This window comes from Caproiciproducens sp. MSJ-32 (genome assembly GCF_018918055.1).
Classification (GTDB): domain Bacteria; phylum Bacillota; class Clostridia; order Clostridiales; family Clostridiaceae; genus Clostridium.
This window is the reverse complement of sequence record NZ_JAHLPS010000027.1, coordinates 1-48,190: the sequence shown is the minus strand read 5'-3', so window position 1 is coordinate 48,190 and position 48,190 is coordinate 1. Positions and strand designations below refer to the sequence as shown.

44 protein-coding genes, 1 tRNA gene, 1 pseudogene and 2 riboswitches are annotated in these 48,190 nt (G+C 27.8%); of the genes and pseudogenes, 10 read left to right on the top strand and 36 right to left on the bottom strand.

What is annotated here, in order from left to right; translation table 11 throughout:
- The 3 genes from KQI16_RS03280 to KQI16_RS03270 form a co-directional block, all read right to left on the bottom strand.
- Nucleotides 1-728 (bottom strand): histidine kinase dimerization/phospho-acceptor domain-containing protein (locus tag KQI16_RS03280; RefSeq protein WP_286172855.1); only part of this gene is annotated, 728 nt, incomplete at its 3' end.
- Nucleotides 729-888: 160 nt separating this feature from the next.
- Nucleotides 889-1,431, bottom strand: coding sequence for a hypothetical protein (locus KQI16_RS03275; RefSeq protein ID WP_216432193.1), 543 nt, complete (start codon nucleotides 1,429-1,431; stop codon nucleotides 889-891).
- 12 nt (nucleotides 1,432-1,443) lie between these two features.
- Complete coding sequence (locus KQI16_RS03270) at nucleotides 1,444-1,896, bottom strand: sensor histidine kinase (protein WP_216432191.1); 453 nt, start codon at nucleotides 1,894-1,896, stop codon at nucleotides 1,444-1,446.
- A gap of 302 nt (nucleotides 1,897-2,198) precedes the next feature.
- Between KQI16_RS03270 and KQI16_RS03265 the strand changes: the two genes are divergently transcribed.
- From KQI16_RS03265 to KQI16_RS03250, 4 genes are all read left to right on the top strand, one after another.
- On the top strand, nucleotides 2,199-3,557 hold the full coding sequence (locus KQI16_RS03265) for a Mur ligase family protein (protein ID WP_330654131.1): 1,359 nt from the start codon (nucleotides 2,199-2,201) through the stop codon (nucleotides 3,555-3,557).
- Nucleotides 3,558-3,572: 15 nt separating this feature from the next.
- Nucleotides 3,573-4,295, top strand: a complete 723-nt coding sequence (locus tag KQI16_RS03260; RefSeq protein WP_216432189.1) for a type 1 glutamine amidotransferase — start codon at nucleotides 3,573-3,575, stop codon at nucleotides 4,293-4,295.
- Nucleotides 4,296-4,346: 51 nt separating this feature from the next.
- Entirely contained in the window at nucleotides 4,347-5,645 is a 1,299-nt protein-coding gene (locus KQI16_RS03255) for a D-alanyl-D-alanine carboxypeptidase family protein (RefSeq protein ID WP_216432187.1), read from the top strand.
- Nucleotides 5,646-5,794: 149 nt separating this feature from the next.
- Nucleotides 5,795-6,379, top strand: coding sequence for a flavin reductase family protein (locus tag KQI16_RS03250; RefSeq protein WP_216432185.1), 585 nt, complete (start codon nucleotides 5,795-5,797; stop codon nucleotides 6,377-6,379).
- A gap of 122 nt (nucleotides 6,380-6,501) precedes the next feature.
- Here the strand turns inward: KQI16_RS03250 and KQI16_RS03245 are convergent, their stop codons facing one another.
- From KQI16_RS03245 to polA, 3 genes are read right to left on the bottom strand one after another with little or no spacing between them, the layout of a single operon-like run.
- The gene (locus tag KQI16_RS03245) at nucleotides 6,502-7,047 is read right to left on the bottom strand and encodes a lytic transglycosylase domain-containing protein (protein ID WP_216432184.1); all 546 of its coding nucleotides are present in this window, start codon (nucleotides 7,045-7,047) and stop codon (nucleotides 6,502-6,504) included.
- A gap of 14 nt (nucleotides 7,048-7,061) precedes the next feature.
- A complete protein-coding gene (gene coaE / locus KQI16_RS03240; protein ID WP_216432183.1) occupies nucleotides 7,062-7,658 on the bottom strand; it encodes a dephospho-CoA kinase in 597 nt (198 codons plus the stop codon).
- Between the two features lie 15 nt (nucleotides 7,659-7,673).
- Nucleotides 7,674-10,283 (bottom strand): DNA polymerase I, encoded by a 2,610-nt coding sequence (gene polA, locus KQI16_RS03235; RefSeq protein WP_216432181.1) that lies wholly within the window; start codon nucleotides 10,281-10,283, stop codon nucleotides 7,674-7,676.
- Between the two features lie 308 nt (nucleotides 10,284-10,591).
- On the opposite strand from polA, the gene KQI16_RS03230 reads away from it, so the two are divergent.
- The gene (locus KQI16_RS03230; protein ID WP_216432179.1) at nucleotides 10,592-11,824 is read left to right on the top strand and encodes an aminopeptidase; all 1,233 of its coding nucleotides are present in this window, start codon (nucleotides 10,592-10,594) and stop codon (nucleotides 11,822-11,824) included.
- A 122-nt stretch (nucleotides 11,825-11,946) separates the two neighbouring features.
- Here KQI16_RS03230 and KQI16_RS03225 read toward each other — a convergent pair whose 3' ends face one another.
- The 3 genes from KQI16_RS03225 to KQI16_RS03215 form a co-directional block, all read right to left on the bottom strand.
- Nucleotides 11,947-12,375, bottom strand: coding sequence for an SRPBCC family protein (locus KQI16_RS03225; RefSeq protein WP_216432178.1), 429 nt, complete (start codon nucleotides 12,373-12,375; stop codon nucleotides 11,947-11,949).
- Between the two features lie 200 nt (nucleotides 12,376-12,575).
- A complete protein-coding gene (locus KQI16_RS03220; RefSeq protein WP_216432176.1) occupies nucleotides 12,576-13,784 on the bottom strand; it encodes an NADP-dependent isocitrate dehydrogenase in 1,209 nt (402 codons plus the stop codon).
- A 129-nt stretch (nucleotides 13,785-13,913) separates the two neighbouring features.
- On the bottom strand, nucleotides 13,914-14,207 hold the full coding sequence (locus KQI16_RS03215; RefSeq protein WP_216432174.1) for a hypothetical protein: 294 nt from the start codon (nucleotides 14,205-14,207) through the stop codon (nucleotides 13,914-13,916).
- A gap of 234 nt (nucleotides 14,208-14,441) precedes the next feature.
- Between KQI16_RS03215 and KQI16_RS03210 the strand changes: the two genes are divergently transcribed.
- Nucleotides 14,442-14,524, top strand: a tRNA-Leu gene (locus KQI16_RS03210).
- A 64-nt stretch (nucleotides 14,525-14,588) separates the two neighbouring features.
- On the opposite strand, the gene KQI16_RS03205 is transcribed toward KQI16_RS03210, so the two are convergent.
- A complete protein-coding gene (locus KQI16_RS03205; protein WP_216432173.1) occupies nucleotides 14,589-15,311 on the bottom strand; it encodes a hypothetical protein in 723 nt (240 codons plus the stop codon).
- 485 nt (nucleotides 15,312-15,796) lie between these two features.
- Entirely contained in the window at nucleotides 15,797-16,807 is a 1,011-nt protein-coding gene (locus tag KQI16_RS03200) for a pyruvate kinase (protein WP_216432171.1), read from the bottom strand.
- A 155-nt stretch (nucleotides 16,808-16,962) separates the two neighbouring features.
- Here KQI16_RS03200 and KQI16_RS03195 point away from each other — a divergent pair, with 155 nt between their 5' ends.
- Complete coding sequence (locus KQI16_RS03195; protein WP_216432169.1) at nucleotides 16,963-17,451, top strand: DUF4883 family protein; 489 nt, start codon at nucleotides 16,963-16,965, stop codon at nucleotides 17,449-17,451.
- Between the two features lie 100 nt (nucleotides 17,452-17,551).
- Here the strand turns inward: KQI16_RS03195 and folK are convergent, their stop codons facing one another.
- From folK to folE, 4 genes are read right to left on the bottom strand one after another with little or no spacing between them, the layout of a single operon-like run.
- A complete protein-coding gene (folK, locus tag KQI16_RS03190; protein ID WP_216432168.1) occupies nucleotides 17,552-18,376 on the bottom strand; it encodes a 2-amino-4-hydroxy-6-hydroxymethyldihydropteridine diphosphokinase in 825 nt (274 codons plus the stop codon).
- 10 nt (nucleotides 18,377-18,386) lie between these two features.
- Nucleotides 18,387-19,193 (bottom strand): dihydropteroate synthase, encoded by an 807-nt coding sequence (gene folP, locus KQI16_RS03185; protein ID WP_216432166.1) that lies wholly within the window; start codon nucleotides 19,191-19,193, stop codon nucleotides 18,387-18,389.
- Nucleotides 19,194-19,215: 22 nt separating this feature from the next.
- On the bottom strand, nucleotides 19,216-19,689 hold the full coding sequence (locus tag KQI16_RS03180) for an HD domain-containing protein (RefSeq protein ID WP_216432165.1): 474 nt from the start codon (nucleotides 19,687-19,689) through the stop codon (nucleotides 19,216-19,218).
- 11 nt (nucleotides 19,690-19,700) lie between these two features.
- The gene (folE, locus tag KQI16_RS03175; RefSeq protein ID WP_216432163.1) at nucleotides 19,701-20,252 is read right to left on the bottom strand and encodes a GTP cyclohydrolase I FolE; all 552 of its coding nucleotides are present in this window, start codon (nucleotides 20,250-20,252) and stop codon (nucleotides 19,701-19,703) included.
- A 170-nt stretch (nucleotides 20,253-20,422) separates the two neighbouring features.
- On the opposite strand from folE, the gene KQI16_RS03170 reads away from it, so the two are divergent.
- Nucleotides 20,423-21,259 (top strand): PHP domain-containing protein, encoded by an 837-nt coding sequence (locus KQI16_RS03170; protein WP_216432162.1) that lies wholly within the window; start codon nucleotides 20,423-20,425, stop codon nucleotides 21,257-21,259.
- 68 nt (nucleotides 21,260-21,327) lie between these two features.
- Here the strand turns inward: KQI16_RS03170 and KQI16_RS03165 are convergent, their stop codons facing one another.
- From KQI16_RS03165 to KQI16_RS03080, 18 genes are all read right to left on the bottom strand, one after another.
- Nucleotides 21,328-21,564: a phage holin gene (locus tag KQI16_RS03165; protein ID WP_216432160.1), complete on the bottom strand. Its 237-nt coding sequence runs from the start codon at nucleotides 21,562-21,564 to the stop codon at nucleotides 21,328-21,330.
- Between the two features lie 104 nt (nucleotides 21,565-21,668).
- Entirely contained in the window at nucleotides 21,669-23,057 is a 1,389-nt protein-coding gene (locus tag KQI16_RS03160) for an aminopeptidase (protein WP_216432158.1), read from the bottom strand.
- A 36-nt stretch (nucleotides 23,058-23,093) separates the two neighbouring features.
- Nucleotides 23,094-23,999, bottom strand: coding sequence for an HPr(Ser) kinase/phosphatase (gene hprK / locus KQI16_RS03155; RefSeq protein WP_216432157.1), 906 nt, complete (start codon nucleotides 23,997-23,999; stop codon nucleotides 23,094-23,096).
- A gap of 5 nt (nucleotides 24,000-24,004) precedes the next feature.
- On the bottom strand, nucleotides 24,005-24,202 hold the full coding sequence (locus KQI16_RS03150; RefSeq protein WP_216432156.1) for a DUF896 domain-containing protein: 198 nt from the start codon (nucleotides 24,200-24,202) through the stop codon (nucleotides 24,005-24,007).
- 589 nt (nucleotides 24,203-24,791) lie between these two features.
- Complete coding sequence (locus KQI16_RS03145; protein WP_216432155.1) at nucleotides 24,792-25,193, bottom strand: hypothetical protein; 402 nt, start codon at nucleotides 25,191-25,193, stop codon at nucleotides 24,792-24,794.
- 16 nt (nucleotides 25,194-25,209) lie between these two features.
- Nucleotides 25,210-25,473, bottom strand: a complete 264-nt coding sequence (locus tag KQI16_RS03140; RefSeq protein ID WP_216432153.1) for a DUF1292 domain-containing protein — start codon at nucleotides 25,471-25,473, stop codon at nucleotides 25,210-25,212.
- A gap of 198 nt (nucleotides 25,474-25,671) precedes the next feature.
- Entirely contained in the window at nucleotides 25,672-31,506 is a 5,835-nt protein-coding gene (locus tag KQI16_RS03135; protein ID WP_216432151.1) for an alpha-amylase family glycosyl hydrolase, read from the bottom strand.
- A gap of 280 nt (nucleotides 31,507-31,786) precedes the next feature.
- A complete protein-coding gene (nrdG, locus tag KQI16_RS03130) occupies nucleotides 31,787-32,293 on the bottom strand; it encodes an anaerobic ribonucleoside-triphosphate reductase activating protein (RefSeq protein ID WP_216432149.1) in 507 nt (168 codons plus the stop codon).
- Nucleotides 32,294-32,340: 47 nt separating this feature from the next.
- Nucleotides 32,341-34,461, bottom strand: coding sequence for an anaerobic ribonucleoside-triphosphate reductase (gene nrdD, locus KQI16_RS03125; protein WP_216432197.1), 2,121 nt, complete (start codon nucleotides 34,459-34,461; stop codon nucleotides 32,341-32,343).
- Nucleotides 34,462-34,792: 331 nt separating this feature from the next.
- Entirely contained in the window at nucleotides 34,793-34,909 is a 117-nt protein-coding gene (locus KQI16_RS03120) for a cupin domain-containing protein (RefSeq protein WP_216432148.1), read from the bottom strand.
- An 8-nt stretch (nucleotides 34,910-34,917) separates the two neighbouring features.
- Complete coding sequence (locus KQI16_RS03115; RefSeq protein WP_216432146.1) at nucleotides 34,918-35,103, bottom strand: hypothetical protein; 186 nt, start codon at nucleotides 35,101-35,103, stop codon at nucleotides 34,918-34,920.
- 114 nt (nucleotides 35,104-35,217) lie between these two features.
- On the bottom strand, nucleotides 35,218-36,438 hold the full coding sequence (pepT, locus tag KQI16_RS03110; protein WP_216432145.1) for a peptidase T: 1,221 nt from the start codon (nucleotides 36,436-36,438) through the stop codon (nucleotides 35,218-35,220).
- A gap of 131 nt (nucleotides 36,439-36,569) precedes the next feature.
- A complete protein-coding gene (locus tag KQI16_RS03105; protein ID WP_216432143.1) occupies nucleotides 36,570-38,270 on the bottom strand; it encodes an FAD-dependent oxidoreductase in 1,701 nt (566 codons plus the stop codon).
- Between the two features lie 27 nt (nucleotides 38,271-38,297).
- Nucleotides 38,298-38,618 carry a rhodanese-like domain-containing protein gene (locus KQI16_RS03100; protein ID WP_216432142.1) on the bottom strand — a complete coding sequence of 107 codons (321 nt, stop codon included), beginning with the start codon at nucleotides 38,616-38,618 and terminating at the stop codon, nucleotides 38,298-38,300.
- 185 nt (nucleotides 38,619-38,803) lie between these two features.
- Nucleotides 38,804-38,986, bottom strand: a complete 183-nt coding sequence (locus KQI16_RS03095; protein WP_216432140.1) for a DUF1858 domain-containing protein — start codon at nucleotides 38,984-38,986, stop codon at nucleotides 38,804-38,806.
- Nucleotides 38,987-38,989: 3 nt separating this feature from the next.
- A complete protein-coding gene (locus tag KQI16_RS03090; RefSeq protein ID WP_216432195.1) occupies nucleotides 38,990-39,553 on the bottom strand; it encodes a hemerythrin domain-containing protein in 564 nt (187 codons plus the stop codon).
- A 9-nt stretch (nucleotides 39,554-39,562) separates the two neighbouring features.
- Nucleotides 39,563-40,201 (bottom strand): hypothetical protein, encoded by a 639-nt coding sequence (locus KQI16_RS03085; RefSeq protein WP_216432139.1) that lies wholly within the window; start codon nucleotides 40,199-40,201, stop codon nucleotides 39,563-39,565.
- A gap of 111 nt (nucleotides 40,202-40,312) precedes the next feature.
- Nucleotides 40,313-41,092: a histidinol-phosphatase gene (locus KQI16_RS03080; protein ID WP_216432137.1), complete on the bottom strand. Its 780-nt coding sequence runs from the start codon at nucleotides 41,090-41,092 to the stop codon at nucleotides 40,313-40,315.
- Between the two features lie 173 nt (nucleotides 41,093-41,265).
- Here KQI16_RS03080 and ltaE point away from each other — a divergent pair, with 173 nt between their 5' ends.
- Nucleotides 41,266-42,306, top strand: coding sequence for a low-specificity L-threonine aldolase (gene ltaE, locus KQI16_RS03075; protein WP_216432135.1), 1,041 nt, complete (start codon nucleotides 41,266-41,268; stop codon nucleotides 42,304-42,306).
- A gap of 150 nt (nucleotides 42,307-42,456) precedes the next feature.
- On the opposite strand, the pseudogene KQI16_RS03070 reads toward ltaE, so the two are convergent.
- From KQI16_RS03070 to KQI16_RS03060, 3 genes and pseudogenes are all read right to left on the bottom strand, one after another.
- Nucleotides 42,457-43,807 (bottom strand): annotated as a pseudogene (locus KQI16_RS03070) (alanine/glycine:cation symporter family protein).
- A 97-nt stretch (nucleotides 43,808-43,904) separates the two neighbouring features.
- A riboswitch (glycine riboswitch) is annotated at nucleotides 43,905-43,981 on the bottom strand.
- Nucleotides 43,982-43,983: 2 nt separating this feature from the next.
- Nucleotides 43,984-44,058, bottom strand: a riboswitch (glycine riboswitch).
- A gap of 223 nt (nucleotides 44,059-44,281) precedes the next feature.
- Complete coding sequence (locus tag KQI16_RS03065; RefSeq protein ID WP_216432134.1) at nucleotides 44,282-46,630, bottom strand: ABC transporter ATP-binding protein/permease; 2,349 nt, start codon at nucleotides 46,628-46,630, stop codon at nucleotides 44,282-44,284.
- A gap of 128 nt (nucleotides 46,631-46,758) precedes the next feature.
- Complete coding sequence (locus KQI16_RS03060) at nucleotides 46,759-47,742, bottom strand: alpha/beta hydrolase (RefSeq protein ID WP_216432132.1); 984 nt, start codon at nucleotides 47,740-47,742, stop codon at nucleotides 46,759-46,761.
- Nucleotides 47,743-47,919: 177 nt separating this feature from the next.
- On the opposite strand from KQI16_RS03060, the gene KQI16_RS03055 reads away from it, so the two are divergent.
- Nucleotides 47,920-48,075, top strand: a complete 156-nt coding sequence (locus KQI16_RS03055) for a hypothetical protein (protein ID WP_216432130.1) — start codon at nucleotides 47,920-47,922, stop codon at nucleotides 48,073-48,075.
- The last annotated feature ends 115 nt before the right edge of the window (nucleotides 48,076-48,190 follow it).

Sequence of the window (48,190 nt, the reverse complement as noted above, 5' to 3'; positions counted from 1 at the left end):
ATTGATAGTAATAAATTATCTATTGTTCTAACAAGTCTCAAGCAATTTTGTTTTATTATTTTGTTATATGAAACAATTTTATCATAATCAACTTTATCAATATATAGATCTTTTAATTGAAGAGCTGAATAAATAACATTTATTGGAGTTCTTAATTCATGAGAAATATTCGAATAAAACTCATCTTTCATATTTTCATATTGAATTTTTATATCTATCTTTATAATTTCATCTCTTCTCTTTAAAATATTTGTTACATCATTTACAACTAATGCTTTTTTAATTTCATTTATTTCTATTAAGTTAATTTTTAACTTTCTTATTTCTCCATTATTAGTTTTTATCTTAACATATTGATTAAAATTATCTAAATTATTAATATCATCATATTTTATATTATATCTTTCATAAAGTATATTTTTAAAATTTAATTTTAAGTATTCATTTTCTTCTTTATTATAATTTATTAAATTATTTACTAAGTTCTTATTTTCATTTAAATATTTGGCAGAAATCAGAATATCATCTTCAAAAACTAACAATTCATCTGAAAAATATCTTACTAAATTATGGTAAATATTTTCATTTTTTTCTAATATGGTATTTATTTCTTTTAATGCTCTTTCCCTTTTTCTGAGTTCCTTATAAAGCTCTATTTCTTTCTTTTTAGATTCCTCTAACTTATTGTAAGCTTTTAAAAAATTACTAAATAATAAGGTGTATTCCAACTTATCATATGCAATAAAATAGGAAATTATTTTAGTAATTCCAGACCAAAATAATAATTCCTCTCTAGTATAAAGAGATAAAATAAATAAGCTATTACTTAATATAATTAATAAATTATAAAAGAGAAGCCATTTATGCTTAGTATTAAATTCAAATTTCTTATATATATATTATTGAAATTGATAATATATATAATATAATTTCATTTATTAACACTTGTGAAATACTATGATAATGAAGAAAAATTATTTTACCATTAAAAAATATTAAAACTGAACAAAATATTAATAAACTCATTATCATAATAAATTGTTTAATTTTTTCAGATATTTTATTACAGCTAATAAGCATACATAATAAAATATTAAGCAGCTCAAGATAAGTAATAAATTGATTAAAACTTAAACTTATTTCAAAGAAATTTTGATTCCAAAAGTATTTTAATTCTATAAATCTTAAAATCGCTATATAAATATATCCTGTCCCTAAACTCTTTAAAAACCCAAAAAACTTATTTCTATTTTTAACTTTAATGCTTATACACATTAAAATTGATATAACTAAACATATTACCCTTTCTATAAAGTTATATTCAATACTAACTTCAAAAGCAAAATTTATTATAGATAACAGAAATATTATTGAAATAAAAACCCAGACCATTATACCATTATTTCTATAAATATATTTGTAATTTATCATTTACTTCACCTTTCATTTATTTAACCTAATAATAAAAGTGGATCCCCTGCCCAAAGTACTTTTTAACTCAATATCACCCTTTTGAGCTTTAACAAGATTATATATTACATATAACCCAAGTCCATATCCTCCATTCTTTACTTCACTTCTATTTTCCATAGAATATTTACTAAAAGCCTTAGCAATAAATTCCTCACTCATTCCAATTCCATTATCTTTAAATTCAATAATTACACTGTCTTTACTGCTTTTAATATTAATAAAAATACATCCACCTTTATTAGTAAATTTTATGGAATTAGATACTAGGTTTAAAATTATTCTCTTCATCATCTCCTTATCAAAACAGATAATTACCTCTTCCTCATTTGTATCAAAGATTAAATCAATTCCATTACTTTTTACATAATCTGAAAGATTTAATAAATAATCCTCGATAAATTCTACAATATTATCTGCTTCCAAATTTGCTTCTAAATCTTCCGTATCTATTTTACTAATATCTATTAAATTGTTTGTTAATTCTGATAAAGTAAGACAATTTTCCTTACTTATTGAATTATATTTTTTTATATTTTTTGTTCATTTGTAATTTTCTCTACTTTCAATTGTAATTTTATTTTCTTTTATTATTATTTTTTAATAAATTCTTATTATATGATTATTTGTAAGAATTTAAACTTATGATATACTATTCATATTGAAAAAATCTTTTATTGATTATTTTTTGTTATATTTGTCATAATATTAAATATTTATATAAGGTGGTGAAAAAAATTAACATAAAAACACTTATTAGCATATTAGCTTCAAAAATTACAATTTTTTTAACAAAAACTTTATTAAAAGGAGGAACCACTTTTCCAGGAAAGGTCGCCTTAAAAATAGATAAAAATATTCTAAAAAAAGTATCCAAAGGATATAAAATAATTTTAGTTACTGGTACAAATGGTAAAACAACAACTACCAATATGATTTATAACATCATTAAGGCAAGTGGAAAAAAAGTAATTACAAATAATACAGGAGCTAATTTATTTCCTGGAATAGTTACAACTTTTATTGATAACTATAAATTTTTTAGTAAAATTAAAGATACTTATGCAGTTATTGAAGTAGATGAAGCTAATTTAAAATACATAACAGCTTCCTTATCTCCAGAAATTATAACTGTTACTAATTTATTTAGGGATCAACTTGATAGGTACGGGGAAGTTTATACGACTTTAGCTAAAATTTTAGAAGGAATTGAATTATCACCAAATACTACTTTAGTCTTAAATGGTGATGAATCCTTATTGGGAAGACTTGATGTAAAAAATAATACCGTTTATTATGGATTTAATGCAAAAATAAATGACAATAAGGAAATAGATATAAATGCTGATGCAAAATTTTGCAAATTCTGCAAATCTCCTTATGAGTATAATCATATAACTTATAATCATTTAGGGGATTTTTATTGTCCAAATTGCGGATTTAAACGTGCAGAATTAAAGTATGCAGTAAACGAAATATATGATTTGTCACCTGATAGTTCCTGTGTTAGAATAAATAATTTAGATATTACTATCAGTCAATCTGGAACATATAATATTTATAATGCTCTTTGTGCTTTCTCAATTGCTAAAGAGTTAAACATCAATGAAGAATATATAAAAAAATCCCTTGAAAATCAAAGTTCCAGCTTTGGAAGACAAGAAACAATAAAAATTGAAAATAAGGAAGTAAGAATAATCCTTGTTAAAAATCCGGCTGGATATAACCAGGCCCTAGAAACTCTTTGTTTAAACAAAGCTTCCTTTGATGCTGCATTTTTACTTAATGACAATTATGCAGATGGAACTGATATATCTTGGATTTGGGATGTAGACTTTGAAAAATTAAAAGATCTTAATATGGATACAATTTTAATCTCAGGTATAAGGGCTTATGATATGGCAGTAAGACTTAAAATTGCTGGATTAAATACAGATAATTTTATTATTGAAGAAACTTTTGAAAAACTAACAGAAAAACTTAAAACTAGTCCTAATAATAAAATTTATGTGTTAGCAACATATACTGCTATGATTAATTATAGAAAATATCTGCATTCTCAAGGATATATTAATAATTTATGGTAGATGGGAGGCTTAAAAATGGAATTAAATATATGTCATCTATATCCTGATCTGCTTAATGTTTATGGTGACCTTGGCAACATATTAATACTCAAATATAGGGCTGAAAAAAGAGGAATAAAGGTTAATATTATTAATTCTTCAATAAATGATAAACTTGATATAGATAATATTGATATATTATTTTTTGGCGGTGGGCAAGACTTCGAACAATCCATTGTCTCATCAGATTTAAATACTACAAAAAAAGAAGATTTAATTAAATATATAGAAAATGAAAAGGTACTAATTGCTATATGTGGAGGCTATCAGCTCTTAGGTAAATACTATACAGCTCCAAATGGCGAAAAAATTGAAGGTCTTGGAGTTCTTGATATTTATACTGAGGGGGGAGATACCCGCTTTATAGGTGATACTATCATTTATAATGAAGATTTTGATGAAACTTATGTAGGTTTTGAAAATCATTCAGGAAGAACATATACTAATGGTTTAAAACCACTAGGTAAATGTATATATGGATATGGAAATAATGGCGAAGATAAATATGAAGGTTGTATATATAAAAACACCTATTGTACCTATTTCCATTCATTACTTTCAAAAAATCCAGAGCTAGCTGACAGATTCTTAAGCATTGCTCTTTCAAAAAAATACGGAGAAAGCATTTCTCTTGAAAAAATTGACGATACAATTGAATATAAAGCTAAAGAAGTAATGATAAAAAGATTGTCTAAATAAATTTTTCTATTACTAAAACAAAAATTATAGATTAGAAATGAGGAAATAAAATTGAGAAGAAAACATTTTTTAAGAAATTTATCTTTGGCACTTGCAATATCATTAACTACTCCTTTTATAAGCAGCTTTACTAGTATTAAAGCCGAAGAAATTTCAATTAATGAGCCTGAAATAATTGGAGAAGCTGCAATTACTATGGACATAGAAACAGGAGAAGTTATCTATTCAAAAAACGCCGATGCCATAATGTCACCGGCTAGTACAACAAAATTAATGACTTCCCTATTATTTGCAGAAAATAAAAATAAATCAGATATTATTTCTTATACAGAAACAGCTAAAAAAATTACAGAAACTTCTTTAAACAACTTTATAAATGCAAAAGTAGGAGATCGAATTTCTGCTGATGATGTAATGAAAGCAGTTATGATATACTCTGCAAATGATACTGCATATTTAATGGCAGAAAATGTTGCTGGTACTGTTGATGAATTTGTTAAAATGATGAATGAAAAAGCTCAAGCTTTGGGCCTTAAAAACACAAAATTCTATAATCCTTCAGGCTTAGAAATAGATCCTTTAAATCCTTCCAATACTAACATAAATCAAACTACCGCTTATGATTTAGCAGTAATTGCAATAGAAGCCTTTAAAAATGATTGGATACGCGAAACTATTGCTCCTAAATCCGGAAATATTTCTATAGCTTTAGGAAATCAAACAATGCTTATAGAATTTAGAAATAAAGTTATTGGTAAAAATGGTAATATAGGAGGAAAAACAGGAACCGAGGAACAAGCAGGTCATTGCTTTGTTGGGTTCTATGAAAGAAATGGCAGACAATTAGTTACTGTAGTATTAAAATCTGAGTATGGCCTAGATGGTCTTAATGTATTTAAAGATACTGAAAAAATTGCAGATTATAGTTATTCAACAGATAAACAAATTTATAAAAATGCTGGAGAAGAAATAGGAACAATTGATTTAACTTATAAAAGCTTCAGATTTTTCGGACCTGAAAAAACAGTTACTGCACCTTTAATCTTAAATACAGATGTAAATTATTATAAAAATTCTTATAACGATGAACATGCATCTATTTCCTACAATGGTGAAGAAAAAAATGCATGGAAATTAGCTGGTGAAGATGATCTTAAATTAACTTATTCATCTGGATTATATAGTGAAGAAGTATCAGCTTCAGTTAAATTATCTGCCTTTGACTTAATAAAAGCCAATATAGCTTTATACCTATTAGCTTTATTAATTATAGTTATTACAATAGCTTTAATAATATTCATAATTAAAATAGTTAATATACGAAAAAGAAGAAGGAGAAGAAGATATTAAAATCCTTTATAATTCAAAATATAAAATTTAGAATTATTTTTACAAAGCTGAAAAGCTAAACTGTTATTTTTGCTGATTCGTAACTCATGTTGCGAATCAGCATTTTTGTGTTATAATCCAATATGATACATAATAAAGGAGAAATGTTTATGAAAAAACTTAATTTTAAAGGTAGTGTTATGCTAAACCCTACTCCAGTTGTACTTATTACTAGTAAAAATAAGGAAAACAAAGTAAATGCTTTTACTGTAGGCTGGATAAGTACTGTATGTACAAAACCACCAATTATTGCAGTGGGTATTAGACCAGAACGTCTTTCCTACGAGTATATAAAAGAAAGTGGAGAATGTGTTATTAATCTTCCAACAAGAAATATGGTTAAATTTCTAGACTACTGCGGAGTTACTTCAGGAAGGAAAATTGATAAAATAAAGCATTTCGGCTATAAATTAAATAAGGGAGCTTCCATTGAAACTCCTTCACTAGAATTATCTCCTGTTGCTTTAGAATGTAAAGTTAAAGAAATTATCCCTCTTGGAAGCCACCATTTATTCTTATTAGATGTTATTAATATAAAAGTAGATGAAACTATAATAGATGAAAAAGGTAGGATCTGCTTTAATAAGGCTAACTTAATTTGCTATAATCACGGTGAATACTTTGGTATTAATCAAAAAGCCCTAGGCTCTTTTGGCTATTCTGTAAAGAAAAAGAGTAAAAAATATACAAAATAACTTATATAAAAAAATAATAGGTATCAGAACTTAGATATTGGCAATATCATTTAATCACAAAACTCTATTATCCAAGAAATATTCTCTGATACCTATTCAATAAAAATTCTATTTAATATTTTTTATTTTTCATAAAGATATTTATATATGTTATAGTATACCTTAACTCTATCTACATATTTCTTAGTCTCATTAAAAGGAATATAATCAAGGCTTTCTCCATCCGAAGAGAAATCTTCATCATTTAGCCACTTATTTACATTTCCGCTTCCGCCATTATAAGCTGCTATTATTAAATCAATACTTCCAAATTCGTCCTCCAAATTGGCTAAATACCAACATCCCATCTTTATATTTAATTCCTCATCAAAAAGCATAGAAGGTAAAAAATAATTTATTCCTAATTCTTTGGCTGCCCATTCTCCTGTACTATCCATTATTTGCATCAAACCTTTAGCTCCTTTTTTGGATTCAGCTTTTTCATTAAAATTACTTTCTGCTTTTATAACGGCTAAAACTAAGTAAGGATCCACATTAAATTCCTCACTATACTTTTCTATATATGTTGAATACTTATAAGGAAATATATAATTTTTCATAATAAATATAGTACTAAAATATCCAACTAAAATTAATATAAGAATTGTTAATACTCGTCTAAATTTCATTGCAACTCCTTACTTTAAATTATATTTAAAAAATCTGATATTTTATCAACTTGCGCCTTTGTTTTTAAAATTTCCTTACTATTAACAATTCTTATATTAGCATAATCCTTTTTTCTATCTAAAGAAATTTGCGAATTAATTCTGTTTAATATATCTTCCCTTGATAATTTATCTCTATTTTTTATTCTCATTATTTGAGTGTTATTATCTACCCATACTAAAATAACAAAATCCATATCCTTATGAAGATTATTTTCTATTAAAGTAGGCGCATCTAATATTACTATTTTTTCATTAGATTTTTCATATTTTTCTAATTCATTATAAATTTCCTTTTTAATATAAGGAATTATTATATCTTCATATTTTTTTCTTTGCTTTGGAAATCTAAAAATATGATTTCCAAATTCTTTTCTCCTAAACTCTCCCTTCCAGTCAAAAAAGGCTTCCCCAAAATCAATTCTTATTCTATCAAGTATTTCTGGATATTTTACAAGCACTTCTCTAGCAATTAGATCTGCGTCTATCACTTTAATTCCCTTTTCTTGAAACATCTTAGATACTGTACTCTTACCTGATCCAATTCCTCCTGTTAGCCCAATTTTAATCATTTAAGTAAATACCTCCTACTTCGCATCATACCAAGTTTCACCTATATTTGTATCAACTTCTAATGGCACTCTAAGCTCTAGCACATTTTCCATTTCCTCTTTTACTAAAGTTTTTATAGTATCAAGTTCATCTCTTTTTACATTTAAAATAAGTTCATCATGAACCTGTAATATAATTCTGCTTTTTAAATTCATTTCTTCTATTTTATTATAAACATTGACCATAGCTAACTTAATAATATCTGCTGCACTTCCTTGAATTGGTGCATTCATAGCAAGCCTTTCTCCCAAAGCCTTTACAATTTTATTTGAAGATTTTAATTCTGGTATTGCTCTTCTTCTATTTAATATGGTTAATGCATATCCTTTTTCTTTTACTTCTTTAATTGTATTATCAAGATATTCTTTAATTTTAGGATATCTATCAAAATATATATCCATATATTTACTTGCTTCTTTTTTTGTTATATTTAAATCTTGGGCAAGACTAAAATCACTTATTCCATAAACAATACCAAAATTTACTGCCTTAGCTCTACTTCTCATTAATGGCGTTACTTCTTCAATTGGAACTTTAAACACTTCTGATGCCGTTTTTCTATGAATATCACTATGATGCTTAAAACCATCTATCATATTTTCATCATTTGCCATATGAGCTAAAACTCTAAGCTCAATTTGGGAATAGTCACAAGATAACAATAAATCTCCCTTTTCATTTGGAATAAATACCTTTCTTATTTCTCTACCCATTTCATATTTTATTGGAATATTTTGGAGATTTGGTTCTGTACTAGATAGTCTGCCTGTTGTAGTAACAGTTTGATTAAAACTTGAATGAATATGACCATCTTCATCAATAACATTTTTTAGACCTTCAACATAAGTTGAATTTAATTTTGTAATTTGCCTATAATATGTTATTTTAGGTATTATTTCATGCTTATCTTGCAGCTTTTCAAGAACATCAGCATTAGTGGAGTAACCTGTTTTTGTTTTCTTAATAACAGGCAGATCTAGCTTTTCAAATAATATTTTTCCCAACTGCTTTGGAGAATTTATATTAAATTCTTCTTCAGCTAAAGCAAAGATTTCCTTTTCTGTTTTATAAATTTCTTCTTTAAATTTAATTGCAAGTTCATTTAATTTTTCTTTATTTACATTAAATCCTATAGATTCCATAGAAGAAAGAACAAATATTAATGGGTGCTCAATCTTATAATAAAGATCTTCCATATTCTCTTCCCTTATTTTTTCTTCTAAAACTTTATAAACTTTATCTAATTTAAAACAGCTTTTTATTTTTTGATTCTCTTCATTTCCTGATATTTCTTCAAGTAAATACTCACTTATCAAAGTAGAAAGATCATAAGATGATTTTGCTGAATCAATTAAATAAGCAGCAATAGCAGTATCAAATTTAAAATTCTTAATCTTTATATCTAGCTTATTTAATATAGTTACTAAAGCTTTTCCATCATGAATTATTTTTATTAAATTTTCATTTTCCATAATAGATTTTAATATATCTACTATAGAACTATTTCCTTGAAATATATATTTAAAATTTATTAAATATACCTTATTTTTATTTTTTATATATAATTTTTCTAATTCAATTTTAGAATATCTTTCTTTATTTAGAGCGTTGTAAATAATATAACAGCTTCCTTCTAAATTCTTCTCAATTTCCATAAAACCTTCATAATTATCAATTTCCTTTACTTCTATATTTTCATTTGCTTCATTTTTCCCTTCTTCCACTTCTGGAATTCTTTTTAATAATGATTTTAATTGATATTTATAAATAAATTTTCTTAATCCTTCAAGATTATAGCTATCTTTATTTTTTATTTCTTCTAAATCAAATTCTATTGGAACATCAATCATTATTGTAGCTAATTTTTTACTAAAAATTGCTTGTTCCCTATAAGTTTCAAGATTTTCCCTAATCTTTTTCCCTGATATATTATCAATATTATTTAATACTCCTTCAATAGAACCATAGGTTTGAATCAACTTATATGCAGTCTTTTCTCCTACTCCTGGTACTCCCGGAATATTGTCTGATTTATCCCCCATTAATCCCTTAACATCAATAAATTGTGTTGGAGTTACCCCAAAGTCCTCAATGAATTTTTCTTCATTATATATAGCTGTTTCTGTAACTCCCTTCTTTGTAATTACAACATTAATATTTTTTGAAGCTAATTGAAGAGCATCTCTATCTCCTGTTACTATATAAACCTCTATTCCATTTTTTTCCGCAAATTTTGCTAGGGAACCTATTATATCATCTGCTTCAAAACCATCTATTTCATAAATATTAATCGAAAGTAAATTTAATAACTCTTTTACTATAGGAAATTGCTCTACAAGTTCCTCTGGCATTTTCTTTCTTCCAGCTTTGTAATCCTTATATTCTAAATGCCTAAAGGTTGGAGCTTTTCTATCAAAAGCCGCTACTATATAATCAGGTTTTAATTCCTCCTTCATTTTTAAAAGCATATTAGAAAATCCATAAACTGCATTTGTATGAATACCCTCAGATGTTGTTAAATCTGGTATAGCATAAAAAGCTCTATTTAATAATGAATTAGTATCTAAAATTAATAATCTTTCCATCTTTCCCTCCAAATTAAGGAATATCCTTAATGTTTTAATATTTCAATTATACTATCTTTCTTTATATTATAACATTAAATAAAAATTAATATTTTATAATTCTTTAACTAAAAATATTCTATATTTTAATACCCTGATTTTAAATACTGCTTTGACTTTAACTTTTAACGATTTACTGTAAACTTCTCAATTTATTATATTAATAATTATTCTTAATCTCAAGGTAAATTATACCTTAGCATTTTCTACTAGACTATTTTATTGCAATATGTAAAAATATTAATAAATGATAAAATGAGGTGATTTATATGGATATTAAAAATATGCTAAAAAAATATGCATCACTAGCTGTAAAAAAAGGAGTTAATCTTCAAAAAGATCAAGTACTTATGATAAATACTCCTATTGAATGCTATGAATTTGCAAGGGTAATTACTGAAGAAGCCTATAAAGAAGGGGCAAAGGAAGTTATAGTGCGTTATTCTGATCAAGTTATACAAAGACTTACATTAGAAAATGCCTCTATTGAAACTTTATCAAATATACCTGAGTGGTTTTCAGAATCTTACAATAAATATGCTAAAGAAGGCTGCTGTGTAATATCGATATCAGCTTCTGACCCAGATGCCTATAAAGGTGTGCCTGCTGAAAAGGTATCTGCTTATCAACAAGCCCGTTCAAAAGCCTTAAAGGAATATTATGAACTTTCAATGTCTAATAAAATACGTTGGACAGTTGTATCAGTTCCTACTGAAAAATGGGCTAAAAAAGTATTTAATAACGCTTCTGCTGATGAGGCTGTTAATAAATTATGGGATCAAATATTTAAAGTTGTTAGACTCTATGAAGAAGATCCAATAAAAGCATGGGATGAACATAATTCTAAACTCCATGAAAAATTAAACTTCTTAAATTATCAAAAATTTAAAAGTCTTCATTATACCAATAATAAAGGTACCGACCTTACTATAGAATTACCTGCTGATCATATTTGGAGTGGAGGTTCAGAATATTGTTATAACGGCTTAGAATTTAATGCCAATATGCCTACTGAAGAAGTATTCACAATGCCAAAAAGAGATGCTGTAAATGGTACTGTAGTCTCTTCTAAACCCCTAATATATGGTGGTAACATTATAAATAATTTTAAGTTAACTTTTAAAAATGGTAAGGTTGTTGATTTTTCTGCTGAAGAAGGCTATGATACCCTAAAAAAAATGTTAGAAACTGATGAAGGTGCTAGTTACCTAGGAGAGGTTGCCCTTGTACCTTATGATTCTCCAATATCAAAATCAAATATAATTTTCTATAATACCTTATTTGACGAAAATGCATCCTGTCACTTAGCCTTTGGAGCTGCATATCCTATCAACATTGAAAATGGAGAAAATATGACAAAAGAGGAATTGTTATCAAAGGGTGCTAATGATTCTATTATTCATGAAGATTTTATGATAGGAACTGAAGACTTAAATATTACTGGAATAAATAAGGATGGAGAAAAAATTCAAATCTTTTTAAATGGAAATTGGGCAATTTAGTCAATTGATAATGGACTATTAACAGTTGACAATTGAGGAATAGTTAAGCAGTTCTGAATCAAGAAATATAAGTTCAGAAATCTCCTATTGTTTTTATCCTCAATTGTCCATTGTCCTATATTCTATCTCCTTCTACTTATTTCCCTTTCTATCCCCTCTTTTATTTTTTCTAATTTTCTTTTTAATTTATTTTTAGCTGTAATACCCTTAAACATAATATATATTTTTGAAATTAAACCTGTATTTTGCCTTTCTGTCAAAGTTATTTCTGTCTTATCATCATTTATCTTTTTAAATTCATACCTTGAAATATACGTATCTCCATCCACAGTGCTTGTAACCTCATATAAATTATCTTTTTCATATCCTGTAACTTTTGTTATCATTTCAATTTTTGTTTTTCCCACCTGTTTTATAACTTTTGAATAGGAGGTTTCAGTTGGATTTTTCTTATTAAATCTAGGCATTTCTCTTTTATTTATATCAATAAAAACTTTAAATACCTTTTCAATTGGATAATCTATTAGGATTTTGCTGCTATAGCCTTTCATATTCTTCTCCCCTTTAACATTCTATTATATTTATACTAAAAAATTATAAGCTCTGTAACTATATAAATTATAACATTTACATAAGAAATAAGCTAAGCAATATTTAAAATATAAGTAAAAACTACAAAAAAGAAGAGCATGCCAACTCTTCTTTATAAAAAAATTCTATATTTATATTAATTATATCCTATCTTTTTTATCTACATTTTCTTTTCTAATCTTTTTCTTATTTCTTTAATAAACTCTTCTGAATTTGTAACAGTAATATTATCAAAATCTGAAATCATAGCTAAATCCTTAGTCATGTAACCTTCATCTATAGTTTGTATGGTAGCTTCTTCTAACTTATTAGCAAATTCAACTAAATCTTCCAGCTTGTCTAATTCCCCTCTTTTTCTTAAAGCTCCTGTCCAAGCAAAAATGGTTGCTACAGAATTTGTAGAAGTTTCCTTACCTTCTAAATATCTATAATAGTGTCTTTGCACTGTTCCATGAGCAGCTTCGTATTCATAATAACCTTCTGGAGACACTAAAACTGAAGTCATCATTGCGAGAGAACCAAAGACTGTTGCAATCATGTCACTCATTACATCTCCATCATAATTTTTACAAGCCCAGATATATCCACCCTTTGACTTTATAACTCTTGCCACTGCATCATCTATTAAAGTATAAAAATATTCTATATTGGCCTCTTCAAATTTTTCTTTATATTCGTTATCATATATTTCTTGGAAAATATCCTTAAAAGTATGATCATATTTTTTTGAGATTGTATCTTTTGTAGCAAACCATAAATCTTGTTTTGTATCTAAAGCATAATTAAAACAACTTCTTGCAAAACTTTCTATTGACTTATTTAAATTATGCATTCCTAATACTATTCCAGCTTCATTAAAGTTATGAACTAATTCCTTAGTTTCATTACCATTTTCGTCAGTATAAACTAATTCTACTTTTCCCTTTCCAGGTATTTTCATTTCTATATCTTTATATACATCTCCATAAGCATGTCTAGCTATAGTAATAGGCTTTTCCCAACCCTTTACATATGGTTTTATAGATTTTACTATAATTGGTGCCCTAAAAACCGTACCATCTAAAATTGCCCTAATAGTTCCATTAGGACTTTTCCACATTTCTTTTAAATTATATTCTTTGACTCTTGCAGCATTAGGAGTTATTGTTGCACATTTTACACCTACCCCATATTTTTTTATTGCTTCTGCAGCTTCAATAGTAACTTTATCTTCAGTTTCATTTCTATGTTCAAGGCCTAAATCATAATATTCAGTCTTAAGATCAATAAAAGGTTTTAACAATTCCTCCTTAATCATCCCCCAAAGAATTCTTGTCATTTCATCTCCATCCATTTCAACTAATGGCGTTTTCATTTTTATTTTATTCATTTTTTGCCCCCATTCTATAATTTTTTAAGTTTATTATATAATAAATGAAGGATTATTACAACAATCTTTCATATTTTTTAAAAAAGAGGCTTTATAAAGCCTCCCTATTCATTTTAACTATATATAACACTATTTATCAATATCAGTATATTCAACCTCAATGACTTCAACAGTTGAGTCGTCTACTAAATTTGAATAAGTTTCAACAAAGTCTATGTTATCCTCCCTTGAATTATACTTAATTTCATTTGATGCTTTATTCCTTTTTTTATTATTAATATATCCTCTTATTATAAAGACTGCATACAAGACCAATATAAATGGCAGCAGCCATATAAAAATCTTAATTGCTAAACTCAATATTATCCATGTTATTACTATTCCACTCATTATATATAATATTGTTTTTAATCTATTGTTCATATTAACCCATCCTTTTGTTTCCTCATAACTTAAATTATATTCATATTATATCATAGCCACTTATCATTTCAATATGAGATAATGAATATTTTTTTTTAAGTTTATAAATACCTTATTATATATTCATATAAAACTTAAATCAGAAAAATATTTTATTTAAATATTTTATTTAAATATTTTATTTATATTTTTCTTGCCAGTTATTAAATTTTTTGCTATAATTTATTTGTTCTCGCCGGCATGGCGGAACTGGCAGACGCACATGACTCAAAATCATGCGGGAAACCATGTGGGTTCGAGTCCCACTGCCGGCACCAAAAAAAGAAGTACTAATTTGTACTTCTTTTTTTATGTAATTTTATAAATATTTCTTAATTAATTTTAATTCTCATTTTCTTCAGAAGATACTGACTCTTGATTCATATTATTGCTCGATTGTGCAGCTTCATTAATTTCTGTTGTTCCTTCATCACTATCTTCAACCGATTGTTCGTGTTTATGTTGATTTTGTTCTTCAGTTTTTTCTTCTTTTTCTTTTTCTTCTTCATTTTCTTTTTCATTATCTTCTTCAATAGGATTATGATTATTGTTCTGTGTTTCTTGCTGCTGTGGATTAATTGGTTCAGTAGGCAGGTATTCTGTATTAGGATATTGTGTAGTTAGTTCAGCTTCCTCATAATAATAATCAGATTGCTCATTGGTTTCTTCTTCAGTAGATTTATTTAATAATTCCTTATAAACTTCTTCATAATACCCAATCTCTTCATCTATATCTTGAAAGCTTTCCATAAATTCATAAAAAGGATCTATTTCTTGTATCTTTACTTTTAATTCATTTATTTTTTCCTTCTTTAAATCTTCTTCCTTTTTCTCCTCTAATATTTTATCTTCTTCATTCTGACTATTCAAATTATCTTTCTTTAATATTAAACTATCTTTTGAACTAATATACTTTTCATTCATTTTCCTTGAATAAATAGTACCTGTAACTATTACTGCAGCCAAAATTAATACATAAGCAATAACTATTGATATCTTCATTTTAATATTATAATTCAATTTATCTTTTAATTTATTAATAATGACAATAATATACTTTTTCATATTAACAACAGCACCTTTCCATTATTTACATAAAATATTTTATCAAATTCCATCAATTATTACAATAATTTGCAGAATAATGGAACTTTTTTCATAGATAAATTCTTTAATTATTCTATCTTATTTAATAAATAACTATTTTATGAAAAATAATTTAAAAACAAAGAATGATATCCTAAAAAGGATATCATTCTTTGTAAATAAGGGGATAATTATATATTACTATATGCACTAACAACTATTTTTATATTATCATTTATATATGTCATTTTTGTTACAAAAAAATATAAAAATAAATTTAGATACATAAAATAAATAGTTAATCTACTATAATATAGCAATAAATATGTATCTAGATTTTATTTATATTAAAAACTATAAAAGAAAATATATCCCTTATAAATTAAATATATCATTGCTAAAGCTAGCAGTAGCCATAGAATTAAATTAATATACTTTTCCCGATTTTTCATCATTCCTTCCTCCTAGCTCTTAAAATATTTTATTGCTTTATTCAAAAAAGCTGCAGTTTCTAAAGGAGCTTTTCCTATAGAAGTTTCACCTGCTAATAAAAATCCATCTATATTATTTATTAAAAAATAATAAATTCCCTCTATTTCATTAATATTAGGGCATTGACCATTTTTCATACTATTTAATAATCTAGTAGCCACAACTATTTTCTTATTTTTCGCTTTTGCTTTCTTTATTGCTATATCTTGTAACTTTACAGCCTGAAGAATTCCAGCTTCAGGTACCAAATCCCCCCGTCCTAAAATGATAGTATCTACCTTGTTAAAAATTTCGTCTAAATTATCGATGCCTCTTGGTGTTTCTACTTTAGCCCAAATTTCAATTTTGTTAGCAGCTTCCTTTTTAATAATCTCTTCTAATACTTCAATTTCCTTTCCACTTTCTACAAAAGATTGACATATAATATCTGCATTATTTTTTATTGCCCATAAAAGATATTTCTTATCTTCTTCACTTAATATTGGACGGCTACTATTTAGATTTGATAAATTACAGCCCTTACCAGCCCTAATAATTCCCCCTCTTATCACTTTGGCTTTAATTATACCATTCTCTTTTGATATTATTTTAAATTTCATTGTATTATCTTTTATTGATATTGAATCAATATTATTTTTTTCTATTTCATTAGTATTAATATTTAATGGTATTATTTTATTATATTGATATTTAGAAAGATCGATTTTCTTATACAAATCTTCTCCACAAAAGTATATCTCTTGATTATTATAAATTTTATATATATATTTAAGTTCTTTAGATACTCTAATTTTCTTTCCACATAAATCCACTAATATTTTTATATTATTATTTATATTTCTTGCTTTACTAATTACATTTTCAAAATCTTCTTTATTAAAGTGAGAACAATTAAACCTAAGTATATTTATTCCATTCTCCATAAGTTCCTTAATAATCCACTTATCTAAAGTTTTCGGTCCAACTGTTGCAATTATATACATATTACTCTCCTAAATATTATTATTAATTATTTTTACTACACTTTTAATGAAATTATTACCTTTTCCTTTTCCCATTTTATTCATAGTAATCAATTATTGTTCTAATTATATATAAAAATGAATAAATATCTATATAAACCATTTTGGAGGGTAATATGAAAAAATTTGTTTGTTATATAATCATCTTAATTATTCCTTTGTTTTTTATATCTTGTAATATAAATAGTGCTCAATATTCAAAAACTAAAAGTAAACCAACTCCTGATTATTATACAAATGAAATATATAAGAAGATACTAAATAATGAAGAATATAAATTAAAGGTCTTTGATATGGATTTCTATGTTTCCTATGATGTTAATAAGGAAGAACATAGTATTTTACCAGAATTTTTTGATGCTATAGATACAGAAAATTTTAAAACAGATATAGATCTACCTTCTTCTCCTAAATATAAATTAATTGTTGAATTTAGTGATTTTAAATACATAATAAATATTTATGATGAAGAACTTATTTCTGTTTATCCTTGGGATGGTATCTATAAAGAGGATATCTTGACAATGAAAAATGTTCCTGATTACTATAATTTATATAAATTCTGTGAATATATAAAAAAAGTAGTAAAAGGATTTGAAGGATAAGACTTTAAATTCAATATAAAATTCAAAATTTATGAAATAATTTAGCTTTAATAAAAGAAAAAATCCTCTAACTTTCTAGAGGATTTTTTACTATCAGCTTTTAATTATTAATTATTTTTGCTTCTTCTAACATTTTAGAAATTCTTTTTCTACTTAATGGATTAATAGCATTTGGAGCTATCTCATTTAATGGTTCTAAAACAAATAGTCTCTCTTCCATTCTTGGGTGAGGAATAGTTACATATTCATCTGAAGTTATAAAATCTTCAAATAAAATAATATCCAAATCAATGATTCTTGGTCCCCATTTTATAATTCTTTCTCTTTTCATATCTTTTTCTATATTTAAAAGTGCTGTCATTAATTCTTGGGGACTTAAAATTGTTTTAATTTCTATAGCTGCATTTTTAAAAGTATCTTGCTCTTTATAGCCCCAAGGTTCTGTTTCTATTATTGTTGATATCTTTGTAACTTTAATTCCTCTATGTTTTTTTATTTTATCTATTGCAATCTTAATGTTATTATCTTTATCTCCTATATTGCTTCCAAGGCTTATGTAAGCAGTATTCCATCTTCTTTCTATTTCTACAGCTGCATAATTTAAATGCCTTCCAATAGGAGCCCATGGTTTCTTTAATAAAACCTTAATTCCCTTAACTAAATGGTAATTAAATAATACATACTCTGCAATTTTTTCAGCAGCAGTCTCTATTAAATCATAACTTTCTTTTTGAAACTCTTTCTCAATTTCAAGACATAACTCCCCATAATGAACTGATTTAGTTAAGTCATTATTTTTTGAAGCTTCTCTAAGATCTAATTCTAATTCAAGGGAAAGTATAAATTTTTGTCCTAAAGCTTTTTCTTCTTTAAATACACCATGATTAGCAAAAATTTCAACATCCTTTAAATATAATTTATCCATTAAAATCCCTCTATCTTTTAATTATTTTATCTGTCATTAAGGCCACTCTCTTATTTTCAAGAACATCATGAACTCTGACCATATGACAGCCCTTCATTATTCCTATTACAGTTGTAGCTAAAGTTCCTTCTAATCTCTCTTCTACAGGAAGATCTAAAGCATATCCAATCATTCTTTTTCTTGAAGCTGCAAGAAGAACTGGATAACCTAAGGACACTATTTTCTCTAAGTTATTCATAACCTCTAAATTTTCTTCATAAGTTTTTGCAAAACCAATTCCAGGATCTAAAATTATTTTATCAGCTTTTATGCCAGCATTCTTTGCTAAACTAATACTTTCATATAAATCATCTAAAAGATCTCTCATTAAATCATTATAAGGCCTTTCATCCCTATTATGCATCAATATACATGGTACATCATATTTAACTATAATACTTGCCATATTTTTATCTTTTTTAAGTCCCCAAACATCATTAACTATATCCGCTCCAGCCTTTATCGCTTCTTCTGCTACCTGACTTTTATATGTATCAATAGAAATTAATACATCCAACTCCCTTTTAATTGCCTTAATTATTGGAACAACTCTTTTAATTTCTTCTTCAGCTTCTACATAAGATGCTCCTGGTCTTGTAGATTCACCACCCACATCAATAATATCAGCCCCTTCTTCAACCATTTCTTTTGCTCTTTTTAAGGCTGCCTCTATATTATTATACATGCCGCCATCTGAGAAAGAATCTGGTGTTACATTTAAGATTCCCATAATATAAGTTCTTTTATTAAAATCTAATATTTTATTGCCTATTTTCATTTTAACCCCCATACTCGTATTTTTAATGTTTTATGATTTTATTTTTTTTATCTTCAGACCATTTACATAAATCTCTAGCTACACAATCAAAACAGTTTCTTGAAAATTTATCAGCATCATAAATAATTTTTGATAAACAATCTGTATTTTCATTTCTATGATCTATTATACATTTTAAAATCATATCTTTATCTTCTTCTGAAAACTCTATATCTTTCAATATTTCTCTAGCAAGTTCAGCACTAGCAATATTATGAGGAATACCTTCTTTGTATTCTATTACTCTTCCAATATCGTGTAAAAGAGCTATCGCATAAATTACTTCTTTTTTATAATTTAGCCCTTTTTCTAAGACTTCTATATAAGCAATTCTTGCTACATCTAAAAAATGTATCAAAGAATGTTTGCAAAAAATCCTGTTTTTTTCTAACAACTTTAATTCTTCTAATAACTTTTTATATTTTGGATGACTTAATATTTTATTCACCTTTTCCATAATACCCCCTATTATTTTATTAAATCTAATACCTCTCTTCTCAAATTATAATCTTCCTTAAAGCATCCTTTACAAGCAGTAGTTAAAGTTTTAGAACCTGGTTTCTTAATACCTCTCATAGACATACACATATGCTCTGCCTCTATTACAACCATAACCCCTTCAGCATCTAAATATTCCATTATTGCATTTGCAACTTCATTAGTCAATCTCTCCTGCAACTGAGGTTTTTTTGCATAAATTTCAACACATCTTGCCAACTTAGAAAGTCCAACAACTCTTCCTTTTGGAATATAAGCAATATGAGCTTTTCCATAAAAAGGCACAAAATGATGTTCGCACATTGAATAAAATCTTATATCCTTTTCCAACACTAAATTATTCTGATCAACTTCAAAAGTTTTTGATAATTCTTTTTCTGCATTTGCATTTAAACCAGAAAATATTTCTTCATACATTCTAGCAATTCTATCTGGTGTTTCAACAAGGCCTTCTCTATTTATATCTTCACCAATACCTTCCAAAATTAATTTAACTCCATCAATAATTTTTTCCTTATTCAAGACACTTCCTCCTTTTATCTCTACATTTGTATATTAAAGCAAAATAATTTAATTCTTTATTTAGTATTAAAAATCCCTTTATTATGTTAAAATACCTTTAATGAATTGATTATATCATAATAAAAAAAAGATAAAAATAATTATGAAACATTATCGAAAGGAGACTGTTGATGTTTATTTGCGATTTACATATACATTCCAGCTATTCTGACGGTAGATGCCGACCTAAAGATATAGTAAAAATGGCTAAAGAGAAAAAACTAGACTGCTTTGCCTTAACTGACCATGATACCATTTCTGGAATAAATGAAGCTTTAGAAGAGGCAAAAATTCTAAATATTAATTTTATTCCTGGAATAGAATTATCTACTGAATATAAAGGTGAATCTATTCATATTTTAGGTTTTTTTAATAAAGATGACTATAAAAATGCTGAATTGAATAAAATCCTAGAAGAATTTAAGAATAATAGAATTGCAAGAGCATATAAAATAGTAGAAAATTTAAAAAAATATAATAACATTGAAATTGATGTAAATAATGTTTTATCCTATGGAAAAGACACTATTGCAAGACCTCATATTGCTAAAGCAATAATAGATGCCGGATACCCTTATGATCATGATTATATTTTTAATAATTTTATTGGTAATCACTGCCCTGCATATATACCATCTACAAAAATTTCTACAGAGGAAGGCGTAAGTTTGCTAAAAAAATTCAATGCAATTGTCTTTTTAGCACATCCTGTCTTAATAAAAAAATTTCCATTAAATGAATTATTAAATCTTAAATTTGATGGTATCGAAGCAATATATTATCAAAATAAAGAAAGTGATACAATAAAATTTATAAACTTAGCCAAAGAAAAAAATTTGTACATATCCTGCGGTTCTGATTATCATGGAATTGAAAATGATACTAGACACGGGAAAGTAGGAGATGTTGTAATTCCTCAAGAAGAAGATATTTTAGAAATGTTAAAATGGACTAGGGAAATAATTTAAAAGGGGCACATGTAATAAAGTGAAAAACACTTTCATAAGCCCCCATTATTATTTGCTATTTTTATACTTTATGCCTTTTTATTCTCAGATTCTATTGTTTTTAAATCATCTCTATACCACTTACATTCAGTAGTTGGATTATTAAGAATACCAAGGGCTACAAGTATGGTTAAAATAGCTGTTGTTATAGTTTCATATTGCTCAGGAATTATTTCCATTCCCAAAGCTTTTAACACCATTGGAATTAGAGCAAATATTGAAACCCAAAATCCATAATTTTTAAATCTACTTGTATCTATTTTCATTTTTTCGCCCCCTTTTATTGTACTTGTATATTATATTCACAAATATTAAAATATGTGAAGTAAAAATAAAAAAAGGCTGCTTCTCAGTAGCCTTTTTTTATTTTTTATTCTTCTTCTAGGAAGGCCTTATAGCCTCTCATTGTTTCATAAACGTCAAACTTACTTGAAACTTCCCATGGTGCATGCATATTTTGTAGAGCAACACCACAATCTATAACTTCCATATTATATTGAGCTAATATATATGCAATTGTTCCACCGCCGCCTTGATCTACTTTACCAAGTTCACCAGTTTGATAATCTACATCATTTTTATCCATTATGTTTCTTAACCAAGCAATATATTCTGGATTAGCATCATTACATCCTGATTTTCCTCTTGCACCAGTATATTTACTAAAAACAATTCCTTTTCCAAAGTATGCAGTATTATTCTTTTCCAAGACAGATGGATAATTGGGATCATAAGCTACTGTTACATCTGAAGATAACATTTTTGAATTAGCTAAAGCTCTTCTTAATTTTAATTCAGAATATTCACCTATATTATTCATGATTTCTGCTACTGTATTTTCAAAGAATCTTGAATACATTCCTGTAGCTCCAACACTACCTATTTCTTCCTTATCTACTAATAAAACTACAGAAGTGTATTTAGTCTTATCTAAATCTAATAATGCCATTAAAGAAGTATATGCACAAACCCTATCATCTTGGCCATAACCTATAACCATACTTCTATCTAAGCCGTAATCTCTAGCTCTTCCTGCTGGAACAACTTCTATTTCTGCTGAAACAAAATCCTCTTCTTCAAAATCATACTTTTCTTTTAATATGTTTAATATATTTGCCTTAGCCGCATCCTTTTCTTCTCCAGTTAAAGGTATACTTCCAACTAAAAGATTTAAATCTTCTCCTTCAATTACTTCACTAGCTTTCTTTTGTTGCTGTTTTCCAGCTAAATGAATTAATAAATCTGAAATACCTATAACTGGATCACTTGGATCTTCTCCTATTACTACATTAATTTTAGTACCATCTTTTTTTATTACTACTCCATGTAATGCTAAAGGTAATGCAACCCATTGATATTTTTTAATACCACCATAATAATGAGTTTCCATCATTGCAAGATTTGTATCTTCATATAATGGACGTTGTTTTAAATCAAGTCTTGGAGAATCTATATGAGAACCAACAATTCTCATTCCATTTTCTATAGGTTCTTTTCCTATCAAAAATAATGCTAAAGATTTATCTTTATTATTAACATAAATCTTATCTCCAGCTTTTATTTTCTCATTATTTTCTATTATTTCATTAAAATCTCTGTATCCTAAAGCTTTTGCCATTTCAATACTTGTTAAAATACATTCCCTTTCAGTTTTACACATTGAAAGAAAATCAATATATCCATCACAAAATTTAAATAATTCTTCTCTTTTTTCTTCTTGATACTTTTCCCAGGATCTTTTCTTGTCTTTATTCTCCATTTTTAAGCCTCCTAATTACTCTAAAATATTTATCTATTATAATATGCTATCCATTCTTTTCTCAATTATATCTACAGCTGTTACATCTGACATTAAAGAATGCCTGTAATTTACTGCTGCAGCTTCTATTATAACAGCAATATTTCTTCCTGGACGAACAGGTATTCTTAACTTTTTAACCTTTACACCTAAAATTTCTTCATATTCATTATTTAAACCTAATCTATCATAATCGCCATCATCTTTCCAATGTTCAAAATGCATTAAAAGATTAATTTCCTTTTCAGGAGAAATAGAACTTAATCCGTAAAGAGATGCTACATCTATAATTCCTATTCCCCTAACTTCTAGCATACCAATAGTTATTTTAGGAGATTTTCCAATCAATTCTCCATCTATTTCTCTTATATCTACAGCATCATCTGTTACAAGTCTATGCCCTCTTTTTATTAATTCTAATGCTGTTTCACTCTTTCCTATTCCACTTTCCCCAGTTATAACAATTCCTACACCGTATACATCTACTAATACACCATGAATTCTTGTTTCAGGAGCTAATTGCCCAGCCAAATAAATTGTTAACTTACTTATAAATTTAGTAGTTACTAAATTAGTTCTAATTAACCAAACATTATTTTTTCTAGCTGCTATTAGCATTTCACTATGAGGTTCTAAATCCCTTGTTATTACTATACATTTTAAATTAAAGCTAAAATACTTATCTATCCTTTTTCTTCTTAGCTCCATACCCATATCTTCTAAAAAGCTCCATTCAGCTTTTCCTATAACTTGTATTCTTTCAGGAGCAAAGTAATTATAAAAGCCGGATAATTGTAACCCTGGTCTATTTACATCATTAACTGAAATTTCTATATTCTTTTTTCCTTCTACCAATACCTCCATATCAAAATCTTTTATTAATTTTTCAACAGTAACTGACAATTATATCACCCTTTATTATTTCTTTTTAATTCTATATTTTCTAAATGAGCCTTTAGGCTTCCTTTAATATTATCAATATATATTCTTCTTAATTTTTGTTGTTCCGCCCTTTCTATATCATTTAATCCTTCATTTTTACTCTTTTTTGCAAGTTCATTTATTCTTTTAATTACTTCATCTATATTTATATTTTCGTAATTCATCTTCAATTTCCTTTCATATTTTTTAATTTTTTATTATATTTTACCTTCTCTTTCCGACAATATCAACTTGTTACATAAATAAATAAGTAAAAATTTATTTATGTAAGCATTAGCTGAATTTCCATTCTATAAAACTTCCTATTATTTTGTAAAATTTTGTATGTATTTGTTGCATACTTTTATTTTACATTTTTATACTATTTGGTACAATATTGTTATACAAAGAAGCAATTTGTAAATATATGGAGGTAAATTAAAATGACAAATAAATTCAAGAAAAAAATACTGAGACGTAAAAAGTTACTTAACTTTTTATTAGTATATCTTTCTCCAAGAAATAAATTTGTTTTATTTCTTTCACAAGATTTAGACAAGCTTATCACCAAAGCACAAAAAAGAACTTATATTAGATACTTAAGAAAAAACTCAATAAATATATTCCTCAATAGAGTAGCTTAATAACATATTATTTAGTCTAACATATTATACTTAAAGTAAAACATTATTTGAAATACACATAATGAAGAACTCATTAGTTCTTTATTTTTACATAAAAAATACCTCAAAATGAGGTATTAATTTTATACTTCTATTTAATTAAATAATCCTTTACTAAATCTTCAATTGAAATATCATTAGAATAGTCAGTAAATAAAGCAAAGAATTCCATTGTTTCATAATTAGATGGATCTATTTGAATGGCCATAACTTCCCCAGATATATCTAATTCTTCAACTATCTCTTCTATTATATCTAGTACTTCATCATTAGCATAATCATATAAATAAGGCAATAAAGCTTCCTTATACCATTCTGTACTTTCCTCTTCATAATCAGTAGTTTCATTAGCATAGCTTTTTGCAGCATCTAAAACAGCTTTATCAAAATCGAAATAAAATCTAACTAAATATAAATCTTCTTCCTTTTTTAATTCTTCAATATCCTCTAAATAATTTTCAGATAAAATATTTAAAATCTTATTATAATCCATATTTCTTCCCCCTAAATTAATACAATAACTTTTTATATTCTTTTTTTACTGCTAAAAACTCTTTATCATCTTCTACTATATTTAATTCTTCTTTTCCATTAACCTTATCAATTCTAAATACATATAAATCTTCAGAAGTTTCATCTAAAGGGGCTAAAAGAAGATATTCCTTTTCTTCTAAAAATATTCTTGCTACAGCTTCGAATTCAACTAAGTTACCCTCTTCATCTAAAAACTTCATTATTTGTACTTCTTCATTATTTATATTCTTATCTTCCATCTTTTTCTCCTTTACTTGTTATGTATTTAATATTTTATATCGAAACAAATATTTTTACCAGTGCATTTTATAAAAATATGTTTCTCTTATATATAATTATTTATTCATTAGCTTAATTCTACTTAGATTACTGAAATTTTAAATCAACAAAGGAGCTATCGCATAACTTCATATATACGATAGCCCCTACTTTGTTTTTTATTCTATTTTTTTCTTATCTGATATTTCTTTTTTAGATTTATTTTTAAATATATATATTCCAAGGCCAATTAAAACAAGGGCTAATACAATATATATAATTGGATTTGTTCCACCCGTTGATGGCAAGTCACTTTCTTTATTGAGATTTTTAGATTCTTCATCCTTACCTTGAGTTTCTTCTGATTTCTCTTCTGGTTTTTTTGCTTCCTCTTCTGGACTTTCTGGCTTCTCTGGATCTTCTACTGAATCCTCTGGTTCCTCTAGATCCTCCGGTTCTTCCACTGGATCCTCAGGTTCTTCCACTGGATCCTCCGGTCCCTCCACTGGATCCTCCGGCTCTTCTACTGGATCCTCAGATTCTTCATCTTCAGCAATACGATTTATTGTCATAGTAATAGTTTTTGTAGCTTGGCTTGCCCTTCCATCGTCAGTATACCAAGGTAGATTCATTGTTTCTTCAGTTGGTTCTATATGAAGGACAAACTCATTAACACCCTCTTCTAAAGGAATTCCTTCTACATAAACATTACCATACTCATCCATAGCCCCTGGATATTTTTCATTAATATCTTCGTCATTTATAGTAAATTTAACTCCATAAGGAACATTAGCTTTAAGGGTAAAGGTATCTTCTTTGGTTTCATAATCTATATTTTCACCATAAGAAATTCTCGGCCTTGAAATTAGCATCGGCATGTCTACCCAGCGAAGTACATAATCATCAACTACCATGGAATTTCCACCTTGATTTTTAATTGTTAGCTTCATATTTGTATCTGTGGAACTATATGCCCAGTTACCAGCATCCTCAGTATCATTTTTTACTCTTGTATGACTTGTAAAGGCCTCTGTATCCCAGGAACCTCTTGTATATTTATATTCAATACTCTTACCTGCCATCATCTTAAATTTGTACTCAACAACATCTCTTGTAGTAGCTCCACTAGGTACACTTAACTTCCCTCCTGAAGCATTCCAACCGTTAAAATTACCTGCAATATAAATATCATCCGTTGCCGGTGTATAGCTTGGAATATGGAGTCTTAAAGTTACATCCACCATAACTAGGGTTGGTGTAACACTTTTTTCCTCTGACTCTGACCTATTATAATGATTATTAAAGGCAGCTATCTTATAAGTATAATTATTATCATTGTTTACAGTGAAATCTGTATAATTTGTTTCAGTTTTATCAACTACAGCTATTTTTATAAAGTCAGAATCTGCTTCTTTTCTATAGATTTCAAATCCTTCTACATTAACAAAGTCAGAAGTCCATTCTAGCTGAACCCTATTAGGTTCTACTAATATATCTTTTAGAACCGGTAAATTTGGAGAATTTTTTTCATCATATACCATATTTGCAGTAAATTGATTTTCTTCAGATTCAACATAAGAATCTCCTAAATTTGTGGTTCCTTTTGCATAGTAATGGTATACTCCCTCTTCTGAAGGTTCAAAGGATGCATAATAAATTTTACTTCCACCCTCTCCATCTTCCTTGTACCTAAGTTTAACGCTACTTGCATTTTCCTTGCTTGTACCTTCCTTGTAGTACATTAATCTTCCTTCAAAATTTGGAACATCCTTTCCTAAATATTCTTCATCATCTGTTAATCCTGGTATAAGAACTTCAACTAAAATTTCATCCGTATTAATTCCTACTCCTATGGTTAAATCAGAAATACTGCTTGGTTTATTTATTGATTTAATTTTAAAGGTTGGCAATGCAGTAGTTGAATCACTAAATTCACTTTCCCCTCCATCTTTAACTGCTGTAACATAGTAATAATATCTTGTTCCATCTACTACAGTTTCATCAATAAAAGTATTTCCTGAGCTTTCCCCGATTTTCTCTGCAGCTTGCCCTTCTAAATTAGTTCTGTAAATATTATATTTCTCAGCCCCTTGAACCGAAGTCCAAGTAAGGGTTACTTTACCCTGCTCAGCTTCTGATTTTAAATCTGTTACTCTTTCAACATTGTTAATATTATTAGTAGAAACCATCATATAGCCTGTTTGAGCAGGAATAGTTATTGCTATTTTTCCATTTTCAACTTTTGCTGTTGCCTTACCATACAAGCCATCTACTAATTCCAGTCCATTTGGTAAGAAACCTGTAACATCAGCTTCTATGGTTCTTTCCTCAGTAGCTTGGTTAATAATTAATAGTCCACCCTTTTCATTGCTCTTTCTTGCATAAGCTATAACATTATTATCACAATAAGCTGAATGGATATCACCAGTTGCAAATATATCTAAGTTATCATTTCTAACCTTTGAAGCTCTTTGGTAAAGATCAAATAATTCTTGATATCTGCCATTTCCTGAATAGGATCCATCATTTTCACTTATTCTATCCCAAGGAAAGCTTCTTCTTGAATCTGGATCTTTAGTTCCTGTAACTCCTACCTCATCTCCATAATATATTGTTGGGGCTCCTGGATATCCTAGCTGGAATATTGCAGTTAAGCCTTGTAATTTTAATGCATTATCTGAAGCCTCTGGTGCTATTTTAGTATTTTCCTCTTCCCAAGTTGGATTATCTATTTTTGTAATATTTCTTACTGTGTCATGAGAATCTACTAGGTTAAGCATTACCTGCCATGCTTCTTTAGGATAATTTTCTCTTATAACTTCTAAGGCCTCATTAAAGTTCCTTGCATTTCCGCTGATTATATAATTTTGAAGGGCTGCTCTAAATTGATAATTCATTACAGAATCAAATTGATCTCCTAATAAATAATGAGTTGCAACTCCCCATTCTTCTCCTAAAATAATAGGATCATCTATAATATTTCCATTAGCATCTCTTCTTCCTGCAGCTGATTTAACTGCCTCTCTAAATTTTTGCCATGTGGCAGTAGATACATCTGGTGCAACATCAAGTCTCCATCCACTTGATCCCATCCATAACCACCTTTGGGAATTTGCATATTGCATTTGCTCCTGAGCTTCTTCATCACTTAAACCTGTTAAGTCATAACCAATTACATTATTTCTATAGTCAACATTATTCCATTCATGTTGTCCCTCTATAGCTAGCTTATCACCTACTTCTGGGGATTTTGCATCTATTACTGGTAAAGAATCAAATCCCCACCATCCTTCATACTTATAATGTTCAACACCATCAGTTACTGTTTTAACATTTTCAATTGTAAACCAATTAACAAAAGCAAAATCTTCAGGATAGGAATAATTTTTTCCTGTTAAAGGATTTTTTAGGGATTGATAATATTTTATAACTTCTTTTTCTGCCTTTTCTTGGCTCATTCCTTCCTGGTTAACCTTATCCCATACCCTTTTCCAATATTCATAAGCTCCAATTTCAGGATATTTTTCATATCTATCAAAATAAATTGAATCATCACCAACATGATTAAATACACCATCTGCAATAATTCTTATATTTCTTTCTCTGGCTGCCTTGGCAAATGCTTGATATACTCTGTCTGATGCAGCCCTAGTTGCTGTATAGTTTATTCCGGATGTTGGATCTCCCTCTTCGTTATATATCACTTCTCCAAACATAGGATCTAGGGATTTATAATCTGTTGCATCATATTTATGGTTTGAAGCTGCCCAAGCAACAGGATTTAGATATATTGCAGTAACCCCTATTGATTGTAGATAATCTAATTTTTGTTCTATACCTTGAATATCCCCACCGTAAAACTCATTAGCCCAAACATTATCTGTTTTTGAGTCTGGATAGTAAGGTTTATTTTCAGGGGTCCCATGTCTAGGGTTTTCTGGATAATCACTCCACTCTCCCCATACCATTGATTCATCAGGTTCATTTTCAACTCCGCCATCAAAATATTGAAGTGGATAATATTTTATTTCTCCATCCTCTCCAATATATCCGCGATATCCATCCACTAACTTAGCCCTATTATTATCTTTGTTACCATCATAAAATCTGTCTGGGAAGATTTGATATACCACTGCATTTTTCATCCAATCTGGAGTTTTGAAATCTTTATCATAAACAGTTAAATTATACTGTAAAGCACCCTCATCTACAGCAACACCTGTACCGCCGCTTAATCCATCATCTCCATACTCTACCTTTGTTTTGCCATCAATTAGTATAAACTTATATCCCCAGATTCCAATTCCCTTAAAATCTTTCTTAGGAATTATAACTTCATAGTAATCTAAGTCTGAAATAGTAGTTGCCTTTCTCATTTCATAGCTTTTTGCCACTCCATTACCATCAGTTAATTCTACCTTAGCATATTGTACGTCATCCTTTGCTACTGCAATTCTAAGAGTTACATCTTCACTTTGCTCTTTTATTGCTCCAAAAGGTTTTTTATAGGTTATACTTCTTGAATCGAACTTTATTGCATTTTTATCTATTAATCCATCATAATTTCCTTCTGCTGGCTTATAATTATGAGTTAGTTTTTTATTTTCTGCTGAATAATCTATAGTAAATACAACATTTGAAGGATCTAAAGTAACTAACTTTAAATTGTTACCATTATCTCCATAGCTTTCACCCCAATTAGGTCCAAAAGCTACTTTTAATTCATAGTTTCCTGTAGGAATATTTCTTTGAAGTTTATAAATTGTTCCATCAAAGTTATAATCCACAAAGAGCTGCTTAGCTTCTTCTGGAGACCATTCACTTTCACCAAATACCTTTTGAATATCTCCAACTAACCTAGGCCATTTGTCTTTACTTAGTTTAGGTTGATAATATGCTAGGCCTTCCACTCCTTCTACATTAATTCTAGCTTCATTTAATTTTTCATTTACATAAAAATTGACAACAGACTTCTCTGCTAATTCAAGGGAAAAATTATTTCCATTATTGCTAAAGCCATCCCAAGTTCCATTTTTAACAATTTTAAATTCATGCTTTCCTGCATCTAGAACTGTTGAATATTGATAAAAGCCCTCAACTAAATGTTTAAGCTTTGTATCTTCACTTGTATTATTCCAGCCTTGGAAGGAGCCTGCTATATACCAGCTGTTTTTTCCTCCTGGTTGATCAACTAACTCCTCTGGCTTTAATATATTCTCATCCTCTTCTGGTATTTCAACCTCTAAATTTGGTTTAACATAATAAGTTGTATCATCTCCATTTTTATAGTAAACAGATAAATTTCCATTACAATCTAAATATGCTAAATCTACAAATTTATCTTGTCCATCCTTACTCCAATCAGCTTTTCTTACTATTAAGCCAATTTTTTTGTTTTCCTTTGTAATATTGCTAAAACTAACATTGGAAACCATTCCAAAATCAGTTTTTTTGGTAAATGAAGCTACTGTTTCTTCACTACCTCCTTGTCCATCAACAACCCAGTTCCATAATTCCCAACCTTCATAAGCATTATCTTCTCGATTATAGTTTACCCTTATATTGATTTTTTCAAAATCTTTGTATAAAGGTGCATATTCTATACTTTTTGGATTAGGGGTATTTTTATCTAGTACACCTGCTTTAATAATAATTTCTGTTTCTCCTTTAGATAAATCGTACTTTATATCGCCTGTAGCTTTTGTTTCCCATTCACCTTTCCTAACTATAACCCCTAACTGCCCTTCTTTTGGAACCTCTAAAAGGGCATAAACTCCTTGTTCGTCTTTATGGGTAAATTCAATAGATTTCCCATCTTCATTAGTGTGCCAAATCCAAAGATTCCATCCTGCATAGTCGCCATCTTCTTTAAAAAATCTTACTTTTACTTTTTGATTTTCTAAAGTCTCTCCTTTGACAACTTTACTAGGAAGGGGCACTAAAGAGAAAATAAATAAAAATAAGATTAAAATACTTATTTTACTCTTATGCCTTAAAATGTTTTTTCCTTTCATAAACTCCCTCCCTCAAAATAATTAGAAACGTTTTCAAAGTTGATTTAAAAAATTATAGTCCCACCTTAATTTTAAGGTATCCCTATATTTATTTCCATATATTTTATATTTTTTGGATATTAGCACAAAATTATGATTTTCACAAATTTATGCTTATACAATCAATCCTTTATAAATATTACATTTCTATATAATTAATAGAAAATAAAAAATGTAAGTTTTTATCAATTTGATAATAACTTACATTTTCTATATACATATTTTTGTAAAAGCAAGTGTATTAATCTATTATATCTAATTCAATTACTTTGCCCTGCTTAATAGATTTCTTTACATCAATTACCCTTTGATTACTTGAGCCTCTATATTTTAAACTTATATTCCTTTTATCAATTTGAAATCTTCCATCAATTAATACATCTGTTAATAATAAAAGTTTTCTCTTTTTCTCATCTTTAATTATTTCTTCATACAAATATCCCGACCAAATCCAAATAGGTTTCCCAACTTCTTCTTTTAACCTTTTTAATAAATTATATAAATCATCATCTTTTGTTTGATCCATTGGTTCTCCACCTAAAATGTTAACACCTCTTATATTAGGATCTTTAGTATATTTAATAAACTCTTCTTCTAATTCATTAGTCCATTTGTTTCCATAATTAAAATTTTGTAATTCTTTATTAAAACACCCTATACAGCCATTTGTACATCCACTTACAAAAAGAGTTGTTCTTACATTTGGTCCATTACTTACATCAAACTTTCTTATTTTTGCATAATTCATTTATAAACCCTTCTTTATTATTAATTTTATAAATTAATAAATACTTTTTATAAATGAAGAACTCTATCTCCTATTTCTGCTGTTCTGCCTTTATTCCAATAATTTGTTCCTATATAACCACAAGTTCTTCTCATAACTTGCATTTCACTTTCATCTCTATTACCACAAGATGGACAATACCATTCTAGATTTTCATCAAGCTTTATTTCACCTGTATATCCACAAGAATAGCATATATCTGGTTTTGTATTTATTTCTGCATATTGTATGTTATGATAAATATAATTAATTACCTGTTCTATAGCTTCAAGGTTTCTTGTCATATCAGGAACCTCAATATAAGATATACATCCACCAAGACTTATATTATGGAATTGAGATTCAAATTTTAACTTACTAAAGGCATCTATCTCCTCACAAACATGGACATGATATGAATTTGTATAATACAGCCTGTCTGTTACATTTTTTATTATTCCAAACCTGCTTCTATCTATTTTACAAAATCTATATATTAGATTTTCTGCTGGAGTTCCATATAAACTAAAGCCTAATCCAGTTTCTTTTTTCCATCTTTGGCAGGCCTCATTCATATAATTCATTACCTCTAAGGCAAATTTTTCTCCTTCCTTTGTTGTATGACTTTTTCCAAGCATTGCTTGAACCATTTCATGTACCCCTACATACCCTAAAGATAAAGTTGAATATCCATTTTTAAGCAGTTTATCTATCTTCTCACCTTTTTTTAGCCTAGCAATTGCTCCATGCTGCCAATGAATTGGTGAAACATCTGAAGTTGTTCCAAGCAGCATATTATGTCTAATTAAAAGTGCTTCTTTACAAAGCTCAAGTCTTTTATCTAATATTTCCCAAAACAAATCCATATTCCCTTTAGCAATGATACCAATTTGAGGTAAATTTAAAGAAACAACCCCTTGATTAAATCTTCCATACCATTTATAATTTCCATTTTCATCTTTCCAAGGACTTAAGTGCGATCTACAACCCATTGGTGGGAAAGTATTTCCTTCATAATTTTTTCTCATAATTTTAGCTGATTGATAATCTGGAACTAATCTTTTTGCTGTACATTTTGCTGCTAGTTTTGTTATATAATCGTATTTTCCACCTTCTAAACAATTATGTTCATCTAAAAGATATACTAATTTAGGGAAGGCTTCTCCTATTTCTTGTCCCTTATAATTTTTCATTCCTTCTAATCTCTGCTTAATCATTTCTTCACATATTAAGGCCATTTCCTCTTCATAAGGATGTCCTACTTCTATTTCAAGATAAATTGTACTAAAAGGAGATTGTCCATTTGTTGTCTGTAAAGTAGATAACTGATATCTTATTGTTTGAACTCCATCTTTTAATTCTTTTAATTTCATATCCTTTGCTAAGGATCTAGCTAACTCATCATCTATATTTCTATCTTTAAATATCTTATAATATTTTTCTTCTGTAATTTTTAAAAATTTTGCCAAGTGCTTTATGGTAATACTTTGACCCCCATATTGATTACTTGCAACTTGTGCCATTATTTGAGTAGTTACAGTACATGCAGTGCTGAAGGATTTTGGAGATTCTACAAGCTTATCATTAATAACTGTTCCGTTATTCAGCATATCTTCTAAATTTATCAAGCAACAATTAAAAATATTAGAGAGAGTATAATCCATATCATGCCAATGTATTGCCCCTTCATCATGAGCTTGTACTATATGCGCAGGTATTAATCTTCTTCTTGATATATCCTTTGATACTTCTCCAGCAATAAGATCTCTTTGAGTTGCTGCAATAACTGAATTCTTATTAGAATTTTCCTTCATAACATCTTCATTTGTTTTATTTAAAAGATTTAAAATACTTTCATCTGTTGTATTAGTATTTCTTTTAAATTCTTGAACTGCTCTATATCCCTCATAAGCTTTTGCAGTAACTGCCTGTCCATAATATACCAGCCTATCATAAACATAAGATTCTATTTTATGTATTGTCGGAATTTCATCATTATTCCTAAAAAATTCTTCTGCATCATTTGAAATATTAATTGCTACATCTTCTAGATATATCCCACTACCATATTTCATTGCTTTTAAAATTGCTTCTTTTATTTTCCTTTTATCAAAATCTACCAAGCTGCCATCTCTTTTAATAACTTTCATTCCCAAACTTATTCCCCCAATATAAATTTTTATAATATCGAAGTAGATTATACACTAAAAAATTTTCTGCTGCATTTTCTTCAAATCTCATTTACCTAAAACAATTCTATACACTTCCTTTTTTCTCTATATACTATGATTTTTCTCTATAATTAATAAATTTTTCCTATATATATTGCATAGTAAATTTATAGAATACAATATATTGTGCAAAAACAAAGACAGCACCTATAAGCAACTATCCTAAAATACTGTCCTTTTAAAAATATTATAATATTAATCCTTATCTATATTAAGTCCTAACTTTTTCTCTATTAAATTTCCCTTTTCATCAATAATTTTTATTTTCCTTGATTTTATCCTCAGATAAATAACTTTGCTTAAAATATCCCCCTTCAATATGAGCTTCTAATCCTAATTTATCTATATAATATTCCGCAGTCTTCATATTAATTGTTAATACCTATCCTCTCTTACTAAATATTCATTTCCATCTTGATCATAGAAGGTAAAGATTGAACCGTAAGGCATCTTCATAAGATCATCAACTTTAACAACAAAACCGACTTTTTCTGTACAGAATTTCTTTACTTCTTCTTGATTTTCAACATAAATAGTTATTTTCCCTATTTTATTTATCACCTCTTTTTAATTAATTTCTCTTCTTTATTGTATCTTATATTTGCACATTTATTAAGTACACATTTAAAAAAATTCTTGAACTTAAAAAACGCCCCAAAAAGGGGCCTATTTATACTATTTATTTGCATAAGCTTTTATAATATTTATTATTACTTCTACTGCCTTTTCCATAGATTCTATCGGAATATATTCATATTTTCCATGAAAATTTTCTCCTCCAGCAAATATATTAGGTGTTGGAAGTCCCATAAAGGATAATCTAGCTCCATCAGTACCACCTCTAACAGCAGTTATTTTTGGAGTTATTCCAGAATCTATCATTGATTGCTTTGCAGTTTCAACTATATGCATAAGCGGTTCTATTTTTTCTCTCATATTTCTGTAAGATTCTTTAATGCTAAGCTCTACCGTTCCTTCACCATAAACTTCATTTAAACTTCTTGTAATATCCTCGAAATCCTTAATTCTTTCTTCAAATCCTTCAGTTGTAAAATCTCTAATTATATAATTTAAAGTAGTTTTTTCTACTGTTCCATTAATATCAGTTAAATGATTAAAACCTTCACGTCCTTCAGTTTTTTCAGGAACTTCTTCAAGAGGCAGTGCATTAATAAATTCATTAGCAACCATGATAGAATTAATCATTTTATTTTTTGCATAACCAGGATGAACATTAACACCATGAATTATAACTTTTGCTGATGCAGCATTGAAGTTTTCAAATTCAAGTTCTCCAATAGTTCCACCATCCATTGTATAAGCAAAATCAGCTCCAAAACCCTCTACATCAAAATGATCTGCTCCTTCTCCAATTTCTTCATCTGGAGTAAAAGCTATTTTTATTGTTCCATGCTTTATTTCAGGATTTTCAACTAAATATTCTATGGCAGTCATAATTTCAGCAATTCCAGCTTTATCATCTGCACCTAAAAGGGTTGTTCCATCTGTTGTAATAAGTCTTTGACCAACATAATTTTTTAATTCCTTTGAAAAACTTGGTGATAAAATATCAACATCATTTAACTTAATGTCTCCACCATCATAATTTTCTATTATCTGAGGCTTAACATTTTTTCCAGAATAATCTGGTGCTGTATCCATATGGGCTATAAAACCTATAGTCGGTATATCTTTATCAATATTACTTTCTAAAGTTGCATAAACATATCCGTATTCACTTATTCTAGCATCTTTAAGACCTAATTTTTTTAACTCGTCATATAGCTTTTCAGCTAAAACTAACTGCTCCTTTGTACTTGGTGTTGTTCCAGTAGTTTCATCAGACTTAGTATTTATCTTTACATATTCTAAAAATCTTTCTTCAACTTTTTTCATATTTATCCTCTTTTCTATTTTTATTTCTTTTTTAATATTACCATATTCTCGCATTTTACAACAACTTTCATATAAAAATAAAAGCTGCTTTCAATTATAGAAATCAGCTTTTATCAAAACTTGAATTATTACTATTTAAAATTATATTTTGTAACTATAGGTTCTCTATTTAATACTTTATCATTAAAATATTCATAATAAGATAAAGCTAAAAAGCTTCCGGTTATATTGATTACATTATCAAAACCTAAGTTCTTTAAAGCAACTGCTGCATTATAGCTTCTTTGTCCTGTTCTGCAATGAAGATAAACTGGTTTATCCTTTGGAATTTCCTTATATCTTACTCTTAATTCACTTAAAGGAATATTTACTGTACCTTTTATATGACCATTTTCATATTCCATTCTTTCTCTTACATCAACTATAAAAGCATTGTTTTCTACCAATTCCCTTAACTTATCCACATTAATTTGCTTAAAATCTCCATTTGAAATATTTCCTGCTATATAACCTGCATAATTTACAACATCCTTTGCTGTACTGTATGGTGGAGCATAAGATAATTCTAAATCTTGTAAATCCTCAATTGTTCCACCCATTTTTATTAATGTTGCTATTATGTCTATTCTCTTTGCTGCATCTCCTCTTCCAATTGCTTGTGCACCTAATACTTTCCCTGTTTCAACTTCATATAAAAGCTTAAAATGCATTGGAGCTGCATCTGGCATAATTCCAACCTTATCGTTTGCAATTAGCCTTACAATATCATAATTTATCTTTATATTTGAGGCTTTAATTAAATTTTCATTTAAACCAGTAGCTGCAGCATTTAAACTAAAAACTTTAATGGCAGAAGAGCCTATATATCCTTTATTTAAAACTTTTCTTCCATTAATATGATCTGCAGCTGCTCTTGCCTGCTTTAAGGCCGGACCTGCTAAAGAAAGTTTAAAATAATCATGAGTTAAGGCATTATAAACTTCAATTGCATCTCCTATTGCATAAATATCTCTATCACTAGTTCTATAATTTCTATCAACCTTTATAGCACCTGTTTTTCCTATTTCAAGTCCTGCCTCCTTAGCTAAGCTTGTTTCTGGTATTACACCTATAGCCAATACAACTGCTTTTGTATTAATTTCTCTTCCAGATTCTAATATAACTTTATTTCTATCAAAAGCTTTAACCTTATCATTAACTATTAAATCCACATCATTGTCATAAATTTCCTTATGAAGAATTTGTACCATATCATAATCAAAATTCCTTAAAATTTGTTCTGAACCTTCAACTAAAGTAACCTTATATCCAGCTTCCCTTAAATTTTCGGCAGTTTCTACCCCTATAAACCCCCCGCCAATTACTGTAATATCTTTTCTATCTAATTTTTTTACAAAACTATTTAATTTATCTATATCCACAACATTTCTAATTGTAAATATTTTTACCTTTTCAATACCTTCTATTTTAGGAACTATTGGTTTTGCTCCTGGTGATAAAATTAATTTATCATATTTTTCTTTATATACCTCATTTCTTGTATAATCTCTAACTTCTACTGACTTATTCTTTCTATCTATTGATATTACCTCTGAATTTACTCTAACATCAATATTATATTGAACCTTAAACTTTTCTGGACTCATAAGTACAAGTTTATCAGCATCTTCAATAATCCCACTTAAATGATATGGAAGTGAACAATTTGAAAAAGAAACATGAGGTCCTTTTTCAAAAATAATTATTTCGTCTTCTTCACTATGCCTTCTTAATCTTGCTGCAGCTGAGGCTCCTCCTGCTACTCCCCCAACGATCAATATCTTCTTTTTCATAGCTAATCCTCCTACTAAAGTATTATTTTATTCTCTATATTTTCCTAAGTATGAACCAACTCCACCAGAAACATTTACAACATTATACCCCTTTGCCCTTAAAGAACTACAAGTTCTAGCACTTCTTCCTCCAGATTGACAGACTATATAATACTCCTTATCTTTTTTCAAATATTTATCTGTATTATTTAATAGTTCATTCATTGGAATATTTTTAGAAGTCCTTATTCTTCCTCTATTATACTCATATTTTTCTCTTATATCTATTAAATCAATTTTTTCTATTAAATTATCAAGATCGTTCACATTAATTGCTTTATTTATATCTTTTTTAAATATTCCAAACATTTTCTCACTCCTATTTAACTTTCTCTGTAGTATTATCATAGTATAAAATTTAATTTTTTTATGTAACTATGTTACATTGTTATTTATTATTTGTATTTAACTTTTCATTTATTATAAACAGGTTTAAAAAATAAAAGGACCTGTATCTACAGATCCTTTTATTTTTAAATATATTATAGATTTAATTATCTATTTAAAGCTTCTAATAGTTGTTCTAAATTTAATCCATGAACTTGTGCTGCATCTTCTAAAGATTCTGCTTGTGATGATGGACATCCAATACATCCCATTCCAAAGCTCATTAATATTTTATCAGCATCTTCCTTTACTCTAAGAATTTCTCCTATAGTCATGTCCTTTGTTATCATTTATTATTCCTCCATTTCAATTTCATATTTTTTCACTAAATCTGTTAAAATATCTAAATATTTTTTTGCTTCTTCAATTGTTTCTTCTTCAAAGCTTTCACATTCTTCATTAATTTTTTCAAGGGTTTCTGCCTTTAATTGTCTTCTTGCAAAATTATATATTACATTATCTTCTTTATGAATATGATCCTTTAATAAATTAGTGTATCCTACTGCATTTGCAACTATATCTAATTTGGCTTCTTCTTTTCCTTCTTTTAAATCCTTTAAGGCTTCATCAAGTCTTCTTATAAATAATCTTCCCCAATCATGTTCAACAAGCATACCTTGATTTACTACTTTTTCAGCAGTTGGTCCAATTTCCTCAACCATTTTATTAAATAAATAATCCTCTTCTTTCTTATGATGATGCTTATCGGCATAATTTCTTATAAAATCAATAATCTTATCAAATTCATTAAAATTTACTTCTCCACCATTCATTATATCAAGAGAAACTTTTCTAACTATCTTTAGCATAAGCTTAATATTTTTATGCTCTTCTACCATTAAATTAATAGCATCCATCATCTTCACCTACCTTATTTTTTCTATTACCATTTCAGTTTCAGATAACTTTCTATATTGGAAGTTAGCATTTACTTCTTCAACAAAAGTTTTTATCCATAAATCTCTTAATCCATAGAAATAATTTACATCGATATTTTTATCTTCCCAAATATCTTTGTGAACACAAATTCTTCTTTCCCATAGAACTTTGTCTTCTTCATGCTCTATTATTAAATTAACTCTATCACAAGGCATACCATCTAAAATATAGTCATTTACTAAATTATAAATAGCTATTGCATCCTCTGCTGCTTTATTATTTCCCTTAACTTCTTCTGCAGCAGCAGTTCCTTGGCTTATATAGATTTCTTCTATTTTTTCATTAATGTCTTCAATTTTTAATAATTCCGCAGTTAATGCTGAAAGTCTATTTTCAGCTATTGTTATCCTATCTTGTAACCAACCATGAATATTTCCTTGATCTATAATTTCTTCTAAGGGTCTATTTTCAACTTTCCTACCATATCTTTCATCTAACTTTTTTAAAATTTCTTCTGTATTTAATCCTTCATTTTTTGCAAGTTTTTCTAGTTCTACTTCTAAATTTTGAAACCATATTATTTTATTAAACATCCAGTAATGTATTTTACCTAAAAATAAACTCATAAGCTTCCTCCATACTATTTTCATTTAATATTCTTAATGTGTATTTAGAATACCATAAATAACTTAGTATTTCGGTAACAATAGTTACACTTCTAAAATAATAATACTTTTTTATAAATTTAATTTTTCTATTACATCTATTTTAATTTCCTTAACAAAGTTTAATCCCCATTCCATATTTTCAAAATTTAATGGATTATGAGCATCAACTCCAATTATTCTTTTAACATTATATTCTTTAGATAATTCCCAAAACTCTTTTATGGGATATGCATATCTTTCTCCTAAATTATATCTAACCATAGGTCTTCTAATTCCGTTTATATTTATTTCTATGGGCATATCTAATTTTTCAGCAGTTTCTAATATTCTTCTTGAAGCATTAATTGTATTTTCATCCCAATTTCTATAGCTTATCCCAAAAAGATCTGGATGTGCTAAATAATCAAATTTCCTGCTTTCCATTGATTTTATTACATAATCTGTATAAACTTTTAAACTTTCTTCATTTAAGTTAATATCTCCTACATAATACCATTTATTCTTGTATGGAAAAAAATGAACTCCTAAGATTAAATATTCTACCTTATATTTCTCTCTTAGCTCTTTATAAAGCCAATCATAATCTTCAAAATACTCACATTCCATTCCCTTCATTATAGAAATTTCATTTTTATATTTATTTTTTGCTTCATCTATTTCTTTAAAATATTCAACTAATTCTTCATATTTCATTCTACTTACATTATCAATATTTTTACCTGGATGGGGCATATGATCTGATAAACCAATTTCATCATATTCATTTTTTATCGCCTCAATAATATAATCTTTAACATTTCCTACTGCATGATTACATCTAAAATTATGTGTATGATAGTTAGTTTTCATTTTTCATCAATCCTTTTTATTTATGTAATATTATCATTTATATAATATCATAACTATAGATTATATCCAATCAGCTCATTCAATTCAGAATTCTAACAATATTTTCTATATATTTTACCAATTAATTTCATTATAATATAATAGAATTAATTGTTGTAAAAGGAGCGTTATCAATGAAAAATTTTATAGATTTAAGAAGTGATACAGTTACTCTACAGCCAGATTTTATGAAAGAAGCTATGTTTAAGGCAGAAGTTGGTGATGATGTATATGGTGATGATACTACTATTAATGAATTAGAAAAATTAGCTGCAGAAATTGTTGGAAAAGAAGCAGCATTATTTGTTCCTTCTGGTACCTTTGGAAACCAGCTAGCATTATTTACTCACTGCAAAAGGGGCAGCGAAGTTATTTTAGCTGATTCTAATCATATTGTTGTTCATGAAGTTGGTGCAAGTGCTATAATTGCAGGCGTCCAGCTTAGGACAATAGAAACTCTAAATGGAGTTATTACAAAAGAAGATATTGAAAAAAGAATCAGATTTGAAGAAGAAGATATCCATTTCCCTTCAACTTCTTTAATATGTATTGAAAATGCTCATTCAAGTGGAAATGTTCTATCTCTTGAAAATATGGAGGAAATATATAAAACTGCTAAAAAATATAATTTACCTGTCCATTTAGACGGAGCCAGAGTTTTTAATGCAGCTACATATTTAAATGTTGATGTTAAAGAAATCGCCAAATACTGTGATTCTGTTATGTTCTGTCTTTCTAAGGGATTGTGTGCACCAGTTGGATCTATTTTAGCTGGAGATACTGAATTTATAAAAAAAGCAAGAAAGAAAAGAAAAATTTTAGGAGGCGGACTAAGACAAGCAGGTTATTTAGCAGCTGCTGGTATAATAGCCTTAAAAGATATGACTAAAAGATTAAAGGATGATCATGATAATGCTAAGTTCCTTGCAGAAGAATTAAATAAAATCCCAGAAATAACTGTAGATTTAAATAATGTAAAAATTAATATGGTTTTCTTTAAATTTAATAAAAAAATTAATACTGAAGCCTTAAGTGAATATTTTATAAAAAATGGAATCAAAATCAACTATTCAGAAAATGGTAAATTAAGATTTGTAACTCACTACTGGATAACAAGAAAAGATATTTATAAAATAATACAAACCATGAAGGATTTCTTAGCAAATTCTTTATAATATAAATATAAAGAAAAACTACTGAGATATAGAGATATTGATTTATTAGATATCCCTAATTTAACCAAATCTCTTATCTTAGTAGTTTTAAAAATTAATATTTCTTTACTTATTATTTTCCTTCTTTAACATATCTATCTAAACTAATCTTTATTTTTCCTTTAGTTTTTCTAAATAAATGTTTGTTTCACTAACAATTACTTCTCTGAGACCTATGAGACCTATTAAATTAGGTATAGCCATAAGTCCATTTACTATATCAGCTATTCCTAATATTAATCCTAGAGGTAAAAAAGATCCAATTGCCACAAGAACTATAAATATAATTTTATAAGGTTTAATTGCTTTTACTCCAGCAAGATATTCTATACATCTTTCTCCATAATAATTCCATCCAATTATAGTTGTAAAAGCAAAGAAAATAAGGCCTAGGTTAACTATATATACTCCTAAATTACCAAGTGGAATACCAGTTTTAAAAGCAGCTGTTGTCAAAGCAGCTCCTTCTAAATTTCCTTCATAAATACCTGTTAAAATGATTACTATTCCTGTCATTGTACATACTACCATTGTATCAATAAAAGTTCCAGTCATTGATACTAATCCTTGCCTTGCTGGAGACTTTGTCTTTGCAGCAGCCGCAGCTATAGGTGCTGAACCAAGTCCTGATTCATTAGAAAATAATCCCCTGCTAACCCCACTTCTCATTGCAGTTAAAATAGTAATTCCTATTGATCCACCTAAAACTGCTTTTGGCTTAAAAGCGCCTAAAAGAATTAACTTTATTGCTTCTGGTATTTTTTCTAAATTAAGAACTAATACTATTATTGCTCCAATACCATAAAGAATTGCCATAAAAGGAACTATCTTTTCAGATACACTTGCTATTCTTTTAATACCACCTAATGTAACTAAGGCAACAATTATTGTAATTATGGCAGCTGTTACTACTAGGGGTATATTAAAAGTTAACTTAACAGCCTCAGATATAGATTTAACTTGTCCAAATGTACCTATTCCAAGCAAAGCTACTCCCACCCCAAATACAGCAAAGATCTTTGCAAGCCATCTTAAACCAAGACCCTTTTTCTATATAATACATAGGACCTCCTGACATTTCTCCATTTTCGTCTTTTTCTCTATATTTTATGGCAAGTAATCCTTCTGAATATTTAGTTGCCATTCCAAAAAAAGCAGCAACTAACATCCAAAATAATGATCCTGGTCCTCCAGTTTTAATGGCAGCAGCTACTCCAACAATATTGCCTGTACCAATTGTAGCTGATAAAGCTGTACATAATGCTCCAAAACTACTTACCTCTCCAATTAGTTCTTTACTTTCATTCTCTTCCTTTTCAAAAATATACCTTATAGCTAAAGGAAGCTTAAATACTTGTATAAATCTAAGCTTAAATGTAAGATAAATTCCTGTCCCTACTAATAAAATTAAAAATGGAGGTCCAAGTAATACAACTCCTATCTGTTTTACTACTAGCTCCATCTTTTCTAAAATTTCTAGCATAAAAAAATCCTCCTTAATATTTTAATTATGGAGGAGAATAGCTAAAAAGCCTATATATTTATAAACCTATACCATTCCCCTGTCCTTTTACCTGAGAGTTTAAGTAATATAATTACTTTGCTCCTTCGGTGCTCTTTCGAGTCTCTCCAAGGGTTCGTCCAATAGCGGTCCTTTTACCTGAAAGATTTACTTCTTCGGTGGGCAATATACCTCTCTCCCACTATCTTCATCCGAACATATTTAATTTTTATTGAATTATACATTAATATTAGGCTAAATGCAATATAATTTTAAAACACAAGGCATATTTTTATTATTTTTTCAAAATACCATTTAAAATATTACAAAATTATAAAAAGACTATGTAAAAAAAGAGAATAATTTTTTTACATAGTCTCACTTTTAGCTTTTTATCTAACTAAAAATCTAGTTTTTATGTATTATAAATTGAAGTTACTCGCTTCTTAATGCTTCTACTGGATCTTTCTTTGCTGCATTCTTTGCAGGGATAAATCCGCCAAGCATAGTTAAAAAAACACTAATTATTAAAAGTAATATTGCATGAACTGGGTTTAAAACTGCTACATTTTCTAAATCGGTTAATCTATACAATATTCTATTTGTTGGGAAAGTTAAAAGCCAAGCTATAAATATTCCAAGAAATCCTGAAAGAGATCCAATTATAAAAGTTTCAGCATTAAACACTCTTGATATATCTTTCTTTCTTGCACCTAAAGCCCTTAAAACACCTATTTCCTTTGTTCTCTCTAAAACAGATATAGATGTAATTATTCCAACCATTATTAAAGAAACTACTAAAGATATGGCAGCAAATGCTATAAGAACCATGGTTATTGCATCCATTATTCCACTTGATAAACTTACAATTGTACTTGCCATATCATTGTAAATTATCATATCATCTTTTTCTTTTCCTTCATTCCATTTATCTAAATAAGCTACTATTTCATCTTTTGTTGTAAAATCCTTTGGATATAAAGTTATCATATAAGGAACCTCAGTTGCCCCTAAAGACGCTAGAATATTTTCTTTAGTATTTAAACTTGAACTTTCCATCATCATTTGACTGCCCTTTGATGTTGAAAAACTTTCTCCAGTAAAAACATTATAATCTGCAGCTAATTGAGCCTTAACTACTTCTGAATTTTTTGCATTTTCAATAAAACTTTTACTTAGCTCATCTGAATATGCTAAGCCACTTTGTAAAACTGGAATACTTACATCTTTTTTAAGCCTTAAAATACCAGAAATCTTTAATGAAATAGAATTTTCATCATTATAAAGACTGCTCATATCACTAGGACTTGCTGCTAATGTAAAGTAATTTCCAACCTTTTTATAATAGTCATCATTTTGCACTGCTTTTATTTCATAACCTACTATATCTTTAAAATCTATCTCTTCTACACTGCTGTCTATTCCCAGAGCATCTAAGACCTTAGTGTCAACTTTGTTATATTCATCAACTATTAATATTAAATCATTCATTGTTTTAGGATAACTTCCATATAATAAATCATAATTTTTTACTAAATATTCTTGTTCATTTTCGCCTGTACTTATTGGATATGAGGAAAGATTTAAATCTTGTGCATTTATTGTTGTTGCAACACCATCTACCATCTTTAATAAATTCATATTTACTAAACGAGTATAAGATAAACCTGATAATAAGTTTTTATCTATATCTTCAATATAATCTACATAATCCTTAGTTATAATATTTTTATGGGTATGAGTATTTTCCTCCCTATTATATGGATAAATAACTTCTGTATCTGGATATTTCCCTTCATCTTCTTCCAAACCAAGAGCCTTATTTCGTTCTCTCTTCATATCGTTAAAATCTATTTCTGTTGTAGTTTGAGTAATCATTATAGGAAAGCCTGATAAAGTTTCTGTTTCAAATATATCTATTTGCTTATCAAAACCATTTGATAAAGATAATATCAAAGCTATTCCTATAATTCCTATACTTGAAGCAAAAGCGGTAAGAAAAGTCCTCATCTTTTTTGTTCTAATATTCATTCCTGATATTTTTAAGGCAGTTAAAAAACTCATACTTGTTTTTTTAAGATTATATAATAAATCACTTTTTTCTTCTTCTAAAGGATTAGAATCTGAAATTACTCTTCCATCTCTAAATTCTATTATTCTATCTGAATACTTATTTGCCAGTTCTGGATTATGAGTAACCATAATAACAAGCTTATCTTTTGCTATATCCTTTATAAGTTCCATAATTTGAATGCTTGTTTTAGTATCTAAAGCTCCTGTAGGCTCATCAGCTAGAATAATATCAGGATCGTTAGCTAAAGCCCTTGCAATTGCAACTCTCTGCATCTGTCCACCTGATAATTGATTTGGCCTTTTATGAATATGATCTTTTAAACCTACCCTTTCTAAGGCTTCCTTAGCTTTTCTATGCCTTTCTTTTGCAGATACTCCGCTTAATGTCATTCCAATTTCAACATTATCAAGAACAGTTAAATGATTTATTAAATTATAACTTTGAAAGATAAAGCCTATACTATTATTTCTATAAGCATCCCACTCAGAATTTTTGAAATTTTTTGTTGATTTTCCATTAATTATTAGATCCCCACTATCATATCTATCTAAACCTCCAATGATATTTAAGCAAGTAGTTTTACCTGAACCACTAGGTCCCAAAATAGAAACAAACTCTTTTTCCCTAAAATTTAAATTGACACCATCTAAAGCTACTTGTTTAAATTCACCTGTTATATAAGATTTTGTTATATTTTTAAGTGATAACATTCCATTCCTCCTGTAAAAAAATATATTATAGATTATACACTTCTTTTCAATTTTATATATGGATATTTACAATATGTTAACTATATTTTTACAAAAAAATGGCTGATTAAACAGCCATTAAGATATTTTTATAAATTATCAATAATAAACTTAAATATATTTATGCCAATATCTTTAATATTCTCCTGATTAAAATCTGAAAAATCATGACTTGTTCCTTCTAAAGTTAATATTTTTACTTTATTCTTTGTATTAACTAATTTTTTATATAAAGTTTCTGCATTTTTATAAGGAACTAAATTATCATCAGTACTATGAATTATTAAAGTATTAGGTTCTCCTGCTCCTATATGATTTATTGGACTATATTCCTTTAAAATTTCTTCTTTCTTATCTCCTAAAGAATTTATTATTTCCTTAAAAGTGCTGTCAGCATTGCTTATGTCTAAAGTACTTAAATCAGTTGGTCCAAATAAATCTATTAGGTATTTTATATCAGAATCGTAATTCATTAAATCTCTATCATCTATAAAATCATCCTTTTCACTATAAGCAGCCATCATAGCTAAATGAGCTCCAGAAGAAACTCCTATAATTCCTATATTATCTGTATCAAAATTATATATTTCTCTATTTTTATTTATCCATCTTATCGTATCTTTTATATCACATATCTGCTTATAAAAGATTACTTCATCCTTCATAAGTTCATACTGAGTGCTTATTATAGTAAAGCCTTCTTCCCTAAAAAAATCTAAAATAGGCTGCATAAACTTTGGAATATCATTAGTTCCATATGCCCAGCTTCCACCATGAACATATATTAATACTGGTGAAGTAGCTCTTTTTAATTTCTTAGGACCATATATATCTAACGTTAATGGAACATTATTAGTATTTTTATATTCAATAGCATTATAATCAACAGTTATTAATTCCCTAATCTCTTCTTTATCCAAATTAGTGTCTATTGCAGTATTTTCTTCTGTAATATTTTTATATTTTTGATAAGCATGAAAATAAGTTGTAATTTTATCTTTTGATAAATAAAATCCAACAAGCAAAAAGCTTACAATAATAGTTGGAATAATTACTTTATATTTTCTTTTCATATACCATCCCTTAAATTTCTAATTCTTTATAATTAAATAAATTTAATAATAGCAATAAAATATACTATAATAATAGTATAATATTAGGTTTTATTTATATACAATAACGATATATATTATTTAATAATATATTTATAATTATGTAATAAACTTAATAAAATTTTTTTGGAGGAAAGCATGAAAAAATTACTATCTATTATTTTAATCCCTCTCTTACTATTTATTTCAATAATTTCAACCGGATGTACACAAAAACAAGATATTAATAAAGAAAATAATATTAAAGAGGAAAACGTTGATAAAAAACCAGATCCTCAAGAAAATAATAGATAGTAATTTTTTCATGCTTTCCTCCAAAAAAATGCATAGCCGCTGAGCTTCACATTTCCTATCCGCATCATGTTCAACCGCGGCGGCGGGTACGTCTGCTGACCAGTACACCGACGAT

Excerpts from the sequence above, each read along its gene's own strand:
- KQI16_RS03275 (WP_216432193.1), bottom strand. The coding sequence starts at position 1,431 with ATGATAAATTACAAATATATTTATAGAAATAATGGTATAATGGTCTGG.
- KQI16_RS03260 (WP_216432189.1), top strand. The coding sequence starts at position 3,573 with ATGGAATTAAATATATGTCATCTATATCCTGATCTGCTTAATGTTTAT.
- KQI16_RS03250 (WP_216432185.1), top strand. The coding sequence starts at position 5,795 with ATGAAAAAACTTAATTTTAAAGGTAGTGTTATGCTAAACCCTACTCCA.
- KQI16_RS03245 (WP_216432184.1), bottom strand. The coding sequence starts at position 7,047 with ATGAAATTTAGACGAGTATTAACAATTCTTATATTAATTTTAGTTGGA.
- coaE (WP_216432183.1), bottom strand. The coding sequence starts at position 7,658 with ATGATTAAAATTGGGCTAACAGGAGGAATTGGATCAGGTAAGAGTACA.
- polA (WP_216432181.1), bottom strand. The coding sequence starts at position 10,283 with ATGGAAAGATTATTAATTTTAGATACTAATTCATTATTAAATAGAGCT.
- KQI16_RS03230 (WP_216432179.1), top strand. The coding sequence starts at position 10,592 with ATGGATATTAAAAATATGCTAAAAAAATATGCATCACTAGCTGTAAAA.
- KQI16_RS03225 (WP_216432178.1), bottom strand. The coding sequence starts at position 12,375 with ATGAAAGGCTATAGCAGCAAAATCCTAATAGATTATCCAATTGAAAAG.
- KQI16_RS03220 (WP_216432176.1), bottom strand. The coding sequence starts at position 13,784 with ATGAATAAAATAAAAATGAAAACGCCATTAGTTGAAATGGATGGAGAT.
- KQI16_RS03215 (WP_216432174.1), bottom strand. The coding sequence starts at position 14,207 with ATGAACAATAGATTAAAAACAATATTATATATAATGAGTGGAATAGTA.
- KQI16_RS03205 (WP_216432173.1), bottom strand. The coding sequence starts at position 15,311 with ATGAAAAAGTATATTATTGTCATTATTAATAAATTAAAAGATAAATTG.
- KQI16_RS03200 (WP_216432171.1), bottom strand. The coding sequence starts at position 16,807 with ATGTATATAATTGCAACAGTTGGACCGAAAACTTTAGATAAGTGGATT.
- KQI16_RS03195 (WP_216432169.1), top strand. The coding sequence starts at position 16,963 with ATGAAAAAATTTGTTTGTTATATAATCATCTTAATTATTCCTTTGTTT.
- folK (WP_216432168.1), bottom strand. The coding sequence starts at position 18,376 with ATGGATAAATTATATTTAAAGGATGTTGAAATTTTTGCTAATCATGGT.
- folP (WP_216432166.1), bottom strand. The coding sequence starts at position 19,193 with ATGAAAATAGGCAATAAAATATTAGATTTTAATAAAAGAACTTATATT.
- KQI16_RS03180 (WP_216432165.1), bottom strand. The coding sequence starts at position 19,689 with ATGGAAAAGGTGAATAAAATATTAAGTCATCCAAAATATAAAAAGTTA.
- KQI16_RS03170 (WP_216432162.1), top strand. The coding sequence starts at position 20,423 with ATGTTTATTTGCGATTTACATATACATTCCAGCTATTCTGACGGTAGA.
- KQI16_RS03165 (WP_216432160.1), bottom strand. The coding sequence starts at position 21,564 with ATGAAAATAGATACAAGTAGATTTAAAAATTATGGATTTTGGGTTTCA.
- KQI16_RS03160 (WP_216432158.1), bottom strand. The coding sequence starts at position 23,057 with ATGGAGAATAAAGACAAGAAAAGATCCTGGGAAAAGTATCAAGAAGAA.
- KQI16_RS03150 (WP_216432156.1), bottom strand. The coding sequence starts at position 24,202 with ATGAATTACGAAAATATAAATATAGATGAAGTAATTAAAAGAATAAAT.
- KQI16_RS03145 (WP_216432155.1), bottom strand. The coding sequence starts at position 25,193 with ATGGATTATAATAAGATTTTAAATATTTTATCTGAAAATTATTTAGAG.
- KQI16_RS03140 (WP_216432153.1), bottom strand. The coding sequence starts at position 25,473 with ATGGAAGATAAGAATATAAATAATGAAGAAGTACAAATAATGAAGTTT.
- KQI16_RS03135 (WP_216432151.1), bottom strand. The coding sequence starts at position 31,506 with ATGAAAGGAAAAAACATTTTAAGGCATAAGAGTAAAATAAGTATTTTA.
- nrdG (WP_216432149.1), bottom strand. The coding sequence starts at position 32,293 with ATGAATTATGCAAAAATAAGAAAGTTTGATGTAAGTAATGGACCAAAT.
- nrdD (WP_216432197.1), bottom strand. The coding sequence starts at position 34,461 with ATGAAAGTTATTAAAAGAGATGGCAGCTTGGTAGATTTTGATAAAAGG.
- KQI16_RS03120 (WP_216432148.1), bottom strand. The coding sequence starts at position 34,909 with ATGAAGACTGCGGAATATTATATAGATAAATTAGGATTAGAAGCTCAT.
- pepT (WP_216432145.1), bottom strand. The coding sequence starts at position 36,438 with ATGAAAAAAGTTGAAGAAAGATTTTTAGAATATGTAAAGATAAATACT.
- KQI16_RS03105 (WP_216432143.1), bottom strand. The coding sequence starts at position 38,270 with ATGAAAAAGAAGATATTGATCGTTGGGGGAGTAGCAGGAGGAGCCTCA.
- KQI16_RS03100 (WP_216432142.1), bottom strand. The coding sequence starts at position 38,618 with ATGTTTGGAATATTTAAAAAAGATATAAATAAAGCAATTAATGTGAAC.
- KQI16_RS03095 (WP_216432140.1), bottom strand. The coding sequence starts at position 38,986 with ATGATAACAAAGGACATGACTATAGGAGAAATTCTTAGAGTAAAGGAA.
- KQI16_RS03090 (WP_216432195.1), bottom strand. The coding sequence starts at position 39,553 with ATGGATGCTATTAATTTAATGGTAGAAGAGCATAAAAATATTAAGCTT.
- KQI16_RS03085 (WP_216432139.1), bottom strand. The coding sequence starts at position 40,201 with ATGAGTTTATTTTTAGGTAAAATACATTACTGGATGTTTAATAAAATA.
- KQI16_RS03080 (WP_216432137.1), bottom strand. The coding sequence starts at position 41,092 with ATGAAAACTAACTATCATACACATAATTTTAGATGTAATCATGCAGTA.
- ltaE (WP_216432135.1), top strand. The coding sequence starts at position 41,266 with ATGAAAAATTTTATAGATTTAAGAAGTGATACAGTTACTCTACAGCCA.
- KQI16_RS03065 (WP_216432134.1), bottom strand. The coding sequence starts at position 46,630 with ATGTTATCACTTAAAAATATAACAAAATCTTATATAACAGGTGAATTT.
- KQI16_RS03060 (WP_216432132.1), bottom strand. The coding sequence starts at position 47,742 with ATGAAAAGAAAATATAAAGTAATTATTCCAACTATTATTGTAAGCTTT.
- KQI16_RS03055 (WP_216432130.1), top strand. The coding sequence starts at position 47,920 with ATGAAAAAATTACTATCTATTATTTTAATCCCTCTCTTACTATTTATT.